At 34.9% G+C, this 46708-nt stretch carries 46 protein-coding genes and 2 pseudogenes; 14 read left to right on the plus strand and 34 right to left on the minus strand.

What is annotated here, in order from left to right:
* The first annotated feature begins 37 nt into the window (after positions 1 to 37).
* Complete coding sequence (gene gucD / locus MOC86_RS11675; protein ID WP_268584348.1) at positions 38 to 1504, plus strand: alpha-ketoglutaric semialdehyde dehydrogenase GucD; 1467 nt, start codon at positions 38 to 40, stop codon at positions 1502 to 1504.
* Between the two features lie 230 nt (positions 1505 to 1734).
* Here gucD and ureC read toward each other — a convergent pair whose 3' ends face one another.
* The 17 genes and pseudogenes from ureC to MOC86_RS27490 all read right to left on the minus strand — a co-directional run bounded on the left by ureC (position 1735) and on the right by MOC86_RS27490 (position 17263).
* Positions 1735 to 3444: an urease subunit alpha gene (ureC, locus tag MOC86_RS11680; protein ID WP_268584349.1), complete on the minus strand. Its 1710-nt coding sequence runs from the start codon at positions 3442 to 3444 to the stop codon at positions 1735 to 1737.
* Entirely contained in the window at positions 3441 to 3818 is a 378-nt protein-coding gene (ureB, locus tag MOC86_RS11685; protein WP_268584351.1) for an urease subunit beta, read from the minus strand. The genes ureC and ureB overlap by 4 nt, the downstream gene beginning before the upstream one ends.
* On the minus strand, positions 3815 to 4132 hold the full coding sequence (gene ureA / locus MOC86_RS11690; protein ID WP_268584352.1) for an urease subunit gamma: 318 nt from the start codon (positions 4130 to 4132) through the stop codon (positions 3815 to 3817). The genes ureB and ureA overlap by 4 nt, the downstream gene beginning before the upstream one ends.
* A 306-nt stretch (positions 4133 to 4438) precedes the next feature.
* Positions 4439 to 4891 carry a DUF2383 domain-containing protein gene (locus tag MOC86_RS11695; RefSeq protein WP_268584354.1) on the minus strand — a complete coding sequence of 151 codons (453 nt, stop codon included), beginning with the start codon at positions 4889 to 4891 and terminating at the stop codon, positions 4439 to 4441.
* A 329-nt stretch (positions 4892 to 5220) separates the two neighbouring features.
* Positions 5221 to 5904 (minus strand): DUF554 domain-containing protein, encoded by a 684-nt coding sequence (locus MOC86_RS11700; RefSeq protein WP_268584356.1) that lies wholly within the window; start codon positions 5902 to 5904, stop codon positions 5221 to 5223.
* A 107-nt stretch (positions 5905 to 6011) separates the two neighbouring features.
* Positions 6012 to 6830 (minus strand): MerR family transcriptional regulator, encoded by an 819-nt coding sequence (locus MOC86_RS11705; RefSeq protein ID WP_268584358.1) that lies wholly within the window; start codon positions 6828 to 6830, stop codon positions 6012 to 6014.
* 74 nt (positions 6831 to 6904) lie between these two features.
* Positions 6905 to 7042 (minus strand): annotated as a pseudogene (locus MOC86_RS27485) (dCTP deaminase domain-containing protein); the annotation flags it as partial.
* A 234-nt stretch (positions 7043 to 7276) separates the two neighbouring features.
* On the minus strand, positions 7277 to 8464 hold the full coding sequence (gene cntE, locus MOC86_RS11715; RefSeq protein WP_268584359.1) for a staphylopine family metallophore export MFS transporter CntE: 1188 nt from the start codon (positions 8462 to 8464) through the stop codon (positions 7277 to 7279).
* Between the two features lie 81 nt (positions 8465 to 8545).
* Positions 8546 to 9292, minus strand: a complete 747-nt coding sequence (locus tag MOC86_RS11720; protein ID WP_268584360.1) for an ABC transporter ATP-binding protein — start codon at positions 9290 to 9292, stop codon at positions 8546 to 8548.
* Entirely contained in the window at positions 9286 to 10101 is an 816-nt protein-coding gene (gene cntD / locus MOC86_RS11725) for a staphylopine uptake ABC transporter ATP-binding protein CntD (protein ID WP_268584362.1), read from the minus strand. Before cntD ends, MOC86_RS11720 begins: the two co-directional genes overlap by 7 nt.
* A gap of 4 nt (positions 10102 to 10105) precedes the next feature.
* Positions 10106 to 11002, minus strand: a complete 897-nt coding sequence (gene cntC / locus MOC86_RS11730; RefSeq protein WP_268584363.1) for a staphylopine uptake ABC transporter permease subunit CntC — start codon at positions 11000 to 11002, stop codon at positions 10106 to 10108.
* Positions 11003 to 11935: a nickel/cobalt ABC transporter permease gene (opp1B, locus tag MOC86_RS11735; RefSeq protein ID WP_268584364.1), complete on the minus strand. Its 933-nt coding sequence runs from the start codon at positions 11933 to 11935 to the stop codon at positions 11003 to 11005.
* 104 nt (positions 11936 to 12039) lie between these two features.
* Complete coding sequence (cntA, locus tag MOC86_RS11740) at positions 12040 to 13668, minus strand: staphylopine-dependent metal ABC transporter substrate-binding lipoprotein (RefSeq protein WP_268584365.1); 1629 nt, start codon at positions 13666 to 13668, stop codon at positions 12040 to 12042.
* Positions 13669 to 13805: 137 nt separating this feature from the next.
* Positions 13806 to 15110, minus strand: coding sequence for an opine metallophore biosynthesis dehydrogenase (locus tag MOC86_RS11745; RefSeq protein WP_268584367.1), 1305 nt, complete (start codon positions 15108 to 15110; stop codon positions 13806 to 13808).
* Between the two features lie 15 nt (positions 15111 to 15125).
* Complete coding sequence (locus MOC86_RS11750; RefSeq protein WP_268584368.1) at positions 15126 to 15941, minus strand: methyltransferase domain-containing protein; 816 nt, start codon at positions 15939 to 15941, stop codon at positions 15126 to 15128.
* 28 nt (positions 15942 to 15969) lie between these two features.
* On the minus strand, positions 15970 to 16803 hold the full coding sequence (locus MOC86_RS11755; protein WP_268584369.1) for a diaminopimelate epimerase: 834 nt from the start codon (positions 16801 to 16803) through the stop codon (positions 15970 to 15972).
* A gap of 328 nt (positions 16804 to 17131) precedes the next feature.
* On the minus strand, positions 17132 to 17263 hold the full coding sequence (locus tag MOC86_RS27490; protein ID WP_419146630.1) for a transcriptional repressor: 132 nt from the start codon (positions 17261 to 17263) through the stop codon (positions 17132 to 17134).
* 285 nt (positions 17264 to 17548) lie between these two features.
* Here MOC86_RS27490 and nikA point away from each other — a divergent pair, with 285 nt between their 5' ends.
* The 5 genes from nikA to MOC86_RS11780 are packed head-to-tail and all read left to right on the plus strand — an operon-like array spanning position 17549 to position 22491.
* Complete coding sequence (nikA, locus tag MOC86_RS11760) at positions 17549 to 19138, plus strand: nickel ABC transporter substrate-binding protein (RefSeq protein WP_268584371.1); 1590 nt, start codon at positions 17549 to 17551, stop codon at positions 19136 to 19138.
* 4 nt (positions 19139 to 19142) lie between these two features.
* A complete protein-coding gene (gene nikB / locus MOC86_RS11765) occupies positions 19143 to 20087 on the plus strand; it encodes a nickel ABC transporter permease (protein WP_268584372.1) in 945 nt (314 codons plus the stop codon).
* On the plus strand, positions 20088 to 20936 hold the full coding sequence (gene nikC / locus MOC86_RS11770; protein WP_268584373.1) for a nickel transporter permease: 849 nt from the start codon (positions 20088 to 20090) through the stop codon (positions 20934 to 20936). It begins immediately after the preceding gene.
* Positions 20933 to 21733 carry an ABC transporter ATP-binding protein gene (locus MOC86_RS11775; protein WP_268584374.1) on the plus strand — a complete coding sequence of 267 codons (801 nt, stop codon included), beginning with the start codon at positions 20933 to 20935 and terminating at the stop codon, positions 21731 to 21733. The genes nikC and MOC86_RS11775 overlap by 4 nt, the downstream gene beginning before the upstream one ends.
* Positions 21730 to 22491, plus strand: coding sequence for an ABC transporter ATP-binding protein (locus tag MOC86_RS11780; RefSeq protein WP_268584375.1), 762 nt, complete (start codon positions 21730 to 21732; stop codon positions 22489 to 22491). The genes MOC86_RS11775 and MOC86_RS11780 overlap by 4 nt, the downstream gene beginning before the upstream one ends.
* A 219-nt stretch (positions 22492 to 22710) precedes the next feature.
* Here MOC86_RS11780 and MOC86_RS11785 read toward each other — a convergent pair whose 3' ends face one another.
* The 3 genes from MOC86_RS11785 to MOC86_RS11795 all read right to left on the minus strand — a co-directional run bounded on the left by MOC86_RS11785 (position 22711) and on the right by MOC86_RS11795 (position 24711).
* On the minus strand, positions 22711 to 22998 hold the full coding sequence (locus MOC86_RS11785; RefSeq protein WP_124051968.1) for a YxcD family protein: 288 nt from the start codon (positions 22996 to 22998) through the stop codon (positions 22711 to 22713).
* Entirely contained in the window at positions 22986 to 23432 is a 447-nt protein-coding gene (locus tag MOC86_RS11790; RefSeq protein WP_268584377.1) for a hypothetical protein, read from the minus strand. The genes MOC86_RS11785 and MOC86_RS11790 overlap by 13 nt, the downstream gene beginning before the upstream one ends.
* Before the next feature lie 406 nt (positions 23433 to 23838).
* Positions 23839 to 24711, minus strand: coding sequence for a LysR family transcriptional regulator (locus MOC86_RS11795; RefSeq protein ID WP_268584379.1), 873 nt, complete (start codon positions 24709 to 24711; stop codon positions 23839 to 23841).
* A gap of 125 nt (positions 24712 to 24836) precedes the next feature.
* Here MOC86_RS11795 and MOC86_RS11800 point away from each other — a divergent pair, with 125 nt between their 5' ends.
* Positions 24837 to 25550, plus strand: coding sequence for a DUF554 domain-containing protein (locus tag MOC86_RS11800; RefSeq protein ID WP_268584381.1), 714 nt, complete (start codon positions 24837 to 24839; stop codon positions 25548 to 25550).
* A gap of 160 nt (positions 25551 to 25710) precedes the next feature.
* Here the strand turns inward: MOC86_RS11800 and MOC86_RS11805 are convergent, their stop codons facing one another.
* From MOC86_RS11805 to MOC86_RS11815, 3 genes are read right to left on the minus strand one after another with little or no spacing between them, the layout of a single operon-like run.
* A complete protein-coding gene (locus MOC86_RS11805) occupies positions 25711 to 26334 on the minus strand; it encodes an FMN-binding negative transcriptional regulator (protein WP_268584383.1) in 624 nt (207 codons plus the stop codon).
* Positions 26335 to 26362: 28 nt separating this feature from the next.
* On the minus strand, positions 26363 to 26881 hold the full coding sequence (locus MOC86_RS11810; RefSeq protein ID WP_268584384.1) for a GNAT family N-acetyltransferase: 519 nt from the start codon (positions 26879 to 26881) through the stop codon (positions 26363 to 26365).
* A gap of 25 nt (positions 26882 to 26906) precedes the next feature.
* On the minus strand, positions 26907 to 27359 hold the full coding sequence (locus MOC86_RS11815; protein ID WP_268584385.1) for a MarR family winged helix-turn-helix transcriptional regulator: 453 nt from the start codon (positions 27357 to 27359) through the stop codon (positions 26907 to 26909).
* Positions 27360 to 27694: 335 nt separating this feature from the next.
* Here MOC86_RS11815 and MOC86_RS11820 point away from each other — a divergent pair, with 335 nt between their 5' ends.
* Positions 27695 to 28393 (plus strand): copper homeostasis protein CutC, encoded by a 699-nt coding sequence (locus MOC86_RS11820; RefSeq protein ID WP_268584387.1) that lies wholly within the window; start codon positions 27695 to 27697, stop codon positions 28391 to 28393.
* Positions 28394 to 29287: 894 nt separating this feature from the next.
* Here the strand turns inward: MOC86_RS11820 and MOC86_RS11825 are convergent.
* Positions 29288 to 29380, minus strand: a pseudogene (locus tag MOC86_RS11825) (aldo/keto reductase); the annotation flags it as partial.
* Positions 29381 to 29434: 54 nt separating this feature from the next.
* Positions 29435 to 30379 carry an alpha/beta hydrolase gene (locus MOC86_RS11830; RefSeq protein ID WP_268584388.1) on the minus strand — a complete coding sequence of 315 codons (945 nt, stop codon included), beginning with the start codon at positions 30377 to 30379 and terminating at the stop codon, positions 29435 to 29437.
* 529 nt (positions 30380 to 30908) lie between these two features.
* Between MOC86_RS11830 and MOC86_RS11835 the strand changes: the two genes are divergently transcribed.
* From MOC86_RS11835 to MOC86_RS11845, 3 genes are all read left to right on the plus strand, one after another.
* Entirely contained in the window at positions 30909 to 31316 is a 408-nt protein-coding gene (locus tag MOC86_RS11835; protein ID WP_268584415.1) for a MerR family transcriptional regulator, read from the plus strand.
* 264 nt (positions 31317 to 31580) lie between these two features.
* Entirely contained in the window at positions 31581 to 32750 is a 1170-nt protein-coding gene (locus tag MOC86_RS11840) for an MFS transporter (RefSeq protein WP_268584390.1), read from the plus strand.
* Positions 32751 to 32897: 147 nt separating this feature from the next.
* Positions 32898 to 33605, plus strand: coding sequence for an SDR family NAD(P)-dependent oxidoreductase (locus MOC86_RS11845; protein WP_268584391.1), 708 nt, complete (start codon positions 32898 to 32900; stop codon positions 33603 to 33605).
* 473 nt (positions 33606 to 34078) lie between these two features.
* Here the strand turns inward: MOC86_RS11845 and MOC86_RS11850 are convergent, their stop codons facing one another.
* The 7 genes from MOC86_RS11850 to MOC86_RS11880 form a co-directional block, all read right to left on the minus strand.
* Complete coding sequence (locus tag MOC86_RS11850) at positions 34079 to 34366, minus strand: hypothetical protein (protein ID WP_268584392.1); 288 nt, start codon at positions 34364 to 34366, stop codon at positions 34079 to 34081.
* A 292-nt stretch (positions 34367 to 34658) separates the two neighbouring features.
* Positions 34659 to 34916 (minus strand): HPr family phosphocarrier protein, encoded by a 258-nt coding sequence (locus MOC86_RS11855; RefSeq protein WP_268584393.1) that lies wholly within the window; start codon positions 34914 to 34916, stop codon positions 34659 to 34661.
* A 310-nt stretch (positions 34917 to 35226) separates the two neighbouring features.
* Positions 35227 to 36351: an FAD-dependent monooxygenase gene (locus MOC86_RS11860; protein ID WP_268584395.1), complete on the minus strand. Its 1125-nt coding sequence runs from the start codon at positions 36349 to 36351 to the stop codon at positions 35227 to 35229.
* A 463-nt stretch (positions 36352 to 36814) separates the two neighbouring features.
* Positions 36815 to 37633, minus strand: coding sequence for a mechanosensitive ion channel family protein (locus MOC86_RS11865; RefSeq protein ID WP_268584397.1), 819 nt, complete (start codon positions 37631 to 37633; stop codon positions 36815 to 36817).
* 262 nt (positions 37634 to 37895) lie between these two features.
* A complete protein-coding gene (locus tag MOC86_RS11870) occupies positions 37896 to 38948 on the minus strand; it encodes an alpha/beta hydrolase (RefSeq protein WP_268584416.1) in 1053 nt (350 codons plus the stop codon).
* Between the two features lie 674 nt (positions 38949 to 39622).
* A complete protein-coding gene (locus tag MOC86_RS11875; RefSeq protein WP_268584399.1) occupies positions 39623 to 40708 on the minus strand; it encodes an NAD(P)H-dependent flavin oxidoreductase in 1086 nt (361 codons plus the stop codon).
* A 41-nt stretch (positions 40709 to 40749) separates the two neighbouring features.
* Positions 40750 to 41952 carry a YbfB/YjiJ family MFS transporter gene (locus MOC86_RS11880; protein ID WP_268584401.1) on the minus strand — a complete coding sequence of 401 codons (1203 nt, stop codon included), beginning with the start codon at positions 41950 to 41952 and terminating at the stop codon, positions 40750 to 40752.
* 127 nt (positions 41953 to 42079) lie between these two features.
* Here MOC86_RS11880 and MOC86_RS11885 point away from each other — a divergent pair, with 127 nt between their 5' ends.
* On the plus strand, positions 42080 to 42976 hold the full coding sequence (locus MOC86_RS11885) for a LysR family transcriptional regulator (protein ID WP_268584402.1): 897 nt from the start codon (positions 42080 to 42082) through the stop codon (positions 42974 to 42976).
* A gap of 66 nt (positions 42977 to 43042) precedes the next feature.
* Here MOC86_RS11885 and MOC86_RS11890 read toward each other — a convergent pair whose 3' ends face one another.
* Together MOC86_RS11890 and MOC86_RS11895 are read right to left on the minus strand one after the other, a co-directional pair.
* Positions 43043 to 43894 (minus strand): dihydrodipicolinate synthase family protein, encoded by an 852-nt coding sequence (locus tag MOC86_RS11890; RefSeq protein WP_268584404.1) that lies wholly within the window; start codon positions 43892 to 43894, stop codon positions 43043 to 43045.
* Between the two features lie 184 nt (positions 43895 to 44078).
* A complete protein-coding gene (locus tag MOC86_RS11895; RefSeq protein ID WP_268584406.1) occupies positions 44079 to 44681 on the minus strand; it encodes an FMN-binding negative transcriptional regulator in 603 nt (200 codons plus the stop codon).
* A gap of 122 nt (positions 44682 to 44803) precedes the next feature.
* Here MOC86_RS11895 and MOC86_RS11900 point away from each other — a divergent pair, with 122 nt between their 5' ends.
* Both MOC86_RS11900 and MOC86_RS11905 read left to right on the plus strand, forming a co-directional pair.
* Positions 44804 to 45289, plus strand: coding sequence for a GntR family transcriptional regulator (locus tag MOC86_RS11900; protein ID WP_268584407.1), 486 nt, complete (start codon positions 44804 to 44806; stop codon positions 45287 to 45289).
* Positions 45290 to 46019: 730 nt separating this feature from the next.
* On the plus strand, positions 46020 to 46708 hold a 689-nt coding region (locus tag MOC86_RS11905; protein WP_268584408.1), incomplete at its 3' end, for a reverse transcriptase domain-containing protein.

Below are 46708 nucleotides of genomic sequence, written 5' to 3' on the forward strand. Positions count from 1 at the left end.
TAAGCAAACTATTTCATGAAATATGGGGGTATATAAGATGAGCGTAAAAACAGACGAAAAAACGTATTTAAACTATATCAATGGTAAATGGGTAACGGCTTCTATTCAAAAAGTTGAGACTAGTATCAATCCAGCCAATCGTCATGAAATCATCGGTTATATACAACAGTCTGAAAAAGAAGATTTAGATTACGCTGTCCTTGCTGCGAAGGAAGCACAAGTTTTCTGGGGAAAGCTATCTGGTGCTGCCCGCGGAGAGTATTTGTATAAGGTCGCAAACGCACTCGAGCAACGTATTGATGAAATTGCGGAAACAATGACTCGTGAAATGGGAAAAACATTTCTGGAAGCAAAAGGAGAAACGGCTAGAGGTGTCGCTATCCTTCGTTATTATGCAGGAGAAGGAATGAGAAAAATAGGTGACGTAATTCCTTCATCAGATTCTGAGGCACTGATGTTCACTACTCGTGCTCCGCTTGGAGTTGTAGGTGTTATCACACCTTGGAATTTTCCAGTAGCAATCCCTATCTGGAAAATAGCACCAGCACTCATTTATGGAAATACTGTTATTCTTAAACCCGCTCAAGAAGCTGCAGTAACTGCAGCCAAAGTAATAGAATGTTTTGACGAGGCTGGACTTCCAAGGGGTACTATTAATATGGTAACAGGCCCTGGGTCTGTCATTGGTCAAGCGATTACTAACCACCCGAATATTAATGGAATTACATTCACAGGATCTGATGCAGTTGGTAAGTCAATTGGACTAGGTGCTCTAAAGCGTGGTGCTAAATATCAGTTAGAAATGGGTGGAAAGAATCCAGTAATTGTAGCCAATGACGCCGATTTAGAACAGGCAGTGGAAGCAACTATTAGTGGAGGCCTCCGTTCTACGGGTCAGAAATGTACAGCTACAAGCCGTGTAATCGTACAAAGTGAAGTTTACGAGCAGTTCAAAAATAAACTTATTGAAAAGATAAAGGAAATAGAAGTTGGGAATGGGTTAAAAGAAGATGTATGGATGGGGCCATGTGCAAGTGAAAACCAGCTTAATACAGTACTTTCTTATGTAAAAAAAGGCATAGAAGAAGGTGCAACATTAATTTATGGCGGTAAACGTATAGAGGATGAAGAATTAGTCAATGGATTCTTTATGGAACCTACTGTTTTTGAAAATGTTAGGAATGGAATGACCATTGCCCAAGAGGAAATTTTCGGTCCAGTGCTTGCCCTTATCAAAGTCGAGACTTTAGAAGAAGGGTTACAAATTGCAAACGACGTGAAATTTGGACTAAGTGCTTCCATTTTCACTAAAAATATTGGTCGCATGCTTTCTTTTATTAATGAGATGGATGCTAGTCTCGTACGTATTAATGCTGAATCTGCTGGAGTTGAACTGCAAGCCCCATTCGGCGGAATGAAACAATCTAGCTCCCACTCTCGTGAGCAAGGAGAAGCTGCAATTGAGTTTTTCACTTCTATTAAAACTATATTTGTAAAGGCATAAATAAACTTTCAGAGGCATAGCCCCTATTCATGCTTTATACAGATATGTTCTTGCTATTAGTTATATTCTCATATATAACAACCGGCATAAATAAGAAAAAACATAAGGTGTATTCCCTTTGAGCGACAAGAGTATGTGCCTTATTAACTTCCCTGAATTGGATTAGGGATTTAAAATCTAAAGAAGCATAAGTTTTTAGCTTATGCTTCTTTGTTTATCTTGGAAGGCGTTTAGAATAAGAAATAACGCTGTGCTAACGGAACGTGATTAACAGGTTCGCACGAAATTTCCTTCCCATCGGCAAATACTTGGTATGTTTTTGGATTTACTTCAATTTGGGGTAAAGCATAATTTAGCTTCATATCGAGCTTACTTAAGTTTCGAATGTTCCGTACGGGTGAGATAATTTTGGATAATCCTAACTTTTCATGCACACCACGTTCAATGCTTGCCTGTGACATAAAGGTAATGGCTGTAGAAGAGTTAGCTTTACCATATGACGCATACATTCTTCTCATAAAGACAGGTTCTGGAGTTGGGATAGAAGCATTAGGGTCTCCCATTTGAGCTCGTGCAATCATTCCTCCTTTTAAAACAAGGTCTGGTTTTACACCAAAAAACATCGGATCCCATAAAACAAGGTCTGCAAGCTTCCCATTTTCAATTGAACCAACTTCATGACTGATGCCATGTGTAATAGCTGGATTAATCGTATATTTGGCAACGTAACGTTTTGCACGTTCATTATCATTCCCCCGTTCACTTGGAAGAGCGCCGCGCTGTTTTTTCATTTTATCAGCTGTTTGCCATGTGCGAATAATCACCTCACCAACTCGTCCCATTGCTTGTGAATCCGAAGACATCATACTAATGGCTCCTATATCATGAAGCACATCTTCTGCTGCAATCGTAGCTGCGCGAATTCTTGAGCGACTAAAAGCCACATCTTCCGGCACGTTTGCATCTAAATGATGGCATACCATCATCATGTCTAGATGTTCTTCCATTGTATTTGTTGTGTAGGGCATTGTTGGTGTTGTTGAAGAAGGTAGAATATTGGAGTAAGAAGCTAGTTTCATAATGTCTGGAGCATGTCCTCCACCTGCACCTTCAATATGGTACGTATGAATGACACGATCTCCAATGGCTTCAAGCGTATCTTCTAGAAACCCAGCTTCATTTAGCGTATCTGTATGTATTGCGACTTGAATGTCCGCTTGCTCGACGACATCCATGCATGTTTCAATTGCTCGAGGTGTTGATCCCCAATCCTCATGAAGCTTAAGGCCAACTGCTCCAGCTTCAATTTGTTCGATTAAAGGGGCTTTATGAGAAGCATTTCCTTTTCCTAAGAACCCTACATTTACAGGGAACTCTTCAGCCGCTTCAAGCATTCTTTCCATATACCAAGGGCCTGAAGTACACGTTGTGGCTTTACTTCCTGTAGCTGGTCCAGTTCCACCACCAATCATTGTGGTAATACCTGAGGAAAGTGCAACATCCATTTGTTGGGGACAAATAAAATGAATATGAGTATCAATTCCACCAGCTGTTAAGATTTTCCCCTCTCCTGATATAACTTCAGTACCAGCTCCAATGATTAAGTTAGCATCAACGTTATCCATAATATCTGGGTTTCCGCTTTTCCCTACCCCTACAATTCTTCCATTTTTAACTCCAACGTCAGCTTTTATAATGCCTGTATGATCAATCACAATTACGTTTGTGATCACTAAATCAAGGGCTCCTTCCTTGGCTGTTAATCGTCCATTCTGTCCCATCCCATCGCGAATCGTTTTTCCTCCACCAAAGATGACCTCTTCTCCATACACGGTGCAGTCTTTTTCGATTTCAACCCATAAATCTGTATCTGCTAGTCGGACTTTATCGCCTACTGTAGGACCAAAGAGATCTGCATATTGTTGCTTAGACATTCTCATGATAAAACCTCCTTTGTGCTACCACTATACTTTTCTAGTTTTTCTATCATTTTTTCTTTACGTCGTTCATCGATAAAACCTTCAGTTATACCGTTTAATCCGTATACGGTCTTGCGGCCACCTAATGCCACTAACGTTACTTTCTTCTCTTCACCAGGTTCAATTCGAACTGCTGTACCAGATGGGATATCAAGACGCATACCAATCGCTTTTTCTCTATCAAATGAAAGAGCTCGATTCACTTCTGCAAAATGAAAATGCGAACCAACTTGAATGGAGCGTGATCCTATGTTCTTCACGATGAGTTCACACTGAGGCTTGCTTTTATTAATTTCAATTGTACCTTCTGCTATTTGAAATGCCCCTGGTTTCATGCTTTTACCTCCTTTTGTATTGGTTGATGGATTGTGACAAGCTTTACACCATCTGGAAATGTTGCTTCAACTTGTATGCTCTCTAGCATTTCAGGAACCCCTTCCATTAAATCTTTTACACTAAGCACGTGACGACCGAGTTCCATAATCTCTTCAACACTTTTTCCTTCACGGGCTCTTTCGATGACATAGCAAGTTAGATAGGCTGTTGCTTCAGGGTAATTTAATAAAACTCCTCGTTCTTTCCTGTCTTGGGCTAGCTGACCAGCAACAACAATTAACAATTTTTCTTTCTCTATCTCTGTTAATCTCATCTTATAAACCTCCTTAATGTATAAAAAAGATGTAAATAAATATAACATAAGATGTCACAAAAAGTAAATACTATTCTGAATTTTTAAATTATTGAACCTATTTTTATTTCATATCTTTGTTACAAATGGATAAAATACAGCAAGAGTAAAACGAGGAAAACTTTAAATTCTCTTAGTATTCCCAGAAGTATTGTTTATATCTCCGGATAGCACTGTTGTTAGCTATGCTAGGTTATCAACCTTAAAAAACGAGGAGCTTATAATAAAAGCTCCTTAGCAGTTTAAACACAATACGATGTAATGAAATCATTGAGAAGAAGTTCTAAAATGTAATTCGTATTTTAAATAGTCAACATGCTCTCGTTGTTTTTGTAATATTTCATGAACGAGACATAAGCTTTCCTCATCAAGTTTATTTGAAACTAATTCTTCAGTCATTTTGATTCCATATAAATTTTGACCCTTAATAGCATGTTTTAGAATATCTTGTTCACTAGTAGAAGAATCAAATAGTTGGCTTATAAAGAGCTCTATTTTCCCTATAATTCCTTCACTACTTCTAGGTGTTCCGTCTAGTACTTGAACACGTTTTGAAAGCAATTCTGCATGATGTTCTAGATCTTTACGAATTTCAATAAAGTGAGAAAGAAGTGAAGAAGAGGAATCGAGATTTTTTATAAAATTCTCGTAAGCATGTATCCCCATGTATTGACCTTCCACTAGTTTATTAAGCGTACCTACTATCTGTTTCTTATCCATATACAACTGTTTACTGGATGTGTTTTTTAGTACATTCTTAAAGAGACTTATACTAGATATAGCTCTAGAAATTAGTGTTGCTTAAAATATAAGTTAAAGTTAATTTAGAAGGTCCCTACAAAACTAAAATTCATTTACCCATAAAAGTAGAATTAAGGGGAAAGAAAAAAACGCAACCTCGTTGTTACTGAACGAATTTGCGCTTGTATTAATTTCTTAATATAAAGGCTATGTAAACTAAAGGTATATATAGTTGGTTCTTAAATCTTCTCTTTTTTAAAATGAAATTAATTAGGTTTTAGTCCGCCTTCCTTTCAGCTTCATCAGTATCAGAATTGAAATAATTCAATAATTAAAAATAGAAGAGGTGAAACAAGTAAAGCAGGAATAAGGTTTAAGGTTTTAAACTTTTTAATTTCTAAGATATTTAACCCTGATGCCAGAATGAGTATTCCACCTACAATACTCAATTCATTTAACAGGTTATGATTAATAGCACCTTCTAGCAAGATTGTAATGAGATAAATAGAGCCTTGCCATATAAATAATACAATCGCGGCAATAGCTATTCCTATACCAAAGGTTGAAGCTAAAACAATAGAAGTGATTCCATCTAATATTCCATTAGCAAGTAAATAGGTATAGTCTTCTTTTAAAGCGGCTTCTATCGGTCCTAAAATAGACAAAGATCCTATACAGAATAATAAAATGGCCGTTGACAAACCTTCAGCTAGGTTACTTTTAGAAAATTTATTAACCAAGTTGTTAAATCTTACTTCTAAATTCAGTTTTTGACCAATTAACCCTCCTATCGCTAAACTTACAATGAAAAGTACAGGATACTTACTCGAAGGTAAATGATGTACGACAGCATCAATTCCCAACACAGTAGCTACCAATCCCATAGCTTGCATTAAAATATTATGATATTCATGTTTTATTCCCTTTTTAAAGATACTACCTATAACACTCCCTACTATGATTGTGAGTGTATTGAAAATTGTTCCAAACATTGGATGTTCTCCTTTCTGTTTATAAAATAACTTAGAACGTAATAAAATATTAAACCCTCCAGTAGCTGGAGGGTCAAGTGAGATTTTAACTTTTAGAACACAGAATGTCACAAACAACTATAGGGCACTAATATTTCGGTGACATATTTATTTAAGTCATTCGTAACTCCATAATCAATCAAGGTTATCTCCATCGAATCATCAATCAGTTTGTATTGATGATTTTTCATATATTCCATCAACTTCTTATAATAAGGAGGCGCATCCATATGGGTGCCTTTAAAGCAAATTTGAAGATATTCTCTAGGAGGAAAAACAGTGGTAGGAGATGCAACTTCATCGTCCTCTTCTACTGTCATAAAAACACTTGAATACTTATTAAAAGTACCCGAGCACAAGTCAGATACTGAAATGGAAAGACCTATTTTCCCTAGAAAAATATCTGTTTTAAGATTGAAATTAGTACGTAACTCTGAAATAGGAAATTCAATATCTTCACTTGGACTATAGTCATGCTGAAGATAAGCTACATGCCGCCCAGGTAGTTTCACCTCAGCAATGGTATCAAGTGGTGTATTGATAGCATGGTTAATCTGCAGTAGACGCTGAGAAATTTTCCTTTCAATTGTTTCTAACTCCATTTTTTTTTGAGCTATTTCAGCTTGTTGATTTTTTAACATCACAACCAGGTTATCAATGTCCCGGTAGTTAAAAAACTCTAAAAGCTTGCTTATTGGTACACCTAGTGCCCTTAGGTATTTAATTGAATCTAGTCTTTCGAATTGCTGGGTTGAATAATAACGGTAATGGGTCTTATCATCTGTAAACTCAGGTTTTAAAAGACCAATTTCGTCATAATATCTGAGAGTGGAGATTTTTACATGAAATAGTTTTGATATCTCTCCAATCGTAAAAAATTCTTTCATCTGATCTTCTCCTTTCTTAACCCTTCATCGTCTTTATCTAGAAAACTACGACTACCTGGTGTGTTTATCTCCTCCTAATATTTTTCTATGTAAGGATGATTAAGAAATTGGTCCACCTCTGCAAACACAAGCTGACAAATTCTCCATCCTTTAACTAGTTTAAGGGGGAGGCGATTTGAATTATATAATTCAAGTGTAATTTGTCTTTCAAAACCCGGCTCTACCTAACCAACATTTCAAACAAGATTCTATTCAAATTTCTGTTTAAGTTTTCTATCATATAAAGATGTAAACGCGGGTAATTTATTACTAATCTCACTAAAATCCAGGAAAGCTCGCCTCTATAGAGACAAGATTTTTATACTAAAATTCATATTATTGTGTGTTTCTAACCTACTTCATATAATGCAAAAAATATTAATTAATTAGATAATGAAATAGGGATTTTATTTTCCCTCAACAAATACCTTGCGTTTATCATAGGCAAAAATAATCATTGTTCCACCTAAAATAGCACAAATCCCATACATAAATGAGTATGAGGAAATGTCAGCTATGGGGCCCATAATAACCCCTCCTAGTGATACCCCTAAATCTGCCATAGCAATAAATAGGCCAATTAATATATTACGATTTACTTTTGGTAAAACAAAAGTCAAATATGTAGTTAAGGTAGGATATATGAGCGCTTGAGCTATTCCCATCAAGACTGCTCCCGCATAGAAAAACATTACTCCACCAGTTATAGAAAAGCTTACACATTGCGCTGCTAATGTTAGGAGGAGCATTGTACCCATTACAAAAAGAGAATGCCATTTACCATCTGAAGGAATTTTTTTTCTTAAAGTAAAACGGGCAAACACAACAGTTCCTGCTTGAATCATGAGATAAACTCCAGCGCTCCCATTTTTTAATTCCATAGCGTAGAGAGGCAAGAAAGTAGTAATAGCTCCAAATACAATAGAGGCTACTAACATTAACACGCTACATTTGAACAAAAATGGATTTTTTATTAACTCACCAAATGATTTGAACATATTTACTCTTTGAGGCGTATCATTTATTGTAGTTAAATCCCCTTGCTTGTCCACTTTAGCACTATAACCAAAAAAACCTGTAAAAATAGCAATAGATATCATTACTATTGTAAAGTAAGCTGTATTGTTTGCTTGCCAAATTCCTAATGCTAATATAGGTCCGATAACACCCGGTATATGTGAGAATAAGGAATAAAGCGAGATACCTTGAGAACGATCCTCCTCTGGAAGGGCATCAATAATACCAATTTGTAACGCCATTGAGAAAAAAGCTGTTGATACCCCTTGTAAAATACGTGCGATTAAAAATCCACCTAATCCAGTGATTGTGTAGAGTATTAAGGCAAATCCATTAATGATAAGGATTATACGTAATACTTTTATAGGCCCTTTTTTTTGTATAATATGTCCTGCCCATGGTCGAAAAAACATAGTGGTAAACAAATAAGCTCCCATAATAATACCAATGGTTGTATTGCTAGCTCCTAATGTTTCTCCTTGTAAAGGAATAATAACATTTAGTATAGAGTTTGCACTAAAGTAAAGAAGGGTTAATCCATATAAACGTAGAAAAGGCCAAGACATAGCTCCATTCACAACTTTTTCTCCTCCTAATTCATTTTAATATCTTCCTAAAATTCCACAGTTTGAGCTGAAACAAGAATGATATGAACCATATCAAAAAGTTATTAATTTCTGTAATAATTCTCTTGCGTATTCTGATTGAACATTTTTCAAATTTGAAGTTTCCACTGTTTCTTCAATTTTTCCATTTTTAAAAATGATGATTCTGTCACAGATATAAGCTGCAGCCTGAATATCGTGAGTAATAAAGATATAGCCTATGCGATAGATTTCCTTTAATTCTTTTAATAATTTAAGTATTTGAACTTGGACAGATACATCTAAAGAGCTAATTGCTTCATCTAGCAAAATACATTTCGGTTCTGTTGCGATAGCCCTAGCAATACATACCCTCTGTACTTGTCCTCCTGATAACTCATGAGGATATTTTTCTTTATACGAGGAGTCCAATCCCACTTGATTCAAGAGGTAATCAACCCTACTTTCAATTTCTATTTTGTTACTTTTCTTAACTCTTATGGGTTCTATAATAGCTTGTTCTACAGTGAAAAATGGATTAATAGAAGATTTATAGTCTTGGAATACGGCACTAATACTGCCCAATCTAGTTAATCTATTATTCACACTTCTCCCTTCAAACAAAATTCTTCCGGCATCAGGTTGTTCAATACCTATTAATAGACGCCCTAATGTTGATTTTCCACTTCCACTTTCTCCAATAATTCCTATACATTCTCCACTCTTACATTCAAAACTAATGTTTTTTAATATTTTCTGTTTTTCCTTAGAGAATAACCTACCTGTCTTATAGACCTTCTCTACACCTTCTACAATTAACATTTATTATTCATCCCCATTACCTTCTTAAAATGATTACTCAGTACCTGTTTAGTGGATAATAAATAATTTGTGTACTCATGCTGTGCCTGTGAGAAGATGGTCTGAATATTGCCTCTTTCAACAATCCTTCCATCTTTCATAATTAAGATGTCATCTCCAACTTTTTTTACAACACCTAAATCATGCGAAATAAAAATCATTGAACACCCTATTTTTTCTCTTAGCTTTATAAATTGCTCTACAACTTCAAATTGTGAGATTGTATCTAATGCTGTCGTAGGTTCATCTGCTATGATAATATCAGGCTCTAAAGCTATTGCTAGCGCAATCATAAGACGTTGTAACATTCCTCCTGATAACTGATGGGGATACTTATTCATAATCTCTATAGGATTTTTCAACATTACACTTTCCATAGTGCTCTTCATTTTTCTTTCTATTTCCTTATTGCTCCATTCAAAATGCTCAAAGAGAGTTTCTTTCAAATGCATTCCAACGACACAAGAAGGGTCAAATGCACTCATACCGTTTTGGAGAATCATGCAAAGATTTTTCCCTCTTTTCTTTCTCATTTCTCTTTCTGTAAGAGCGTTTAAGTTCTCACCTTTGAACAGAATAGTCCCAGATTGAGAAAGTGAAGGTTTATTTAACCTCATTATTGATCTACAAGTTATAGATTTTCCGCTTCCACTTTCTCCAACGATTGCTAAACAACTCCCCTGTCTAACACTGAAAGAACTATTATGAATGATTACCTTGCCGTTCTTAATATCTTGTATTCTAAGATTTTCAACTTCTAATATATTCATATATTTATTTTGCCACCTCTTTCTTCTGGGTCTTATGTCTAGGAGATACTAACCTTCCTTTAATTCTATTTTTAGAACTCATTAAATTAGGATCTAACGCTACTTGAAGGGCATCAGATAAAAAGTTAAAGGATGATACTACAATAATAATGGCTAGACCAGGAGCTAACATTAACTCTGGACGTGTAAACATTACTTCCTTAGCCTCACTTAACATCATCCCCCATTCAGCATTTGGGGCTTGTATCCCTAATCCTAAGAATGAGAGACCTGATATTTGTAAAACCATGGAACCAACAGAGCTACTTGAGAGGACTATCACATCTGATAAGGTAACAGGAACGATGTGTTTATAAATAATCCTCATATTACTAATGCCACAAGCCTTAGCAAACTTTACATATTCCAGTTCTGAATATTGCATAACAGAAGTTCTAATGACTCGAGTGAACCATGCCCATTTAAGAAAAACAAAGGCAATTAGTATATTTACAAGCCCTACCCCTAAAATACCAACAATAGCTAAAGTCATAACATAGCCGGGAAAAGACAGCATAATATCGCAAATTCTCATAATAACTCCATCTACTTTCCCTCGAAAATAACCAGCTAAAAATCCCAGGACAGATCCAATTATAACGGATAGGAATAAGGCAACTGAAACCCATAGCACGCTAGGACGAATTCCGTAAATCAATCGAGAAAGAATACATCTTCCTAAGTGGTCATTACCTAATAAATACTCCCAAGATGGTGCTGCATATCGAAGCCCAATATTTACTTCTTTAGGGTTATGTGGGGCAAATATAGGTGAGAATATCCCAATAACCATTGTTAGAATGATAATTATCAATGACACAGTAGCTAATTTGTCCTTACTCAAGTTTTTTAATATTCTCATTTATAAATCATTCCTTAATTTAGGGTTTATAGCGGCATTTATAATGTCAGAAATAGTGTTAAATATTACGAAAGAGACTGCTAATAAAAGAACATAAGCTTGAATAACCGGAAAGTCTCTACTCAGGATAGACTTAACGCTTAGACTTCCTAACCCTGGCCATGCAAAAACATTTTCGATGACTACTGTGCTTCCTAATATAATAGGTATCGCCATACAAAATACTGAAATGGAAACTTGTAATGAATTTCTTAAAATCTGTAGGATAATTGTCTGCTCATTTAATCCACATGCTCTTCCATATAATACGTAGTCTTCATTTAAGTTATTTAGCATAGAGCTTCTTACAATTCTGAAATAGATACCGGCATAACTTATTGTAATTACGATAACAGGGAGGATATAACTCTTGTATGAACTCATCCCGCTTGTAGGTAACAAATCTAATTTAATAGAGAAGTACCAAATTATCATGGATGCTAGCCAGTAGGCTGGTGCTGATGTTAGAAAGAAAGAGACCCCTCTTACTGATTTATCAAATAGCCTTCCCTCTCTCATGGCACATAGCACTCCTAGGAATATTGACAGAACGATAACAAAAACAGATGATACTAATGTTAACTTTAATGTATTTAAAAATGCAGGTCCTATTAATGACCAAACCGATTGTCCTGTAACGTATGAATTCCCAAAATCTAACTGAAAACAAGCTATTACCCAGTGTAAATATTGCATGATAAATGGCTGATTTAGTCCTAATTCTTTTTTTGTTTCAATAATTAGTTCATCTGTTATCTTTGGAACACCTTGAGCTTGTAATACCACTTCAGCCGGATCTTGAGGAGAAAGATTAATTAAAATAAAAGTTAAGAATGAGATGACTAAAAGTAATGGTATAGATATTAATAACTTTTTAATAATGTAACTTCCCATAGATAATCTCCTTTTTAAAAATAGGATTAATAGCTAGATTAATTATGTAGATAGTGTTCATTACAAATAAAAAGGGAGATTATCTCCCTTTTTATTTGTAATTTCTATTCAAAGTGCATTTTCTCAAACGGTAATTCGAATTGTGTTTGTTTAAACGAAATTCCTTTTAAATTCTTTGGGGCAATTACAGTTACACTGCCATTGGATATTGGAATAAAGACGGCTTCATCATGAACAATTTTTAGAATATCAGCGTACAATGATTTACGTGTTTCTTCATTCATAGATACCATAACATCGTCAATTTTGTTATAGAGTTCATCTGCTTTTTCAATTCCTTTAGTAGTGTGTAAATAAGAAGATGGGGAAGTAAAAGCAGAAATAGTACTTTGCGGATCATATGCTAATCCCCATGTCTGATTGAATAATAAATCATAGTCACCAGTTGATCTTCTATTTGCAATTGAAGTTGACTCCTCACCAATAATCTGGAGCTGAACACCTATCTCTTTTAATGAACTTTGGATAAATTCAGCCTGGGTCTTTTGGGAAGAAGAACTGCTGTCATAATAAAGCTTCACTGCCAATTTTTCACCATCTCTTATTCTAATTCCGTTACTATCTTCTATTGCCCATCCTGCTTTTTGTAAAATTCCCTTTGCTTTATTTAAATCGTAACCCCTCTTTTTCAAATTAACATCTGCATAATTAACATTATGTGAAAATAGAGTATTGGCTACAGTTTCTGTTCCACTTAAAATCTCTTTACTAATTGTTTTCCAATCAATAGCGTACCAAATAGCTTCACGTACAGGTTTTTCATGTACTGGATTACCAGATTGACTACTATTAGCTACGATCATTTTAGTATTCATTGGTGCACTTCTAATTAATTGATAATCACCCGAATCAACTAATTGGTTCATAGCCTCAACATCCAGACTATCTGTCCCCCTGTCATCTGTAAAAGCAAAGTTGACTTCTCCTTTTTGTAAGGCTAGAAACGTTGTTTCTCCTGCTGGAAGAACTTTAGAAGTAATTTTTTTAACCTTAGGCACTCCATTCCAGTAGTTTTCATTTGCTTTAAAGGTTGCATATTCATCAACTTTATGTTCGGTAAGCACATATGGACCTGTACCATGGTAACCTCTGACTCCCCCTTTTGTTTCTCCATTAATAAAGTCTTTAGGTGAGATAAATACATAAGGTCTTGTCATCGATAACTCAACTAAGGTAGGATAATATGCTTCTGATAATACTAATTCAACGGTATATTCATCTATAACCTTACAATCTACTATTTTTGTTGAGAGTTTAATCCAAGAATGCTTTTCTACATTAGCTTGTACAGCATCAATATTCTTCTTCACTGCTTCTGCATTAAATGGTTCTCCATCATGAAATTTAACATCTTTTCTTAAATGAAAAGTATACGTTTTCCCGTCTTTAGAGATATTCCATGACTCAGCAAGTAAAGGTTTAATCCCATCTTCTGTGTTTTCGACTAACGATTCATATACTAGGGCCTGCGCTGGCATTGACCCTGTATATAAATGAGGATTCATATCATTGATATCTTTAGGTGCCGCATAAACTATACCTTTCTCGTTACTTTGCGAGTCAGTTCCTGCTGTTTTCTTACGTTCAGAAGTATTTAATACTACAAGGCAAACAACTACAATACATAATATAAAAAAAACTAAAGCCCCTAACTTAAATCTCTTGACTAGCAATATTCTTTCTCTCCCTTTAAATGCACTTAGTCTGTATCCAATATAGATTTATTGTGCGAATATGAACGTCATAATAAATAGGATACGCACCCTATTTCGTAATTATTACGATTTAAAAATCATTTTATTCCATTACTCTAATAGCTCTTATTCCTACCTATTTTATTGCATATCATATTTAAATCATCGGTAAAACTTTGAATGTTAAAGGCCTTGGATAGAAGTCTTTCTTTTTGAGACTTAGCAAATCTTTCTATCTTGCTCTCATACGTGTTAATAAATTTATCTATAGTTGGACAATCCAAATTTAGATACCTTGCAATTCCTTGTATAATTTTTATGCGATAGTAGTCCTCTTTAGGCATCCTTGGAATGTCTAAGTATCCTTCCCTATTAACAAATACTTTTCTAAGAGGAACAGCAGAAAAATCAAAATATCTTCCGTTCTTATCTGGTTCTGAATAAGGATCAATTAATAAGGATGTATAACGTACATACAATAAATATTCTTGATGAATAGTCTCTAAATGTGGGAAATCCTCAATATCTTGACGAGATAAACTTTCTAGTCTTATTGGATAATTATCATCTATCATAAACTTCAGCAAATTAAGTTCTTCTACTTTCATATGCCTTAAAATATTCATAACTTCTTTCCATTGAGATAGCATATCACGGATTAAATATTGGGTAATAGGGCCCTCAGGATAGATTTTATACACAAATTTTTTTGTATCTCTATCTTCAAATATTGCATTTAATGAAAAGGAATTCATAAATAATGGAGGATGAACATATAAAGAAATATTTCTTGTTTCTGCCTCAATTGGAGATCGCATAACTTCTAGATTAATGCCTAACTGTTTATATATATCACAAAGCACAACTATATTTTCAGATGGATAATGTGTAGATCCTATATAGACTGTTTTCTTAATTGCTGTTGTTAATGCATGATTAGATGGATTATCATGTATCCATCGGGTATCACCGTAGTATGTAGAAAAACTAATAATTTCTACATTTGAATTTATATTGTTTATATAACTACTTATTAAATTGTTTGAACCAAAAGTTGGGGAAATTAAAACTATACATCTAACGTACTGTAATACTTCCTTATTAAGCTGCTTTATTACTTCAATATATGCATCAGTTGTTACAGTCAAAATAACCGTATCCCATTTACCTCTAACAGTTTCATAACCCTTAAAAATTTGATCAACGAAACATTTGCCTTCTACATTACGATGCTTTTCACTTTGAACACTTACCCTAATTAATTTATTACTCTGCTTTAAAGCCCAAAAGAAACTTTTCGAACGAACAGACTCTCTTCCGGCAATCCCGACATAGCAATTTGATTGTTTCTTTAAACTGACAGCAAGCTGAATTGATGTTGGACCAGTTCCTAATATTAGAATTCTCTTAAAATCACTCATAGAACTCTTCCCTTCTTATATGTAAGTGATGAATTTAGGCGCCTTTTTATACAATTCAATATCAAACACATCATGTGGACGTAATATATCTTCTGCTTTATTCCATTTTTGTTTATCTACTTTCCTTGAAGGATAATTAAATAAGGATTTTAACTGGTCCCCATACCTCATAGCCACAACTACATCTTCGTTTGTTAATTCATGAAGTTGATCTAGAATTCTATATTTATCTTTAACAGTTGAACTAAAAATAATATGGGTAGCATCTTTTGTGAAATCAAGATATTCTACAGGTGTTTTTTCTAACCTAATATTTAATTCTGTTCCTAATATTTCGATCACTTTTAATCCAAGTTCTATGGCTTCATCATCAATATCTATCCCTACAACCTCAGCTCCTGTTCGTTTCGCAATTAATATAGGAGTCATCGGAAAGGCCCCTGAACCTACTAATAACACTTTTGAATCAGGAGTAATCTGGAAGCTACCAAACTCTTTTTCAATGCATGACTCTACATTTTTAAAATAATCCGTTATTTCAGTCTCTCCATTTAGAAGTTTCATTGCTCGATATTTTTCCATAATAGCTACACACAGAGCCGATTTCCTTCTCAGATGATTTACAACTTGATCTAAATCACCATTTTCTTGGTTCTCTAATTGGTTCCATATTCCTTGGTTCTCTACATTTGTTATGAAATGAGAATATTTATTTATTAGCGCTTCTAACTCTGAACAATTGTTAACTGTATGATTATAGCTTACTGTTAACTCATTAAATCTTTCTAGGTATTCATTTAAATCTTTTAGAAAATTCTCTAGCTCATTCATTTATTCTCGCTCCTATATAGTGTAATAGTTAAACAGTTATAAAAGCTTTCCCTTGTGCTACTATACCTACAGATCCTTCAATCTTAAGACTTATTAATTTTCTCTCCTGATAATTAGCAATTGCGGTAATAGTTCCACCAGGTTGTTTTACATGGATGGTAGTCTCTCGTTTATTTTTCCAAGCTAAGTAAGATCCTAAAGAGGCTGTACCTGAGCCACACCCCCTTTCCCAAACCATACTATCTAAGTGTGGGATATAAATAAGAGGTTCCAATTCATGAGAATCTTGATTATACAAAAGAATCCCGATCAAACTTACATTTAAAGTTAAGGCTAGTGATTTTGCCAATGATTGGGCCTCTTCTTTCACTCTTTCATTAAAATCCTTTACGTTCCTTACAATATGTACAAACTCTCCGTAATCTATTAAGACAATATCCAGTTTATTCCCTTCATGATTGATAGTTCTTTGTTTGATTTCTTTTGGAATAGGCATCGTAACCTGACAATAGTACTCATCTGCTACCCTCTTCACTTCACATTCTACGAGGGAATCTGTTCCGGACACTTCTAACAATATTTTTTTTACCCCATTGTGTTTTAGCTCTTGTTTAGACATGATAAAAGCTGCTAGTGCCATACAGGCATTACCGCAAAATTCTCCACCCGCCATTTGTAAGTGTGCATCAGCTTTATAACTTATAGGTTCTTCTATAAAACCTACTTGTTCAGCATATACACTGTTATATGACATAATTTTTGTTGCGATATCTTTGTGAGCTTTGGCTGGATGAGCAGTTTCAACTAGAATTGTCATATTCTGAGTCGGATTTAGTTTCACAAAATGGATCTCCTGTTCCAATCGCACCTCTCCTTTACTAATGTATGAACTAAAAATCATGTAAATAGTAATAATTACGATTTACATTTAAGGATAGCTTATACTATGTTATTTACCATCGTCAATACCTATTTTTCTATTTTATGTTAAACACTGAATATAACTGTAGGGTGTTTGTGGGATCCCCTCCCTAGAGGAAAATCAATTTTTACAGATAAGGCATACACTATAAACTTCAAATTTGTGGTGACTAATCTGATAATTAGAGTCAATGTTCATGGGGCAAATATCTAATTCTGTTATACTTAGACGTTTTGTGCAAATAAAGAAGTGAGAATGAGTAGTAAGTTTACTCTTCAAACAAAAAAATTTTTTCTATTAAACTAATGTCTCTAAAAAGGAAGATATTACGATATACAGTATCCAAGCTAACATTTCCTGATGCTTTTTGAAGGGATTGTATAACTAACTTGACTGATATAAACCGATATCGCTAATGTACGGAAAATGATAAAATTTCTAATCGTTTAGGAGTAAACTTGTAGCCATTATCCCTGAGGTTAATTTTATAATCTTCCACATTCAAAATTCTCCTCCCCTCCCCCTCGTCCCTATTTAATTTCAATTATCGAGGAGCAAATGTTCAATCCTAAACAAAATAACAAGTTAGAAATATAACCTATAAAATTATTAATATTGCCAAATAGGAATGATTACGATAGAATATAAATCGTAATTATTACGCATTAGGGGGAGTATATTTAAAATGGTTAGAAATAGAGACTGTTATAAGATTTATAATATTTTTAATAGGTACATTAGAAATAATTTTTTAAAAATAGGATTTTTAGTAATTTTTGCGGGTTTATTGAGTGCGTGTGAGAACTCAGCAACAGAAACTAAAAATAAGGAAGAAGGTAAACACGTTCATTTTCTTTATAATTTCTCTACTAATTCTCTTGATCCACATGTAGATTCAAGTTATGTTCCGTTAAGAGCAGGAATAACAGAAACACTAGTTCGATTAGATGAAAAAAATTTAACCATTAAACCATGGCTAGCTGAAAGCTGGGAAGGTGAAGATGGTCAACACTGGACAATTAAACTCCGTGAAGATGTTAAATTTCAAAATGGTAAGAAAATGGATGCTAAAGCAGTTAAAGCTTCTCTCGAACGTGCACTTAAAGAAAGTGTTGCTGTGGAAAATGCACTGAAAATTAATAATATTCAAGCAGATGGATACTCCTTACATATTACAACTACTGAACCATTTCCAGAGTTTGTCTCAGAACTTGTAAACCCTAATGTTTCAATTATTGATGTAACAGAAGGAGATATTGTTAATAAACCTATAGGTACAGGGCCTTTTGCATTAGAGAGTTTCACTCCTGGAAGCAAACTGGAACTAAAACGTTATAACGATTATTGGGATGGAGCTTCAAAGCTCGACTCTGTAACCTTCTCATTTAATGAAGATGCAAATGCTCGTTCGCTTGCCTTAAAGTCTGGGCAGGTAGATATTGTTTATCGTCCCGAAGTAGAGACTCTTGAAACCCTAAAAGCAATGGATGGTATTAAAGTTGAGTCCACAGCAACTTTTCGCGTACATCAAATGACAATGAATATGCAACGGAAAAGTTTACAGGATGTCAATGTACGACGAGCTGTAGATGCGTTAATTGACCGTCAAAAAATTGTGGATACTATTCTGCTTGGGCATGCTGAAGTTGCTCAAGGTCCGTTCCTTCCTTCCCTTCCCTTTGCTCCAAAGTATGAAAATAGTCAAAGGGAGAAAGGTGCAGACATAGCTATAAAACACTTAAAGAAAGCCGGTTATAAGCTTAAAGACGAAAAAATGCAAAAAAATGGAGAACCACTTAAATTTACCTTACTAACTTATTCAGCAAGAGCCGATTTACCCTTAATTGCTCAAGTTTTTCAATCAGATGCTAAAAAAATTGGGATTGATGTTGAGATAAGACAAATTGACATTCCAGAAGAATATATGGCGTCAAACCGCGATTGGGACTTGGCTACTTATAGTAATTTGACAGCTCCTCGTGGAGATGCAGGTTATTATTTGAATGCTACTTACCACCCCACTGGTGCTCTAAACTTTAGTGGTGCAAGTGATTCGAAATTGACAGCTATCATTGGTAAACTCAATCAAACAGTCAATCAAGAAGAACGAGCTACACTTTCAGAGCAGGCAGCTAATTATATAAATGAGCATGTAATTAATTCGTTTGTTTTACATCCTTCAACAATCGTTGCCTACAATGAAGATAAAGTTAAGAATTGGGTAACTACCCGTAGTGAATATTACATGATTACAAATAAACTGGATGTGAAGTAGATAGATGGTTCAAATTATTGTTCGGAAGTTTCTTGAAGTTTTTATTTTTATGTTGTTTATTACCTTTGTAAGCTTTTTATTTATTAGGCTTGCACCTGGGGATCCTGTGTTGACTATTCTGAATGTTGATGAACTATCTGTTAGTCAAGAACAGGTGGAAATGTTGAGAGAAGAAATGGGATTCAACAAGCCTTTACTCGTTCAATATGGGTATTGGCTTCTTAATTTTGTTCAACTTGATTTCGGTCAGTCGTATGTTACTGGTCAACCTGTAATAGAAATGATTTTAACTGGTCTTCCCGCTACAGTTGAATTAACAATTGGGTCAATGATCGTTATGTTGGCAGTATCGATTCCATTAGGTTCCTTATCAGCCCTGTATCGGGATAGCTGGATTGATCAGATTAGTAGAATACTATCGATTATTGGAGCAGCTATCCCTAGTTTTTGGTTAGGTCTTATTTTTATCGATTTAATTAGTGTACGTTTTAGTTGGCTTCCAACAATGGGGAGAGATGGACTATCCTCATTAATCTTACCATCGCTGACACTTGGTTTAGCTATTTCTAGTGTATATGTCCGCTTGCTTCGTTCAAGCTTACTTGATTCTCTTGGTCAAGAATTTATTCGTTCAGCAAGAGCTCGTGGTCTGTCAGATAAACGAATCTTTTTAGTCCATGCATTTCGACATAGCCTCCCTCCGGTTATTACTGTATTTGGGGTAAGTTTGGGAAGCTTAATTGGTGGTGTAGTGGTGATTGAAGTTCTATTTGCATATCCGGGTATAGGAAAACTTGTAGTTGATGCAATACGCCAACGAGATTATCCACTCATACAAGGATATATTTTAATCATGTCTGCTGTAGTTTTTATTGTAAATACATGCGTTGATTTGTCTTATCGATATTTGAACCCAGAAATGAAATTAAAAGAAACGGAGAGTAAATAGATGAAGGGTCTTTCTATGCATTTGTTTAATGAAAAAAAGCCTGTCTGGCAAGGGATAATTGGGTTGCTATCCATTGTCTTTGTAATTTTAGTCTCTATTTATACTTTTTACTTTTTAAAGCATGATCCTACATTAACAAATCTTGATGAACGTCTCCAAGAAGTGAGCTTCCAGCACCCACTTGGTACAGATCATCTTGGTAGAGATGTTTTGACTAGGCTATTGTTAGGTGGGATTCAGACAATTGGGTATAGTTCTCTAGCACTCATTGTTGCTCTCCTTATTGGAATCCCCTTTGGTCTTATTTCAGGATATAAACGTGGGCTAGTTGATCGGATATTTATGAGAATTGCCGATGGATTTTTAGCCTTCCCTGATACAATTGTTGCTATTGTTTTAAGTGGTTTGCTCGGACCTGGGATAGGTAACCTTGTCCTTGCTATTGTGTTGGTTAAATGGGTAAGTTATGCCCGTCTAGTCCGTAGCACAGTTTTATCAGAATCCCAAAAAGATTATGTGTTGGTTGCAAAAATCAACGGACTATCTTCAATTAAAATTATGCAGAAGCATTTATTTCCCCATATTGTAGGAAACGTTCTTGTTTTGGCAAGTCTTGATTTAGGTAAAATTATTCTTCTTATTTCCTCTCTATCATATATAGGGCTAGGAGCACAACCACCAACTCCTGAATGGGGAGCAATGCTAAATGACTCACGCCCCTATTTTGAGTCAAAACCTGAATTAATGATATACCCTGGTTTAGCCATTGTAGTCGTAGTATTACTGACTAACATGCTAGGAGACTATTTACGTGATCATTTTGATGTGAAAAAGGAGATACGAAAATGATTTTATCGATTGAAAGAGTATCCATTAGCAGTAGGGAAAAGAAAATTGTTAATAACGTGTCCCTTTCGATTCGCAAAGGAGAATGGTATGCTCTTGTTGGGCAAAGTGGAAGTGGAAAAAGTTTATTATCCCAGTCAATTGGACAACTTCTTCATTCTAATTTACAGATAGAAGGAAAGATTTTATTTAAAGGAGAGAACTTACTTGAATTCTCACCAAAGCAAATTCAAACAGTACGTGGTCAAAAAATTTCTTATATTTTTCAAGATTATCAAGGTTCTTTTACCCCATTTCGTACCATTTCTCAACATTTTGAAGAATACCAGAAAACTCATGGGATTCATGATTCAAAAACCCGTGAGTTAAATGCAAAGGAAGAACTTGAAGCTGTTGGGCTAGACGAAACACTATATAATCGATATCCCTTTCAATTAAGTGGTGGACAACTTCAACGTGTCTCAATTGCATTGGCACTTTTACTATCTCCAGACTTATTAATTGCAGATGAAATAACAACTGCACTTGATAGTGTTTCTGGACACAGAATTTTAGAATCACTTGCCAAACGGCAAAAAGAAAAAGGATGTACCATATTATTTATTACTCATGATTGGCGACATGTTAAAAGATATGCAACTCGCTTAGCAGTGATGAAGGAAGGGAAAATTGTTGAATCAGGTAATAAACATCGTATACTTGATCATCCAAAGCATGAATATACCAAGCAATTAATTCAAGCAGCTCCTACCCTTGGACGTGGGCTCCCTTCAGGTTTACCGGAGGTTGAAAACAAATGAATTTACTTACTGTACACGAATTAAAAAAATCATATCAGGCTAAGAAAACCATTCTTGATAACATCTCGTTTGAACTGAACAAGGGGGAATGTCTAGGTCTTGTTGGTGAAAGTGGTTGTGGTAAGAGCACATTAGCTCGCTGCCTGCTCCGAATTGAACCGATTGATAGCGGATTAATTTATTTTAAGGATAAGGCAATTGAGCAATTGAATGATCGACAGTTATATCCTTATCGAAGAAAGATTCAAATTGTGCTGCAAAACCCTTCAGCCTCTTTAAATCCAAAACTTAAAATAAAAGATTCACTTATTGATCCTTATGCTCAATTTAAGAATGACCTTAATCTTATACATTTTTCCTATACTTCAAAGGATGCTTTTATAAAGCAGCTTCTTGAAGTCGTTGAGTTACCATCTAGCTTGGCAGATCGATATCCTCACGAGCTAAGTGGAGGTCAGCGACAACGTGTAACAATTGCCCGTGCTATTAGTATTGAACCTGAATTCATTGTTTTAGATGAGCCCACGGCAAGTCTTGACGTTATCTCTCAAGGAGCAATACTTACTTTATTAACAGACCTTCGTAAAGCGTTAAATCTTTCATACTTGTTTATTTCGCATGATCTTGCTGCTGTCAAAGAAATGAGTCAACGGATTATGGTCATGAAAGATGGCAAACTTGTTGATCAATTCGACAATGAACAATTATTTAATGAGGAACGTCATTCATATACAAAAGAGCTCATTTCAATTTTTTGACCAGTTGTATTGTAAAATCTTATTGTTAATAACAAGCCCTATTATTAGCTCGTTTATAGTAACTTGCATTAACAGAAAAGAAAAAGCACAAACTTGTTGTCACTGAACAAGTTTGTGCTCGTTTTACTTTCCTGAATTTAGATAAAAATATAAATTGTTCCCCTAACTCCCTTGCCTCTTACTACAGCAAAACCTTTTGTTCTAATCATCTTCCATTTATCAATTGATTAGTGCAATAATACCTTCTTCATCATCTAGCACTAGCTTGATGTCAGCGTAAGGATCTCTGTTCAAATATTCGTCAAGCCATAATCGAATAGCTTCAATCAAGTTTGCAGTAATTAAAACTTGCTTTCGACCGTCTACGAAAGCTTCCGCAGAAAATCCGTAACTATCATCATACATGAGCTCTACTTCGACTTCTTGAGGCTTTATTTGCTTTTTTTGAGAGATATAAACACAAAGAGCATTAATAATATCTTGCTCAGAAATGCTTAAGCTCCCCATGGATTAGTATCCTTCTTTTTCTTTTTATCTCTGAAAAACACAAAAACTTTGCGAATAACAGCAATTAAAACAACAATTGCTAGAACATTAATTAGTAAACCTAAGATAGATCCTAATATACCCATCTTTGCGAATAGGCTACCAAATAATAATCCAGCAAGTCCACCTATCATGAGGCCTTTCATTAGACCACCCGACATAAAACCGCCTTTGTTATTTTTAGCATTTGTCGATTTATTTGTTGTAGTAGAGTCTTCTTTTTTCTTTTGGAAATTTAAATTGTTATTCGTACTGTTGTTATCGTTGTTAAAACTTTTCTTCCCTGACCTGTAAGATTTTGCTTCCACTGTTGTTGAATGATCTTGGAAAACAAAGTTTCCAACGGGTAAAAATACAAGTACTGCCATAAGTAAAGCTGCTAACACTTTTTTCATTTTATTAATTCCCTCCGTAAGTTTAAGCATGATGCTTTTATTAGCAAGTGCAAATCTATTACACTAACCGGGTTAACATATATATTTTAACATTTTTATATGCTGTAAGAGTATTAAAACCTAATGTTAATCATTAAGAATTTATTTTGAAAGTTCATCTATTACCATTCTCTCAAGTGTTTTCCTGAATTATAAGGTGAAAATTAATAATCCATAGAGAAGGAAAAACAGAAGGCACTGTTTACCTCCCCTAACCTATTTTATGTAAACTAGCTCTGTATAAGGAGGGCTTTTAAAAAACATACTCCACTTACACTTTTAGTTATCTAATTAATTCCTAAAATGATTACCGATAAGAGCTGTTATGTTAACTTCATAAAAATACCGTATACATAATTAGATATATTTAGTTTGACTTTAACAACAGTTTTATATATTCAATAAACTTTTTGGCAGCAGGAGAGATTTCTTTTAGGGATGGTGCAGCAATGCTGATAAATCGATGTTGTTCTGGCTCTATACTAAGAATGGTAACGTTATGCGGCAGACCTTGCAGAACTAATTCAGGAATGACGCTCACACCTAGTTCATTTTCCACCATCGCTATAATAGCTTGGTCATCAGCCATTTCGAATGCATTTTTAAGAGTAACACCGGTCTCTTTAAATATGCGTTTTATATCGTGGTCATAACCAGACTTTTGTGTGATAAAGGATTCATTCTCTAATTGTTCAATACGGATTTTCTCTTGATTACTTAGAGTATGATTGTATGGAAGGATACAAACTAGTCTGTCTTTTTTTAGAGGTATCGTTTCAAAACCTTCTAACGTAGGTAAGCTAACAAAACCAAAATCTACAACTCCATTAGCAATCCATTGTTCAATATCTTGATAGCCTCCCTGTAAAATCTTAATTTCTATAAAGGGATGCTCTTGTTTAAAATGCTTTATCCATCTAGGAAGCCATTGAATACAAACACTTGTAAATGCCCCTATCCGAACTGAACCAACTTCAAGTCCATTGATACAGGCGGCTTCTTGCTTCATTTTTTCATCCCAATGTAGAATCGTTCGTATATATTTTAAGATTCTCTGCCCATTGCTTGTTAAAGTGATACCAGACCGACTTCTAATAAGTAAAGGAAAGCCAAGTTCAGCTTCAAGGTTTGCGATAGAATAACTAACAGCGGACTGAGTTAAATTTAAAGCTTCCGCAGCTTTGGTTAGATTACCCAGCTCAACAACAGTGTCAAAAACTTCATATTTGGCAAGACTCATTTTTATCATTCCTATCCATAAATTTTATTCATGTTAAATATTGAAAACTTTGATTTTATTTATATGTAGTTTACTTCTATAATTTGAGAAAATACAATTGTATAGAAACGGACAGGTGAAAGAAAATGATTTTAATAGGGGCTTTAGTAAATGGAATAGGTGTAAGTATCGGTACGTTATTAGGGAATCTACTTCGTCGTATACCAGATAGCATGAAACACACTGTCATGAATGTAATGGGTTTAGCCATTATCGTCATGGGAGTACAAATGGGATTTAAAAGTGAGAATTTTCTTATCGTGATTTTAAGTCTTGCTATAGGGGCAGTAATTGGTGAGTTATTTGCCTTAGAAGATAAACTAACTAACATAGGAGGTTGGTTAGAGAAAAAAATCGGCTCAAGCAAAGAAGGAAGTATATCTCAAGGATTTATAACAGGTACTTTAGTATTCGTCGTTGGAGCAATGGGTATCATTGGTGCTTTAGATAGTGGAATTAGAGGTAATCATGATGTGTTATATACAAAAACGATTATAGATACATTTGTAGCATTAATATTGACTACAACTCTAGGGATTGGGGTCTTATTTTCTGCAATTCCAGTCATTTTATATGAAGGTTCAATTGCTATTTTTGCAACTCAAATTGAGCATTTTATTCCTCATGCTTTAATGAATAGTTTTATTACAGAAATGACCGCTACCGGTGGAATTATGATTATTGCCATTGGTTCAAATTTAGTAGGAATTACCAACATCAAAGTGGCTAATCTTCTTCCTGGAATCGTAGTAACTGCACTGCTTGTTTCAATTATTTACGGTTTTAAATTACATTTCTAAAAATGAATATACGCCACAAAACCTTTCCTTTTTAGTAATATAATTCTTGCTACTGAAGAGGAAAGGTTTCTCGCTTTATTCCTATTTATTCAGAAGTACAAATGATTTTACTTTAGAAAATTAATCAGTTTTTTTAAGACGATCAGACTTTTCATCATACTTATTTGTCCTTTTTTAACTTCCTCTCCATCAATTGTGCCATTTGTTGAGAATTTAAAGCCTTTTCTTCATAGAGTCTATTAACGATGTTCTGATAGTCCCCTTCACTACGATTTTGACTTATTTTATTGGCAGCTTGAATTTCTTGTACTTTAATCTTAAATCCAACAATCCCTTTTAATTCTTTTTCTAAAACTTCAAGAGAAAGCTTATCCCATAAAACAGGATTCTTACGATGTTTTTCGTATTTTTGCAACAACTTTGTCAGGTCCTGTTTTAACTCTTCTTCGTTCAAAATGCAAGCTGTACCATATACATGTACAGCTTGATAGTTCCATGTTGGCACATTTTCCTGCTTGTACCAAGAAGAAGAGATATAAGCGTGTGGTCCTTGGAACATCACCAATACATTTTCACAGGTTTCAAATGTTCTCCATTGAGGGTTCCCATAAGCGACATGCCCTGTTATATAGTAAGTATCTCCTTCTTTCACTAACTGCAAGGGCAAATGAGTGGCAATGGGTTTCCCCTGTTTTGTTGTGACCAACGTGCCAAAGGAGTTTTCTTGAACAAATTCCCATATTTCATCAACATTTGTGACCCTAAAATATTTTGGAATATACATGATCAGCCACCTCTCCTCTCAAAAGAAGTTATACGAGTGTTTTGACCATTATAAAGTCTACTTGCTCTTCATCCCCCATATAAAAAGAGTGGGCTCCAGTTTGAATAAATCCCATTTTCCTATAAAAGATGAGGGCATTTTCGTTTTTCTCCCATACGCCTAGCCAGATTTTCTTTTTATTATGTTCCATTGCCATATCTATTGCTTTATTGAATAGATATTTACCAAGCCCATGTTTTTGAAAGTTGTTCTTTATATAAATCCTTTCAATTTCAAGGGATTCATCCCCCATCTCTTCAGACTGAGCATCATCGGTATTGACCTTTAAATAGCCTGCAATTTCGTTATCAACATAAACAAAAAAGAAATGTGAAGACGTATTAGATAATTCTTTCTCTACTTGTTCTAAGTTAAAAGCCTTTTCCAAATAGGCTTCCATATTTTCAGGTGAATTCTGATGCTTAAAAGTTTCATTAAATGTTTCATAACTAATTTCTTGAAGTTTTCGTAAATCTTCAAGGGTACATTTTTTTATATTTATCATCATTATAATCAGTCGCTCCTTTATGTTATCAATAATTTCTCTTGTTGCCTTTTTTTACAAGCTCCCAGTCTTTTTCTATATTTTTTCTTACTCTTTGAAGAAGATGGAAAATGGTTTCTACTTCTCTTTCGGACAATCCCTCTAAGGCAACGATATTGGAATAATCATTTTCTCTTTTTATAAATGGATATACCTTTTTCCCTTTCTCTGTTGGAAAGAGTTTTTTAATTTTTTTGTTATGTTTATCTTCTTTCTTTTCAATAAAGCCATTCATTTCAAGTTTTTTTATAGCACGAGAGGCTGTGGTTCGATCTACTTTTATCATCTCAACTAACTTTTCTTGAATGATTTCTGGGTTTTCACATATTCGCACAAGGTACAAATACTGCCCTTTTGTAAGGTCATATTCTTTAAATTCTATATTACTTATAGAATCTAAGGCCCTTGCTATCATTCCAATTTCACGAAGAATCTCCTTCATAATTCACTCCTTAGTATATAATTTATTGCAAATGCAATAAAATATCATATAATAAATTTAACTTAAATTTATTGCATTTGCAATAAAAAATAGGTTGTAAATAATAAAAACGTGAAGGCATCATTACATTATGTAATATTTTGCATTCTACCAACTCATTTAAAGCAGAAAATCATTCGTTATATTTTTAAGGATATATAAGAGAATATCCTTTAAAAATTTAAAGGTTGTTTTCTTAATCGAAGGAAAGTTGATATGGTATCCTTTTATTAAAGTCTTTTACCGTCAAAAAGATAAAGAAGAGAAGGAATCAGCATAAAAGGAAGGTTGATACTATGTTCATAGAATTTATTGCGACAACGTTAGAAGATGCTCTATTAATTGAACAATCGGGGGCAGATCGGATTGAGTTAGTATCCGCTTTAACAGAAGGAGGCTTAACACCAAGTCACTCTTTAATCGAATCCGTAGTTAACCGTGTAAACATTCCAGTCAATGTGATGGTAAGGCCACATAGCCAATCATTTCGTTACTCTCATGACGACTTTTCGATCATGAAAAATGATATAAAAATAATCCGTTCATTAGGTGCAAATGGTGTTGTACTAGGAGTGTTGGATGAGAAACATGAAGTCAACCAACACATGCTTGAAGAGTTATTGATGGAATGCAATGGTATAGAAGTTACATTTCATCGGGCAATTGATTATACAATCAATCCCGTTCAAGCTGCTAAAACATTAGCCCAATACAAAGAAATAACAACTATTTTAACTTCTGGTGGAAATGATGAATTTTCCAGTCGCTTGCAAACCGTTCAGAAAATGAAACCAGTGTGTAAGCATATTTCAATTTTGGTTGGAGGTGGGTTAAATACAAGCAATATTCTTTCTGTTCATTCAACAGTAAAAACGGGGTATTATCATTTTGGTACGGCTGTGCGAAAAAACCATAGTCTGATCGAAGGGATTCATCTAGCAAAAGCGAAAGAAATTGTTCAAATATTAAAAGATGAAGAGAGAAAATCAATATAAAAATCTTTCTAACATGTGATATAGGGATGCCAACAAGCATAATGAATTTATATTCTGACACAAGCGATCATTTTTAAATAAGGGAACCCCTTATAATTTAGCTTATGTTAACTAAAAACTTAGTCAGAAAAAATCCTGTTCTTTGAAGAACAGGATTTTTTCTGACTGTTAGTTTTTCTGATTATGCAGTGCACGTTTAATGGAAATAGTTAATATCTTATTTTCTACGCCCCAAATATTAATCATTAAAGTACAGGATGTAAATCTTGATTATATGAAACGGGATTGTAGTAAGAGCGCTAGCCTTTCTTTTATTTGATATCTTCTTGAAAAACGCTATCCATAAATACGAATTTGTGATAAAAAATACTACTAACACTCTTTGAAATTCAAAGTAGTTCTAACAAGAAGTATCATCGCCCGCTCTCCAAGTAAATATAGTTTTTTTCACAAAATCTTCAAGTCCACTATCATGCAAATCAACTGATTTTTTTTATGCGTATACACCCTTTTCCATAATCCAATCCGCTCAGAAACTTATTGGCATTATAATCACTTAACTATATTTCATCAAGTTTAAGATAGGAAGTCCCTTTGAGGGGCAACTATTTCAATGTTATCTAGATAGGATACTTCATCGTTATAATATGTTATTCTTCTCGAATCCTCTTTATAGAAAAGAATCCTTTACTCATTAGTAGCAAAGGTATTAAATATTCTTTTTGTAAATGAGTTTAAGTATTTGGCTAAATTCAAAAAAGAAAAGAGAACATTATGGTTACTCCTAATGTTCTCTTTTCTTTTACAATATTTTTATTAAATTTTAATCCTTCCAAGAAATCGGGAATGTTTGTGCTCCCCTTCTTACTTCATTCGTTATGTTAAATAAGAATATTAAATATCAAGTTTACGGGTACTGAGCGATTTTACCATTTCAGGATCTCTATGTGAAAAGAATAAGCTCTCTTTCGTATCTAATGTCGCAATCTTCGCAGACTCCTGCCCGACTGAATGAGATAAGGAGATCCTATTAAGCTATGGTTACTTCAAATTCTCGGTAAAGAAAGCTTCTAACTTGTCAAATGGTATCACATCCGTCTTGTCGTATAAATCAACGTGCCCTGCATTTGGAACGATGTATAGTTCTTTTGGTTCTGCTGCTAATTCGTAAGCATCTTTACTAAAGTATCGTGAGTGAGCATGCTCCCCCATGATGAACAAAATCGGTCTCGGTGAAATTGATTTAATGTGCGTAAGCAGAGGGAAGTTCATAAATGACATGCTGCTTGTCACCGTAAATTGAGTAATGGAGTTTGGGTGGTACCCACGAGGTGTAGAATAGAACTCGCCAAACTCTCGACCGATAGGGTCTGTATTATCATCAAATCCAATAGGCGCTCCTCGATCGGTCAGCGCTGGAGGGTTTCCCTCAAACTCCGCGTAGCGTTGCTCGGCAATAGCATCGAGTATCGCGTTGCGATCTTCTTCGGTGAATGAGTCCTTAAAGCCGTTGGATTGCGCACGGGATATATCGTACATGCTGACCGTAGCTATAGCCTTGATGCGTCTATCAACCTGCGCTGCACTGATCGCAAAACCACCACTACCACACATACCAATGGCACCAATTTGGTTTCTATCTACAAATGGACGCGTACCTACATAATCAACGGCTGCACTGAAATCTTCTACGAATAGATCAGCTGAAGAAAGGTGTCGTGGCTCTCCCCCACTGTATCCGTTGTGCGATGGGTCAAATGCAAGAGCCACGAAACCACGCTCTGCCATGTTTTGAGCATAAATACCTGAACCCTGCTCTTTCACGCCACCATAGGGTGCTCCTATAATAACGGCTGCGTGTTTCTGTGACTCATCAAAGTCTTTTGGCAAGTAGAGGTCTGCCGCAATTTTGATTCCAAATCTGTTGTTGTATAAAACTGATTTCCTTTTTACCTTATCGCTTAACTTAAAAATATAGTTTGACATATTGAATAACATCCTTTCATGTTAAATAAAAATTAAGATTGATGGAGAATTTATTAATGACACAACTCACATTGTACTGATATCAATCACGAACCCATACTCCACGTCCAAATCGACAGCTCATGCTTTAAGCCGTTATCCTAAAAAACCTCCTATCATGCATAGTTTTTAAGAGAATGTGCTTGTATCGGATATAAATGAATAACTAAGATTACAATTTCCTTTCGTTCATTTTTATCCTGACTTCTTCTCTTGCAAAACCATGTTAAACATTATAGTTAACTCTAAGTCAAGTGATTATTTTATATTTTTTTAAAAGGTTCGTGCCGATACAACTTTCATATCCTCTATCCATATGGCCTACAACTATCTACATTCGTTTTTTAAAGTAAGTATATTTTTGTTAAACAGAGGCAATTTCTATTTTCCCTATATTCCGAATTTGACATTTAACAAATAGCGTGATAGGATTATTCACAAAAATTAGAGTTAACTCTAACTAAAAATATCTAAAAAGAGGAGATAAATGATGAAGACCTATTCTATTAGTGAAGTGGCAAACGAATTGAATCTTACACCATATACCTTGCGTTACTACGATAAGGAGGGACTTATGCCTTTTGTAGAACGGAGACCCAATGGAACAAGATTGTTTAAAGAATCCGATATCAACGCTTTAAAAGTAATTGAATGCCTAAAAGCCACTGGGATGCCTATTAAAGAAATTAAAAATTTTATTGATTGGTGTTCTGATGGGGATTCTACGTTGCAACAAAGATATGACATGTTTATGGAAAGAAAGGCTAATGTAGAGGCCCAGATGGAAGAACTAAAAAAAACAATGGAAGTTATCGAGCATAAATGCTGGTATTACAAGACGGCATTAGATGCTGGAACGGAAGATATTCATAAAAACGATAAAATAGCGGAGTTCTAATTAATAGAAAACCACCTGGATTTCAAACTATACAAATGAAATCCAGGTGGTTTTTGTTTTTTCTAAAACTTTCTCTTGCGTTAGAGTTGACTGTAACTTTTATACTTTACTCGTGTAAATGATGCTAATGATAATTACGGGAGGTGAAAAACCTGTTTGGTAATAAAATTTGTTTTATAACTGGGTCCTGTAATTAAACGGTCGTAGTAAACGAAATGATGATTCGTCCAACTAAATAAGATATCTAGTATAGGAGTTGTTTTTTTGGCTAAACGAAATAATTTATTAATAGTTATACTAACCATAGGAACTTTCGGCATTATAAATACTGAAATGGGGATTATAGGGATATTACCTTCCATTGCGAATCACTTTGATGTCAGTGTATCAAAAGCAGGATTACTTGTGAGTGTGTTTGCACTTACGGTTTCAATATGTAGTTTAATTATGCCGTTATTATTTTCGGGGGTGAATCGCAAGAAGGCCATGCTACTTGTATTGGGTATCTTCATTTTAAGTAACATTGTCTCTCTATTTGCAACAAATTTCACGATTGCAGTCCTTGCTCGTGTAATTCCAGCCATTTTTCATCCCATTTATTTTTCAGCTGCTTTTACAGTGGCTGCTAATTTAGTTCACAAGGAAGAAGCTCCAAAAGCTGTTGCTAAGGTACTTATGGGTGTATCTGCAGGTATGGTGCTTGGTGTACCCATCGCAAGTCTTCTTGCTAGTACCGTTTCGCTTCAAATAGCGATGTTATTCTTCGCTATTGTGAATGCTATAGTATTCATTGCTACCTTAGTATTTTTCCCTTCTATGCCAGTTAAAGAAAGGCTTTCTTACGGAGCACAGGTAAGCGTATTAAAAAAAACACCTACTTGGCTTTCCATTGTTACTGTCCTTTTAATCAATTCAGCCATATTTGGAGTATATAGTTATCTTGCTGAGTATCTTAGAACGATTACAAATATCTCTGGAAAATCCATTAGTGTCATGTTAGTTCTATTCGGTGGGGCAAACATTATTGGAAACATTGTGGCAGGAAAGTTACTCACTAAAGATGCCATCAAATCTATTGTTTCTTTCCCATTCGTATTAGGAGTCGTTTACATCATATTATTCTTAATCGGACAATTTACTTTACCTATGGCTATCATGACTTTAGTTTGGGGAATATTAGCTGGTATAGGAAATAATATAAATCAATATTGGATTACGTCTGCAGCCCCAGAAGCTCCTGATTTCGCTAATGGATTGTTTGTAACGTCTGCTAACTTAGGAACAACAATGGGTACAGCTGTAGGTGGATTATTTATATCAGGATTAGGTACACAATACATCTTAGTAGTGGGTGTATTATCATTGCTATTAAGTTTGCCATTTATTCTGTTGAGAAACTACATGTATAATCCTACAAAACAACTTTCTAAATAAGGAATACATTCAACATTCTTTAAGAGCTCCCTGTGCATGATTAATTTATGTTCCCTGTCCTACTTTCTTTTATTAAATTTCTAGGGTGCGTAGATCTACTCTAGCAAAAGATTATAAGATTAATAGTTTAAGAATGGAGGATTTAAAATGTCAAAGGATATTAAAGTTGCACTTGTCACCGGCGGGAATCGAGGTATTGGATATGAACTGGTCAAACAATTGGCGTTGAATGGTTTTAAAGTCATTTTAGCAAGTCGGAATCCAAAAATGGGTCATGAAGCTGTGCAAAAACTTAAGGAGTCAAATCTTGATGTGTCGTTTGTAGTGATGGATGTAGATAATCAAGAAAGCATTCGCCAAGCTATGGTTACAATAGATGAGCAGTATGAAAGATTAGACGTATTGATTAACAATGCTGGCGTGTATTTGGATGAAAATAAAAAATTAGTGGCTATGGACCCTTCTGTTCTAGAGAAAACGATGGGAACGAATTTCTTCGGCGCTTACCATGTCATCCGTTCCTTCATTCCCATTATGGAAAAACAAGGCTATGGAAGAATAATTAATGTTTCTTCAGAATATGGGGCGTTAAGCGAAATGTCTTATCAAGGAGTAGGAGCGTATAAGTTGTCTAAGCTTGTCTTAAATGGATTGACACAATTGATAGCTGCAGAAATTAATGGTGATATTAAAATAAATGCGGTCGATCCAGGGTGGGTAAGTTCAGATATGGGGGGACCATCTGCTCCAAAAACTCCTAAACAAGCAGCCGAATCTATTCTTTGGTTAGCGACGATTGGACCTGAAGGACCTAACGGGGAATTTTTTAGAGATGGAAAACACATCGATTGGTAGAAATATAGCAAGAGTAAATGATTTGGTGTTCCAGTGTGATTTTATAAAACTGTCTTTTGCAATTGTTATAGTTTAAAAAACAATTATTAAAGAAAAAAAGCCAATCATCCTAATTAGGATGATTGGCTTTTCTATAATTTTGTTGAGGAATCTACAGTAATTTCCTAATTGCCTATAATAAAAAATTTAGTTTACTAATGAATACTATGCTTAGAGCTCCAAAAATCAAACAATAATTGAGACACCTTTTCTACCTAGTCCTAGGAACAAGTAATTTCTATCGAATTAGAATTAGATATATTTTTCACCTGAACAATAAGCTCTAGAGGGTTTTCTTCGTTATTTCTTTTATTCAAATTTAATTTTTCATACCAATCTTTCTCACTCATGAGTGTTGCTTAGTTTTCTATCTCCCCTTCAAAATAAATCTCAAAACCTTTTAAAGAACTAATGCCAGACTCTACATCATTGTTTTACTTATAGTAGTCCATTAATTCTTTTTCACTGAGTTTAGATGATAATCTTATGTAAGCAACGACCGTGGGTGTGGGTTTATCTTTACTCCCCCAAAGAGCTTTTCCATATAAAACTTCGTAGTCAAAACCTTTATCTGTAATCTCTGTTTTAGGAGGAAGTGGATAAGAGAAGAGTTTGTCTGCGAAGTTCCTAGCAATCTCTCTTTCATAATTCAGAAAATTGTAAGACCATTCTATAAAGAATGCTAATACTAGTAACATCATTCCCCACTTATACTTTTTCAATCTAAGAAACCTCCTATCCTATATGAATCCTTTCATAAAAAACTGAGACCTATAAGATACGGGTCTTAATATTCTTTCTATAACTTACAAAGTAATCTGCTACATGTAGATAATATTGTCACTATTAGAGTATCGATGATAGTAGCAAATTTAAATAATAAGACCTAACAAAAAGCAAGAAAACTACTCAAATATTATTTATAAAGAACAATAATATAAAATTGAAAACTTGTTTATCAAATCTGAAATTCTTCGACTCTCCGTATGGTTTCTAAGATTTTATTCATTATATTTATGTAAGGTTTGAAAGATATTTTTTTAAGGTTTTCATTGCCACTTGTTCATCAAATCCATACACCACTAGAGTGATTTCATCTCCTTCTTTAATTACTAAATCCATAATCTTCATAATATCTTTTCCATTGGCAACCTTTCCGCTTTTAGAAAGAATGACTTCACTTTTAAATGAGGAAACTTTTCGTACAAATAAAGCTGTATGTCTCGCTTGGAGTCCTCGTGGTAGTTGAACTATAAGATTTTTCATTAACATATTTTCTCACCTTATTCCCTTCCGCTTATTTTTTCCCCCTAATCTGTATGGTTGGTCATGAAACTAGCGTTGTGCTAAAGATTTCTTTAAGACGTATATCGATATTTTAAATATTAGAGTGGACTCTAAGACAAGTGTTAACAGTGAAAAAATTTGTTTATTTTACGTAAATTGGGAAATATCGCAAATAAAAAAGCACAAATCCGTTATTAATTAACGAGTTTGTGCTCTTTTCACTTCATCGAACATGTTTTATGTTAACTTCTTTATTCTAAATAACTTTTCATAACAAAAAACCCTCTACGGGAGATTAGTAAGCTTCTTGTAGAATGCAATCGCTTTTAGCTATAATCTCTTCTTGAGCAAAATTACCTTCTAACTCATTTTTAAGAAGTTCAGCAGATAACGATTGAATAACACGAGCTCTTGGAAATCTTCTTACGTAATAAGAATGAAGTGCTTCTTCTAAAGAGGACTTATTAGAGAGTGCTTCTCCTAAAACACTAGCATCTTCCATAGCCATAGCAGCTCCTTGGGCTAAATTAGGGGCACTAGCATGAGCTGCATCTCCACCAATTACTACACGGTTACGATACCATTTTTCTTCTAATACGACTTCTTCAATAAGATTGAAAATGATGGGTGTATCTTTGTTAAAACAAGTTTTGATGAAATCAGCTTTGCCATGAAAATGTTTTAAAATTTCATTAACAGTATGGTAACGTTTTTTTTCATCATCCCAATAGTCTGAAGGAACGGGCTTTAGAATAAATAGATATCCCTCTTTATCTGTTAAAGGAAAGATTCCGACTTTTGTGTTCCCGTTCAGCAACATGTAGCTTCTTTTCGAGATTGCATTTTTTTCGAACGTTATAGGAACTCTCCATGCCCCCATTCCTAAATATTGAGGAGTAACCTTTCTCCCTAACATGATATCTCTTACTTGAGATCGTATCCCATCGAAACTCACTAAAAGATCAGCTGAGACTTGAGTTCCATCTTCAAAAGATAGGATAACCTCTGTTTGATTCTCCTGGTAGGTAGTAAAATTTTTCTTCCATTCTACTATTACTCCAAGCGATAATGCTTTAGAAAGAAGAACATCTTTTAAACTTGATCTCCAAATTGAATTTCTTCCTGGTCCATCCGCATTCATAAATTTCTGGTTCACTTCAAGAAGCAAATTTCCTTCCTTGTCCATAATTTCTAGATAATCTAGTTGTACTCCAGATTTTAAACAATCTTCATATATACCTAAATCTTTAAGTACTTTAAATGTATTTTGAGGTTGGGTAATGCCAGAACCTGACGGAGCATCTTTTTCATTTCTTTCATATACAGTTACATTTAGACCCGTTTTTCTTAAAGCAATAGCAGCCGATAACCCTCCAATACCTGCCCCTACCACAACAGCATTTCTCAGTTTTTCTTGCATATTAACACTTACCTTTCCTTACATGATACTTATAAGAATTCAATATGGAAGTAACATAGACAAGTCAAAATTAAATAGACCAATCTAGATATAAATTAACTACTTCATAAAGATATTCACTAAGTTTATTGATATATATGGCATTTTACATGATAGAAAAAATAAAATTAAGACTTTATTTTTTTAGCAATATGTGGACAATCTACAAAAATGAAGTATATAAATGAAGATAAGGATTAAAATTAATTTAGTTAATGTCCATAAAAGTATACCTATGTAAAAAGAAAAGGTCTTATTTTAAATAAGGCTTTTTATAATATCGATAATCAACATATGTTAACTATAAAAACTTGGATATAGACAAGGTACGTGTTGTATTTTTTGCCATACGGAACGCTTTCGCTCAAAAAATCTCCATCCGTTTTACCTTTTCTATATCCGTTTTGTAGTCTTCGTTTATTTTTTAATTGCTTGTGTTGGGACTCTCAGCCATCATTAAGTCGTTCTTGTAGGCAGCCATTGCCAGTTCATATCTCACCTTTTTACTTGCTTCCACAAAATCATTTTCCTTTACAAGAGCTGATAATGAATATTGGTGACCTCTGAAATCCACGTTCAGTTCAGTGATTTGGTTGAATTGAAAACTCTCCTCGGGAACTCCGTTCTCATCTTTTAACAGATATTGACCGTATTTCTCGTTGCATATTCGTGCCACTTCCTCCATCACCTTGAAGGCATCATCCGGATTTTGCTTATAGTTGAGGACAAGGCTTTCGTTTACTCGGCGCCTTCCTCGGTTCCCGTTCTGAAGTTCCGTGATGTTGCTATAGGAGACTGTATAGAGGTATCCGTCATACTGGCGAATCTTTAGGTAGCGCATGCTAATTTCCTCTATTTTCCCCTGACGATTTCCATTGAGGATGACATAATCCCCGTGATGGAGCTGGCGTTCAAACAAGTAGGTCAGCCCCATTATGTAATCGCGGATGATATGTTGGAAGATCAATGCCAAGGCACTTGCAAACACGACCGAACCCGTGATAAGCTTTGTCATCTCGAAGAAAGGGCTAAGCAAATAAATAAAGAACAAAGCCAGTCCTAATACTTTTGTCACCTGGTTGGAAAAATGCATCAACGTCTCTTCTCGTTTTTCATCCAAGAAGCTCGTTTTGTCAAAGAAAAGCTTGATGGATTTGCGGATAAAATAAACTATAAGTATAATCAGCAGCGCCACAATTAAAACCTTTACAGGAAACTGCTGGAACAGTCCAGAGAAAAACAACCTATCAACTCCTTACTTTTTTTACACTATACCAAAAAAATGCCCTTAAGGACAAAAACCTTCCTTTCTCAACAAACCTTAACGATAATAGCATGGTTTCATAAAAAACAGAAGCATTATCCCCGCTTCTTGAAGATTGATTATATTGCCGATAATATAATGTAAATGAAAAGTGAAATAAAAATAAAACAAGCAGCTAGAAATGGCTGCTTGTTTTATTAATTATATGAGAAATTTACAGTTTCCTACTTTGAAGCGATGGTTACTTCAAATTATCAGTAAAGAATGCTTCCAACTTGTCAAATGGAATCAAATCCGTCTTGTCGTACAAATCAACGTGTCCTGCATTTGGAACAATGTAGAGTTCCTTCGGTTCGGACGCCAGCTTGTAGGCGTCTTCGCTGAACTCTCTGGAATGAGCGTTTTCACCCGTGATGAAAAGCATTGGACGAGGAGAAATCGTCTCTATGTCTTCGAATGGGTAAAAATTCATGAATTTGACGTTGCTGGTCAGCGTCGGGTGTGTTGTAAGTTCTGGTGATGAACCTTTAGGCGTGTATTCCCCTCTTGAAGTTCGGTAAAAGTCATAAAACTCGCGCTCAATGGCAGTAGAGTTTTCATTTAGTTCATGTACGGCCCCACTGGTATATTTGGTTTTACCGCCTGTGAACTCCACATAGCGTTGCTCTGCTGCATCTTCGAGAATCTTTTTTCTCTGCTCGAGAGTCTGCGAGTGTTTAAGCCCGTTACGGTTGGCAGCACCCATGTCGTACATACTGACTGTCGCAATGGCTTTCAAACGCGGATCGATTTTGGCCGCGCTGATGGCAAAGCTTCCGCTGCCACAAATCCCGAGAACACCAATCCGATCCCTGTCAACAAACGGCCTGGTTCCTAGGAAATCCACCGCAGCACTGAAATCCTCAGCATAGATATCCGGCGAAACAGCGTTGCGAGGCTGCCCCTCACTCTCTCCCCAGAAAGACAAATCCAAGGACAAAGTAACGAATCCCTTTTCAGCCATTTTTTGTGCATACAGATTCGCACTTTGTTCTTTTACTGCGCCCATAGGATGCCCGACAATGATCGCGGACTTTTTGGTGTTCCGATTCAAACCTTTGGGAATATAAAGATTCCCTGCAACTTTCATGTTGTATTGATTTTCAAACGAAACCTTCTTCTTGTTTACCTTGTTGCTCTTGTAAAAGTTGTCTGCTCCATTGGACATGTCCGGCTTGTATGCAACGTCGGTCGTGGATGTAGCTTCAACGCCAGTCATAGACGTAGCGATAGTCACAGATAAAAGCAATGCCATTGCTATCACTGTAAGTACACACGTGATAATAGATTTTTTTTCATTTTAAATCCCTCCCATGCTGTGGCTGATGTGATGACTATTCTGTTCAAATTAAAAGTTGTACGAAATATATCCTTTAGTCTGCTGCCTCTCTAAACAAGTTAAAATATGTCCGTATTCCATAGTACAACTCCATATTAACTCTAGATTAATAGGGTGTATTAAAAGAAGTTTGAGAAAACTCTTCATCTTTAAATGTAAAAGTTCTTTATCAATTATTTCTTTAATTAGTAATCAATGTTATACGTAAAAGATTTCCTCCTTTCCTAATAAATAAGTAGTATCACATCAGTCAACTATTTTTAAAATATTCAAAATTCATAAGAACAGTTTAATTGTTAGAGCCGTCTCTAAGGCAAGGGATTTTTTAGACTTTTAGAATTTTTATTTTTCCTCTAATATTATAGATTTTTCTAAAGTTTACTTTAAAGCTCAATGTAAATGTCCATAAAAGTATATTTGAGGAAAAGAAAAAAGGCGTAAAACCTCTGTCACTCAATGGTTTTACGCCTTTTTTACTTCGGATAAGATCTATTATGTTAACTGGGATCCAATTTCTGAACCAATACATTTATATATAAATATATTGATTCATCAAACAAGCCTCTTTTCCAGAGGCTTGTTTGGTGGTTTTAGCTATAATTAAATGTTGTTAAAATGCTTTTTGCTTGTTGCATAGTAGTATTAATTATCTCTGTTGCTGTTTTATCTTTTTCCAGTAATCGTGTTCCTTGACCACACCATAAAGACATATATTCTTTATTACTTTGCTTAGCTGCAGCCTTTCGAATATCTCCTGTCACAGCATTTTGTGTAGGAAAAGCTAAAGGTTGAATCTTAGAATGATCAAATTCCTTAATAAAAGCATTTTTTATTCCTCTTGCTGGGCGACCTGAAAAGTTCTTTGTAATAACAGTACTTTCTTCATCACTTTCATATAGAGCTTGTTTATAGCACGGATGTGCTCCAGACTCTTTTGTAGCTAGAAATACAGTTCCCATCTGAATACCACTTGCACCTAAAGTTAGAGCTGCTACTAATCCCCTTCCATCCATAATTCCACCAGATGCCACGACGGGAATATTAACTCTATCTACTACTTGAGGAACGAGAGAGAAGAGCCCAATATTAGCTCCATTAGGATGTTCATTCATATCAAATGTTCCTCGATGACCACCAGCTTCACTTCCTTGTGCTACAATAATGTCTGTACCTTGTTCTTGAGCTTCTAAAGCTTCTCTAACCGTTGTAACCATTGTAATAACCTTCATGCCTTGCTCTTTTGCTATTTTCATAGCATAAGAGGGAAGAATGCCAAAAGCTGTACTCACGACGGGTACTTGTTCTTCCACTAATACTTTAAATTGATCTTTAAATAAATTTTGAGTTTTGATTTCTTGGCCACTACGCTTAATATGCAAAACATCTCGCATAGTATCTAACATATATTGAACTTCTTCCATACCAACTGTATTATCTATCATATCAGTAGCAAACAAGTTCACTGCAAATGTCTTATCTGTATGTTTTCTAATTTCTTGCACTGTCTGCCGAATATCCTCTGGCTGCATATAAGCAGCTCCCAATGTCCCAAGGCCTCCAGCTTCACATACATTCACAATGAGCTCTACAGTTGTAATCCTATCCCCGGCCATACCAGCTTGTATGATGGGTACTTCAATATCTAAAACTTCACAAACACGATTATCTAAATTCATCTTTTCCCCTCCAGATTATGAAGTAAGTTACAACGTTTGCATTAAAATTTAAATAAATGCCGTGACTTGCTTTTTGATTCTTTTTTCCTTTCATATTTTAATCCCGAAATAAGTGAGATCGCCCCTATAAGGATAATTCCTGCTGCTCCCAATAAAGAAGCATGATAATTACTTGTAGCTTCTGAAAGAGCTCCTGCAAGAGTTGGACCAATCATTTGTCCAATTGCATAAGCAGCTGTAAAGACCCCCATTATTCGGCTATTATTTGTTGGTACCATTTTTCCTAGTAACGTAGCTCCAAGGGACGTAATCCCCATAAAAGTGGCTCCAAAGATCGCTGCACTTGTAAACAAACTAAACGACGAGGAAAAAAACACAGGAATACTAACTCCTACTGCTTGTAATAACATAGCTAGAACTAATGATTTTATAAATCCCCATCTTTTAGCAAGTGATGACCATATTAGGCAAGATGGAATAGCCGTTACACCAACGACCGTCCAAATTATGGAAGAGTCAAAATGGAAAGAGGGTGTATTCTGAGCAATTGAGACAATAAATGTACCCGTTACAATATATCCTAGGCCTTCACAACCATTAGCCAATATCAAGAGAGGTAGCCATTTTCTTGGTGGAACTAAGTTTTTTTGAAATGCCTTGCCTTTTTTGTTATGTAAGAAACGAGGAGTTTCTTTAAAGGTTAGAAAGACAACAATTAATAAAAATAAACTTAATCCAGATAAACCAATCCATGCTCCTTTCCAGCCCCAACTATTATAGAACAGCGGAATAGAAATACCTGTTAGGAAAATTCCATAGCCAGGTCCCATATAAAAAAAACCAGACCAATTTGTCTTATCTATCCCTCTTAGTTTCCCCAAAACCAGGCTTGAAGCTAAGACAAAAACAATGGCACTACATATTCCAGATAGAAACCTAAGGATTGCCCAACCTATATAAGAGGTAGTCAAACTCATAAGGAGCGTTGTCACTACCCCAATAATTAGGCTTAGTCTTAAAACAGGAACCGTTCTTGCTCTCATGGAAAATAGGCCAGTTAAAATTGCTCCAATTAGATAACCTGCATAATTAGCTGAAGCCAGATAACCAGCAATTGTTTCGGAAAACTCAAATTTCTGCTGCATAAGGGGCAAAATAGGCGTATAAGAAAATCTTCCGATGCCTAATGCTATCGCCATTGCAAGTAACCCCCCTGTCAAAAAGGAGAGCTGTTTTTTATCCATTTCTTCACTCCTTACAAAAGATGCTGCATATTTATCATATATAATTTTACCCATATGGTATAATTCAAAAAAAAGATATTTGCCATCGCTCAAACAGATGGCAAGTGGAAGTAAGGTGTTAAGAAGCATGGATATTCAATCATTGCGTATTTTTAAGGTAGTTGCTGAGCATGGAAGTATAACGAAGGCTGCAAAAGAGTTAAACTATGCACAGTCCAATATAACAACTCGAATGCAGCAATTAGAAAGTAGCTTACAGACAGTCTTATTTTATCGGCATAATAAGGGAATTACATTAACAACAAAGGGAGACTTGTTATTAACCTACACTGATAAAATTTTTCGTCTTTTTGAAGAAACTAGACAAGTCATGAGGGATGAAGAAGAGCCTCAAGGTCCGTTATATATTGGGTCAATGGAAACAACAGCTGCTGTTCATTTGCCTATGTTTATCTTAAGATATCATTCTACCTACCCAAAAGTTGATCTAACTTTAAAGACTGGTCCTACTGCTCAGCATATTGAAGGAGTATTAAATTATAAATTAGATGGTGCATTCGTTTCTGGCCCTGTACAGCATCCTGATCTCGTTGCCAAAAAAATTTTCAGAGAAGAATTAGTATTAGTTAGTAGTTTGTTACCTTCTTATCCTTTAAAGTTAGAAAACATTGGTAACTTAACATTGTTAGTGTTACATAAAGGTTGTTCTTACCGCCAAAAACTTGAGAATTGGTTACATAAAGAAGGAATTAGACCCTCCAAAGTTATGGAGTTCGGCTCCTTAGATGCACTTATGGGTTGCGTAGCAGCTGGTCTAGGGGTTAGTTTACTTCCTCTGTCTATTGTCCAAAAATATAGTCATCTAGAAGAGATTACCCATTATTCTCTCCCTGAAGAATTCACTTTAGTTGATACATTTTTTATTCATCGTGCTGATAATACCTTCTCTACACCTCTTCTTAAATTCATAGAGCTATTCCAAGAAGAGAAGTCATCTATAACTTGTGAAGAAAAGAGAAATTAAAAACTAGCTGGAATGTGTGTTATGTTCACTAAAAACCGAACAACAGTAGAATAGAAGCCTACTGTTCTATGAAGTAGGCTTCTTTAATTCCACATTTCCAAGTGGACTTCTACAAATCCCTAATAAAATCCCCTTTTGATTTATCGTTTCTTTTATATTTACTAAAGGACTTCCTTGATATACTTGTTCAATAATAGTTTTCACCTTCTTTTGCTCTTGCTCAGTTATCTCTTGATTAGTAAGTATTTTACTAAACCATTTCTTGCATTCTATAGGAAAGATGTTCCCTGTAATTGAAGAAAGTCGATTAAACCCTTCTAATACTTTTTCTTTTAATTCTAATTCTCCCCCAGCATAAAAGTAAAAATCATTTCTTTTGATATGTTTTTTTAAAGAAGCAACTCTTTCTTTATTTCCAGCTTCTTTTATTCCTACCACATAATTTGTCTTACTTAACTGGACAATAATACTTTCTAATGATAAGTCAAATCCAGTTCGTTTAGGATTATTATATAAAATAGTAGGCTTCTGGCTAAGATTGATAATTCTCTTTGTATAAATGATTGCTTCTTCTTGTGTAGGTAAAATATAAGGTGGATATCCAAGCAGAATGCCTGCTACTTTTGTATTACAAATCCTCTTTGCTAATTCTTCTGCTTCTAGCTGTCTAATGGATGATACACCAAATATAATTTCCATATGATTAATAAGTTCTTCTTCCCAAACTAAATGATTTAGTATCTCAATTTTCTCTTTAAGTGTTAAACTATGTTGCTCTCCAGTAGAGCCACAGACCAAAACAGACTTTACTCCTTGATTATACAAATATCTGATATGTTCTATTGTTCCTTGAATATTTAGGGATTCATCTTTAAAGAACCCTGTTGGTACAGCAACATGAAATGTTTCTTGTAACATAACGACATCCTCTTTCCTTTTATCTTTTAACGTCACTATCTAAATGTTCTTCAGATTCATCTACATATATCTTCGTTATTTAAATAACTTAGGATCACCTTAGGATCTTTCACCGCTCTTCATTGGCATGGTAGATATCTCACATGTTGAACAGAAAAATTCACTTCCTTAGAAGTAATTCCTTTTACAAATAATCTTTCATATAAGATGCTATCTTTTGTTCATCCTCCCTTTTGAATTTTTCTAGCTCCTGAATGACTAAATTCTTCCGTTCCACTGAATGATTTTGACTCAATTTTGCTTTTCCTTCAATTTTTTCAATTTTAATTTTAAAACCTACGATTCCTTTTGTCATACCTTCTAAAAACTTCTCATCAACCTCATCTAACTGATAAGTACTGTTAGGTACTTCGTATTTTTCCACTAAATCATTTAAGGATTTCTTTAGTTCCTTGCTCTCTATAAATTCAAATTTTCCATATACATGAACCGCTAAGTAGTTCCAAGTTGGTACAGATCGATTTGATTCATACCAAGAAGATGAAATATAACAATGAGGTCCGTGAAAGATAGCCAGAACACTTTGGTCACGAATATCCTTCCATTGAGGATTTGGGCGTGCAAAATGTCCATATAGATATTCCCTGCTTTGATCTATCATCAAGGGAATATGAGTAGCAAAAGGCTCTCCCTCATGTTTCGAGAAAACAGTAGCAAATCCATAATCTTGAATGATGTCATAAATCAATTCATCATCTTCAATTTTAAAATGGGGTGGGATATACATAGAGACACTCCTTTGACTTTGTAATGACTAAAATATAAACTCATTATAATAAAGAAACTGGAACTATAAAAAGAACCAGAATATAAGAATTTTTAGGTACCAGTTTGGTAAGGAGATAAATGATGTTAGAGATAATGCCAAATTTAGATAGTACTAAAAAAGAGCCCTTATATCTTCAACTTTATGAGTATCTGAGAAAGGAAATACAAAAAGGAAATATTCCTCCTCATAGTAAGTTGCCTTCTCAAAGAAATTTGGCAAACCATCTAAGTTTAAGTCGTAATACGATTAATACTGCGTACCAACAGCTTGTTACGGAAGGATATGTTAGAAATGAGGAGAGAAAAGGATTATTTGTTGAAGAGATCAAAAATGAAATGTTGTTAACGGAACCTTATAGTCCTGGTGTCAGAGAAACTACAAACAACGAGTTGAATGCTCATGAAGGTAAATCAATAAAGATTAAATATGATTTCAAATATGGTGATATAGATTTAACTCATTTTCCATTTAAATTATGGCGTCAGTTAACTTTGAAGAGTCTTGCACATGAACAAGATCATTTATTGTTATATGGACATCCACAAGGAGGTGCGACACGTTCCTAAGTGAAAAGCTTAGGCATTGTTGAACTGATTCGTTCAATAATGAACTGTTATTCCGAGAAGTCAAATGATGGGGTAACGCCCTGAAGGGCTTCCTCTGATCCTCCGACATGCGGTTGGATTAGCAAGAATCTAACGGTATGAAGCTCGGTGAAGTCGGCTGAGGGCTATCGTAAGTTTGATAACACGAAATCTGTCCAGAGGTGGATGGTATAGCTTATAGGCCGGGAGTCTATAAAACACTTATGGTTAGAATGCATGATAAGGCAGTTGCGAGTTCTGAAAATGCAGACGAATCTCCGATGGTACGGGTCTATATCGGAAGCATATCGAAAGGTATGTTGACACAAATAGTGTCGCTACTGTGGGCTAGTAAAACTCTCCTTTATGAACGTCCATATAGTGTTTTAGGCAATATCAAGGTAGCAGGCTCATAGGAGAAACCTAACAGTGTATATGTACAGATAGGAATAATGGAACGTGGTAAGCTACTAACGCTGAAGACTTGCTTCTGACGAAGCGTTTCTAGGGAAAGCACTAATGATATTAGTTAGTTGTATAACCTAGATTTATAGTAGTGAAGGTGGTGGAACAGTACCTGAGAAGCGTCTAATGAACGTGGAGGGATAGCCACTAGTCAATTAAAGGCTAATTAAGTTACCTACGGTTAACATGGATTCGAGTAAGACTAAGAGATGTAGTAATGCTCCTCAGCAAAAGGAGGCTACAGCCCATGTTGAAGAAAACCAAGATAAGACATAGTGAATATTACAACATGCAAGATAAGTATGACGAGTTATATTCCTCGAGTCTTAACGGTAACAATTTTTATAAGTTAATGAATTTCATCGGTTTAGAAGAAAATATTAGATTAGCATATCGAAATATAAAAACCAATAAGGGTAGCAAGACCGCAGGTGTCGATGGATTAACAATCAAGGATGTTTGGTTTCTTAATGATTCAAAAATTATTAAAGAAGTCCGTAAGAGATTAAATAATTATCAACCACAGGCTGTCAAAAGAGTGTATATACCCAAAGAAGGTAGTGACAGTATGCGTCCATTAGGTATCCCCACCATCTGGGATAGACTTGTTCAGCAATGCATTCTGCAAGTTTTGGAACCTATATGTGAAGCAAAATTTCATAATCACAGTTATGGGTTTAGACCAAATAGAAACGCCCATCATGCGCTTAGTCGTATGGTTAGCTTAATGAATGTTGGTCGACAGCATTATTGTGTGGATATTGATATCAAAAGTTTCTTTGATAACGTTAATCATGGCAAACTGTTAAAACAATTATGGACCTTGGGAGTTCGAGATAAATCCCTTCTGTGTGTATTATCTAAAATTCTTAAATCTGAAATAAAAGGCGAAGGAATCCCTAGTAAGGGAACACCGCAAGGGAGACCTCCGAAAAA

Origin of the sequence: Priestia endophytica (genome assembly GCF_026790145.1) — a bacterium.
In the GTDB taxonomy this organism is placed as follows: Bacteria; Bacillota; Bacilli; order Bacillales; family Bacillaceae_H; genus Bacillus_I; species Bacillus_I endophytica_A.

What these genes read in the sequence shown, in the direction of transcription:
- MOC86_RS11700 (WP_268584356.1), bottom strand. Translation starts at nt 5,904, where the DNA reads ATGTTTGGAACAATTTTCAATACACTCACAATCATAGTAGGGAGTGTT.
- MOC86_RS11800 (WP_268584381.1), top strand. Translation starts at nt 24,837, where the DNA reads ATGATTTTAATAGGGGCTTTAGTAAATGGAATAGGTGTAAGTATCGGT.
- MOC86_RS11720 (WP_268584360.1), bottom strand. Translation starts at nt 9,292, where the DNA reads ATGTTAATTGTAGAAGGTGTAGAGAAGGTCTATAAGACAGGTAGGTTA.
- MOC86_RS11885 (WP_268584402.1), top strand. Translation starts at nt 42,080, where the DNA reads ATGGATATTCAATCATTGCGTATTTTTAAGGTAGTTGCTGAGCATGGA.
- cntD (WP_268584362.1), bottom strand. Translation starts at nt 10,101, where the DNA reads ATGAATATATTAGAAGTTGAAAATCTTAGAATACAAGATATTAAGAAC.
- MOC86_RS11745 (WP_268584367.1), bottom strand. Translation starts at nt 15,110, where the DNA reads ATGAGTGATTTTAAGAGAATTCTAATATTAGGAACTGGTCCAACATCA.
- MOC86_RS11895 (WP_268584406.1), bottom strand. Translation starts at nt 44,681, where the DNA reads ATGTATATCCCACCCCATTTTAAAATTGAAGATGATGAATTGATTTAT.
- MOC86_RS11875 (WP_268584399.1), bottom strand. Translation starts at nt 40,708, where the DNA reads ATGAATTTAGATAATCGTGTTTGTGAAGTTTTAGATATTGAAGTACCC.
- nikB (WP_268584372.1), top strand. Translation starts at nt 19,143, where the DNA reads ATGGTTCAAATTATTGTTCGGAAGTTTCTTGAAGTTTTTATTTTTATG.
- MOC86_RS11835 (WP_268584415.1), top strand. Translation starts at nt 30,909, where the DNA reads ATGAAGACCTATTCTATTAGTGAAGTGGCAAACGAATTGAATCTTACA.
- MOC86_RS11695 (WP_268584354.1), bottom strand. Translation starts at nt 4,891, where the DNA reads ATGGATAAGAAACAGATAGTAGGTACGCTTAATAAACTAGTGGAAGGT.
- opp1B (WP_268584364.1), bottom strand. Translation starts at nt 11,935, where the DNA reads ATGGGAAGTTACATTATTAAAAAGTTATTAATATCTATACCATTACTT.
- MOC86_RS11785 (WP_124051968.1), bottom strand. Translation starts at nt 22,998, where the DNA reads ATGGGGAGCTTAAGCATTTCTGAGCAAGATATTATTAATGCTCTTTGT.
- ureA (WP_268584352.1), bottom strand. Translation starts at nt 4,132, where the DNA reads ATGAGATTAACAGAGATAGAGAAAGAAAAATTGTTAATTGTTGTTGCT.
- MOC86_RS11790 (WP_268584377.1), bottom strand. Translation starts at nt 23,432, where the DNA reads ATGAAAAAAGTGTTAGCAGCTTTACTTATGGCAGTACTTGTATTTTTA.
- MOC86_RS11890 (WP_268584404.1), bottom strand. Translation starts at nt 43,894, where the DNA reads ATGTTACAAGAAACATTTCATGTTGCTGTACCAACAGGGTTCTTTAAA.
- MOC86_RS11870 (WP_268584416.1), bottom strand. Translation starts at nt 38,948, where the DNA reads ATGGCATTGCTTTTATCTGTGACTATCGCTACGTCTATGACTGGCGTT.
- MOC86_RS11705 (WP_268584358.1), bottom strand. Translation starts at nt 6,830, where the DNA reads ATGAAAGAATTTTTTACGATTGGAGAGATATCAAAACTATTTCATGTA.
- MOC86_RS11855 (WP_268584393.1), bottom strand. Translation starts at nt 34,916, where the DNA reads ATGTTAATGAAAAATCTTATAGTTCAACTACCACGAGGACTCCAAGCG.
- gucD (WP_268584348.1), top strand. Translation starts at nt 38, where the DNA reads ATGAGCGTAAAAACAGACGAAAAAACGTATTTAAACTATATCAATGGT.
- MOC86_RS11880 (WP_268584401.1), bottom strand. Translation starts at nt 41,952, where the DNA reads ATGGATAAAAAACAGCTCTCCTTTTTGACAGGGGGGTTACTTGCAATG.
- MOC86_RS11830 (WP_268584388.1), bottom strand. Translation starts at nt 30,379, where the DNA reads ATGTCAAACTATATTTTTAAGTTAAGCGATAAGGTAAAAAGGAAATCA.
- MOC86_RS11820 (WP_268584387.1), top strand. Translation starts at nt 27,695, where the DNA reads ATGTTCATAGAATTTATTGCGACAACGTTAGAAGATGCTCTATTAATT.
- nikC (WP_268584373.1), top strand. Translation starts at nt 20,088, where the DNA reads ATGAAGGGTCTTTCTATGCATTTGTTTAATGAAAAAAAGCCTGTCTGG.
- MOC86_RS11750 (WP_268584368.1), bottom strand. Translation starts at nt 15,941, where the DNA reads ATGAATGAGCTAGAGAATTTTCTAAAAGATTTAAATGAATACCTAGAA.
- MOC86_RS11795 (WP_268584379.1), bottom strand. Translation starts at nt 24,711, where the DNA reads ATGAGTCTTGCCAAATATGAAGTTTTTGACACTGTTGTTGAGCTGGGT.
- ureC (WP_268584349.1), bottom strand. Translation starts at nt 3,444, where the DNA reads ATGAGAATGTCTAAGCAACAATATGCAGATCTCTTTGGTCCTACAGTA.
- MOC86_RS11815 (WP_268584385.1), bottom strand. Translation starts at nt 27,359, where the DNA reads ATGAAGGAGATTCTTCGTGAAATTGGAATGATAGCAAGGGCCTTAGAT.
- cntC (WP_268584363.1), bottom strand. Translation starts at nt 11,002, where the DNA reads ATGAGAATATTAAAAAACTTGAGTAAGGACAAATTAGCTACTGTGTCA.
- MOC86_RS11775 (WP_268584374.1), top strand. Translation starts at nt 20,933, where the DNA reads ATGATTTTATCGATTGAAAGAGTATCCATTAGCAGTAGGGAAAAGAAA.
- ureB (WP_268584351.1), bottom strand. Translation starts at nt 3,818, where the DNA reads ATGAAACCAGGGGCATTTCAAATAGCAGAAGGTACAATTGAAATTAAT.
- nikA (WP_268584371.1), top strand. Translation starts at nt 17,549, where the DNA reads ATGGTTAGAAATAGAGACTGTTATAAGATTTATAATATTTTTAATAGG.
- MOC86_RS11810 (WP_268584384.1), bottom strand. Translation starts at nt 26,881, where the DNA reads ATGATGATAAATATAAAAAAATGTACCCTTGAAGATTTACGAAAACTT.
- MOC86_RS11900 (WP_268584407.1), top strand. Translation starts at nt 44,804, where the DNA reads ATGTTAGAGATAATGCCAAATTTAGATAGTACTAAAAAAGAGCCCTTA.
- MOC86_RS11860 (WP_268584395.1), bottom strand. Translation starts at nt 36,351, where the DNA reads ATGCAAGAAAAACTGAGAAATGCTGTTGTGGTAGGGGCAGGTATTGGA.
- MOC86_RS11845 (WP_268584391.1), top strand. Translation starts at nt 32,898, where the DNA reads ATGTCAAAGGATATTAAAGTTGCACTTGTCACCGGCGGGAATCGAGGT.
- MOC86_RS11780 (WP_268584375.1), top strand. Translation starts at nt 21,730, where the DNA reads ATGAATTTACTTACTGTACACGAATTAAAAAAATCATATCAGGCTAAG.
- MOC86_RS11805 (WP_268584383.1), bottom strand. Translation starts at nt 26,334, where the DNA reads ATGTATATTCCAAAATATTTTAGGGTCACAAATGTTGATGAAATATGG.